51 protein-coding genes (2 of these 51 only partly in view) are annotated in these 57,247 nt (G+C 58.6%); 32 read left to right on the forward strand and 19 right to left on the reverse strand.

Annotated elements, in window-relative coordinates; translation table 11 throughout:
• Positions 1-1,971, reverse strand: partial view of an NEL-type E3 ubiquitin ligase domain-containing protein gene (locus ALO43_RS17180; protein WP_054997849.1) — the 5' end (the start) only. It extends 4,005 nt beyond the left edge of the window; the window shows 1,971 of its 5,976 coding nt (coding positions 1-1,971); the start codon lies at positions 1,969-1,971; its stop codon lies off the left edge, out of view.
• Between the two features lie 285 nt (positions 1,972-2,256).
• On the opposite strand from ALO43_RS17180, the gene ALO43_RS17185 reads away from it, so the two are divergent.
• The 13 genes from ALO43_RS17185 to ALO43_RS17245 all read left to right on the forward strand — a co-directional run bounded on the left by ALO43_RS17185 (position 2,257) and on the right by ALO43_RS17245 (position 17,170).
• Positions 2,257-3,879 (forward strand): methyl-accepting chemotaxis protein, encoded by a 1,623-nt coding sequence (locus ALO43_RS17185; RefSeq protein WP_024671800.1) that lies wholly within the window; start codon positions 2,257-2,259, stop codon positions 3,877-3,879.
• A 9-nt stretch (positions 3,880-3,888) separates the two neighbouring features.
• Complete coding sequence (locus ALO43_RS17190; protein ID WP_005891724.1) at positions 3,889-4,425, forward strand: chemotaxis protein CheW; 537 nt, start codon at positions 3,889-3,891, stop codon at positions 4,423-4,425.
• The gene (locus tag ALO43_RS17195; RefSeq protein WP_054997850.1) at positions 4,422-5,687 is read left to right on the forward strand and encodes a CheR family methyltransferase; all 1,266 of its coding nucleotides are present in this window, start codon (positions 4,422-4,424) and stop codon (positions 5,685-5,687) included. The genes ALO43_RS17190 and ALO43_RS17195 overlap by 4 nt, the downstream gene beginning before the upstream one ends.
• The gene (locus ALO43_RS17200) at positions 5,687-6,376 is read left to right on the forward strand and encodes a chemotaxis protein CheW (protein WP_005891726.1); all 690 of its coding nucleotides are present in this window, start codon (positions 5,687-5,689) and stop codon (positions 6,374-6,376) included. The genes ALO43_RS17195 and ALO43_RS17200 overlap by 1 nt, the downstream gene beginning before the upstream one ends.
• Entirely contained in the window at positions 6,373-8,733 is a 2,361-nt protein-coding gene (locus tag ALO43_RS17205; RefSeq protein WP_054997851.1) for a hybrid sensor histidine kinase/response regulator, read from the forward strand. The genes ALO43_RS17200 and ALO43_RS17205 overlap by 4 nt, the downstream gene beginning before the upstream one ends.
• Positions 8,730-9,740 carry a chemotaxis response regulator protein-glutamate methylesterase gene (gene cheB, locus ALO43_RS17210; RefSeq protein ID WP_005891728.1) on the forward strand — a complete coding sequence of 337 codons (1,011 nt, stop codon included), beginning with the start codon at positions 8,730-8,732 and terminating at the stop codon, positions 9,738-9,740. Before ALO43_RS17205 ends, cheB begins: the two co-directional genes overlap by 4 nt.
• Before the next feature lie 45 nt (positions 9,741-9,785).
• Positions 9,786-10,790 carry a response regulator gene (locus ALO43_RS17215; protein WP_054997852.1) on the forward strand — a complete coding sequence of 335 codons (1,005 nt, stop codon included), beginning with the start codon at positions 9,786-9,788 and terminating at the stop codon, positions 10,788-10,790.
• A gap of 116 nt (positions 10,791-10,906) precedes the next feature.
• A protein-coding gene (prfB, locus tag ALO43_RS17220) for a peptide chain release factor 2 (RefSeq protein ID WP_096059895.1) occupies positions 10,907-12,002 on the forward strand; the annotation gives its coding sequence in 2 pieces (ribosomal slippage) (positions 10,907-10,978 and positions 10,980-12,002; 1,095 coding nt in all).
• Between the two features lie 69 nt (positions 12,003-12,071).
• The gene (gene lysS / locus ALO43_RS17225; protein WP_005891735.1) at positions 12,072-13,574 is read left to right on the forward strand and encodes a lysine--tRNA ligase; all 1,503 of its coding nucleotides are present in this window, start codon (positions 12,072-12,074) and stop codon (positions 13,572-13,574) included.
• Between the two features lie 121 nt (positions 13,575-13,695).
• A complete protein-coding gene (locus ALO43_RS17230) occupies positions 13,696-14,421 on the forward strand; it encodes a TetR/AcrR family transcriptional regulator (protein WP_005891737.1) in 726 nt (241 codons plus the stop codon).
• 140 nt (positions 14,422-14,561) lie between these two features.
• Complete coding sequence (locus tag ALO43_RS17235; RefSeq protein WP_024671804.1) at positions 14,562-15,839, forward strand: flavohemoglobin expression-modulating QEGLA motif protein; 1,278 nt, start codon at positions 14,562-14,564, stop codon at positions 15,837-15,839.
• A 117-nt stretch (positions 15,840-15,956) separates the two neighbouring features.
• Positions 15,957-16,853: an alpha/beta hydrolase gene (locus ALO43_RS17240; RefSeq protein WP_005891740.1), complete on the forward strand. Its 897-nt coding sequence runs from the start codon at positions 15,957-15,959 to the stop codon at positions 16,851-16,853.
• Entirely contained in the window at positions 16,850-17,170 is a 321-nt protein-coding gene (locus ALO43_RS17245) for a hypothetical protein (RefSeq protein WP_005891741.1), read from the forward strand. Before ALO43_RS17240 ends, ALO43_RS17245 begins: the two co-directional genes overlap by 4 nt.
• Before the next feature lie 66 nt (positions 17,171-17,236).
• Here ALO43_RS17245 and ALO43_RS17250 read toward each other — a convergent pair whose 3' ends face one another.
• Both ALO43_RS17250 and ALO43_RS17255 read right to left on the reverse strand, forming a co-directional pair.
• A complete protein-coding gene (locus ALO43_RS17250) occupies positions 17,237-18,019 on the reverse strand; it encodes an OmpA family protein (RefSeq protein WP_005891742.1) in 783 nt (260 codons plus the stop codon).
• A 58-nt stretch (positions 18,020-18,077) separates the two neighbouring features.
• A complete protein-coding gene (locus tag ALO43_RS17255; RefSeq protein WP_005891743.1) occupies positions 18,078-18,491 on the reverse strand; it encodes a DUF4398 domain-containing protein in 414 nt (137 codons plus the stop codon).
• 381 nt (positions 18,492-18,872) lie between these two features.
• Between ALO43_RS17255 and ppc the strand changes: the two genes are divergently transcribed.
• The 6 genes from ppc to ALO43_RS17285 all read left to right on the forward strand — a co-directional run bounded on the left by ppc (position 18,873) and on the right by ALO43_RS17285 (position 25,353).
• Positions 18,873-21,509, forward strand: a complete 2,637-nt coding sequence (ppc, locus tag ALO43_RS17260) for a phosphoenolpyruvate carboxylase (protein WP_024671805.1) — start codon at positions 18,873-18,875, stop codon at positions 21,507-21,509.
• 281 nt (positions 21,510-21,790) lie between these two features.
• Positions 21,791-22,438, forward strand: a complete 648-nt coding sequence (gene adk, locus ALO43_RS17270; RefSeq protein ID WP_005891753.1) for an adenylate kinase — start codon at positions 21,791-21,793, stop codon at positions 22,436-22,438.
• Between the two features lie 86 nt (positions 22,439-22,524).
• Entirely contained in the window at positions 22,525-23,199 is a 675-nt protein-coding gene (gene tsaB, locus ALO43_RS17275) for a tRNA (adenosine(37)-N6)-threonylcarbamoyltransferase complex dimerization subunit type 1 TsaB (RefSeq protein WP_005891756.1), read from the forward strand.
• A gap of 237 nt (positions 23,200-23,436) precedes the next feature.
• On the forward strand, positions 23,437-23,748 hold the full coding sequence (locus ALO43_RS29140) for a hypothetical protein (RefSeq protein WP_054989663.1): 312 nt from the start codon (positions 23,437-23,439) through the stop codon (positions 23,746-23,748).
• 2 nt (positions 23,749-23,750) lie between these two features.
• Positions 23,751-24,614, forward strand: a complete 864-nt coding sequence (locus ALO43_RS17280) for a DUF72 domain-containing protein (protein ID WP_005891759.1) — start codon at positions 23,751-23,753, stop codon at positions 24,612-24,614.
• Positions 24,615-24,663: 49 nt separating this feature from the next.
• The gene (locus ALO43_RS17285; RefSeq protein WP_054997853.1) at positions 24,664-25,353 is read left to right on the forward strand and encodes an extensin-like domain-containing protein; all 690 of its coding nucleotides are present in this window, start codon (positions 24,664-24,666) and stop codon (positions 25,351-25,353) included.
• Positions 25,354-25,412: 59 nt separating this feature from the next.
• Here ALO43_RS17285 and ALO43_RS17290 read toward each other — a convergent pair whose 3' ends face one another.
• A complete protein-coding gene (locus tag ALO43_RS17290) occupies positions 25,413-26,036 on the reverse strand; it encodes a hypothetical protein (RefSeq protein ID WP_054997854.1) in 624 nt (207 codons plus the stop codon).
• A gap of 96 nt (positions 26,037-26,132) precedes the next feature.
• Between ALO43_RS17290 and ALO43_RS17295 the strand changes: the two genes are divergently transcribed.
• Complete coding sequence (locus ALO43_RS17295) at positions 26,133-26,957, forward strand: class I SAM-dependent methyltransferase (protein ID WP_053486270.1); 825 nt, start codon at positions 26,133-26,135, stop codon at positions 26,955-26,957.
• Here ALO43_RS17295 and ALO43_RS17300 read toward each other — a convergent pair whose 3' ends face one another.
• The 7 genes from ALO43_RS17300 to ALO43_RS17330 all read right to left on the reverse strand — a co-directional run bounded on the left by ALO43_RS17300 (position 26,958) and on the right by ALO43_RS17330 (position 35,963).
• Positions 26,958-27,647, reverse strand: coding sequence for a DUF4197 domain-containing protein (locus ALO43_RS17300; RefSeq protein WP_024691326.1), 690 nt, complete (start codon positions 27,645-27,647; stop codon positions 26,958-26,960). It lies immediately after the preceding gene.
• A gap of 197 nt (positions 27,648-27,844) precedes the next feature.
• Positions 27,845-28,195, reverse strand: coding sequence for a YbaY family lipoprotein (locus tag ALO43_RS17305; RefSeq protein ID WP_054997855.1), 351 nt, complete (start codon positions 28,193-28,195; stop codon positions 27,845-27,847).
• Between the two features lie 121 nt (positions 28,196-28,316).
• On the reverse strand, positions 28,317-30,818 hold the full coding sequence (plsB, locus tag ALO43_RS17310) for a glycerol-3-phosphate 1-O-acyltransferase PlsB (RefSeq protein WP_005891779.1): 2,502 nt from the start codon (positions 30,816-30,818) through the stop codon (positions 28,317-28,319).
• A 193-nt stretch (positions 30,819-31,011) separates the two neighbouring features.
• Positions 31,012-31,389, reverse strand: coding sequence for a hypothetical protein (locus tag ALO43_RS17315; protein WP_054997856.1), 378 nt, complete (start codon positions 31,387-31,389; stop codon positions 31,012-31,014).
• 19 nt (positions 31,390-31,408) lie between these two features.
• The gene (locus ALO43_RS17320; RefSeq protein WP_005891782.1) at positions 31,409-32,218 is read right to left on the reverse strand and encodes a putative RNA methyltransferase; all 810 of its coding nucleotides are present in this window, start codon (positions 32,216-32,218) and stop codon (positions 31,409-31,411) included.
• A complete protein-coding gene (dapE, locus tag ALO43_RS17325; RefSeq protein ID WP_024671811.1) occupies positions 32,218-33,369 on the reverse strand; it encodes a succinyl-diaminopimelate desuccinylase in 1,152 nt (383 codons plus the stop codon). The genes ALO43_RS17320 and dapE overlap by 1 nt, the downstream gene beginning before the upstream one ends.
• A 98-nt stretch (positions 33,370-33,467) precedes the next feature.
• Positions 33,468-35,963, reverse strand: coding sequence for a glycosyltransferase family 2 protein (locus ALO43_RS17330; RefSeq protein ID WP_005891789.1), 2,496 nt, complete (start codon positions 35,961-35,963; stop codon positions 33,468-33,470).
• A 231-nt stretch (positions 35,964-36,194) separates the two neighbouring features.
• On the opposite strand from ALO43_RS17330, the gene tcdA reads away from it, so the two are divergent.
• A complete protein-coding gene (gene tcdA / locus ALO43_RS17335) occupies positions 36,195-37,025 on the forward strand; it encodes a tRNA cyclic N6-threonylcarbamoyladenosine(37) synthase TcdA (protein WP_024671813.1) in 831 nt (276 codons plus the stop codon).
• Here the strand turns inward: tcdA and ALO43_RS17340 are convergent.
• From ALO43_RS17340 to ALO43_RS17355, 4 genes are read right to left on the reverse strand one after another with little or no spacing between them, the layout of a single operon-like run.
• A complete protein-coding gene (locus tag ALO43_RS17340; protein WP_005891797.1) occupies positions 37,016-37,423 on the reverse strand; it encodes a SufE family protein in 408 nt (135 codons plus the stop codon). The two genes, tcdA and ALO43_RS17340, sit on opposite strands and share 10 nt — an antisense overlap.
• Entirely contained in the window at positions 37,420-38,625 is a 1,206-nt protein-coding gene (locus ALO43_RS17345) for an aminotransferase class V-fold PLP-dependent enzyme (RefSeq protein ID WP_005891799.1), read from the reverse strand. The genes ALO43_RS17340 and ALO43_RS17345 overlap by 4 nt, the downstream gene beginning before the upstream one ends.
• Before the next feature lie 60 nt (positions 38,626-38,685).
• Positions 38,686-39,720 (reverse strand): 2,3,4,5-tetrahydropyridine-2,6-dicarboxylate N-succinyltransferase, encoded by a 1,035-nt coding sequence (gene dapD, locus ALO43_RS17350; protein WP_005891801.1) that lies wholly within the window; start codon positions 39,718-39,720, stop codon positions 38,686-38,688.
• A 47-nt stretch (positions 39,721-39,767) separates the two neighbouring features.
• A complete protein-coding gene (locus tag ALO43_RS17355; RefSeq protein ID WP_005891803.1) occupies positions 39,768-40,115 on the reverse strand; it encodes an ArsC family reductase in 348 nt (115 codons plus the stop codon).
• A 232-nt stretch (positions 40,116-40,347) separates the two neighbouring features.
• Here ALO43_RS17355 and ALO43_RS17360 point away from each other — a divergent pair, with 232 nt between their 5' ends.
• Positions 40,348-40,578 carry a hypothetical protein gene (locus ALO43_RS17360; protein ID WP_005891805.1) on the forward strand — a complete coding sequence of 77 codons (231 nt, stop codon included), beginning with the start codon at positions 40,348-40,350 and terminating at the stop codon, positions 40,576-40,578.
• A 100-nt stretch (positions 40,579-40,678) separates the two neighbouring features.
• On the opposite strand, the gene ALO43_RS17365 is transcribed toward ALO43_RS17360, so the two are convergent.
• The 4 genes from ALO43_RS17365 to map form a co-directional block, all read right to left on the reverse strand.
• Entirely contained in the window at positions 40,679-41,521 is an 843-nt protein-coding gene (locus ALO43_RS17365; RefSeq protein WP_054997857.1) for a matrixin family metalloprotease, read from the reverse strand.
• 117 nt (positions 41,522-41,638) lie between these two features.
• Positions 41,639-42,832 carry a succinyldiaminopimelate transaminase gene (dapC, locus tag ALO43_RS17370; RefSeq protein ID WP_005891809.1) on the reverse strand — a complete coding sequence of 398 codons (1,194 nt, stop codon included), beginning with the start codon at positions 42,830-42,832 and terminating at the stop codon, positions 41,639-41,641.
• A gap of 51 nt (positions 42,833-42,883) precedes the next feature.
• The gene (locus tag ALO43_RS17375; protein WP_054997858.1) at positions 42,884-45,580 is read right to left on the reverse strand and encodes a [protein-PII] uridylyltransferase; all 2,697 of its coding nucleotides are present in this window, start codon (positions 45,578-45,580) and stop codon (positions 42,884-42,886) included.
• Between the two features lie 57 nt (positions 45,581-45,637).
• Entirely contained in the window at positions 45,638-46,420 is a 783-nt protein-coding gene (gene map / locus ALO43_RS17380; protein WP_005891813.1) for a type I methionyl aminopeptidase, read from the reverse strand.
• Between the two features lie 313 nt (positions 46,421-46,733).
• On the opposite strand from map, the gene rpsB reads away from it, so the two are divergent.
• The 10 genes from rpsB to ALO43_RS17430 form a co-directional block, all read left to right on the forward strand.
• The gene (rpsB, locus tag ALO43_RS17385; protein WP_005891816.1) at positions 46,734-47,474 is read left to right on the forward strand and encodes a 30S ribosomal protein S2; all 741 of its coding nucleotides are present in this window, start codon (positions 46,734-46,736) and stop codon (positions 47,472-47,474) included.
• A 190-nt stretch (positions 47,475-47,664) separates the two neighbouring features.
• Positions 47,665-48,528: a translation elongation factor Ts gene (gene tsf / locus ALO43_RS17390; RefSeq protein ID WP_024671815.1), complete on the forward strand. Its 864-nt coding sequence runs from the start codon at positions 47,665-47,667 to the stop codon at positions 48,526-48,528.
• 205 nt (positions 48,529-48,733) lie between these two features.
• Positions 48,734-49,477: a UMP kinase gene (gene pyrH, locus ALO43_RS17395; RefSeq protein WP_002554728.1), complete on the forward strand. Its 744-nt coding sequence runs from the start codon at positions 48,734-48,736 to the stop codon at positions 49,475-49,477.
• The gene (gene frr / locus ALO43_RS17400; protein WP_005891818.1) at positions 49,474-50,031 is read left to right on the forward strand and encodes a ribosome recycling factor; all 558 of its coding nucleotides are present in this window, start codon (positions 49,474-49,476) and stop codon (positions 50,029-50,031) included. Before pyrH ends, frr begins: the two co-directional genes overlap by 4 nt.
• Positions 50,032-50,047: 16 nt before the next feature.
• Entirely contained in the window at positions 50,048-50,803 is a 756-nt protein-coding gene (gene uppS, locus ALO43_RS17405) for a polyprenyl diphosphate synthase (RefSeq protein ID WP_024671816.1), read from the forward strand.
• A complete protein-coding gene (locus ALO43_RS17410; RefSeq protein ID WP_024671817.1) occupies positions 50,803-51,618 on the forward strand; it encodes a phosphatidate cytidylyltransferase in 816 nt (271 codons plus the stop codon). Before uppS ends, ALO43_RS17410 begins: the two co-directional genes overlap by 1 nt.
• The gene (gene ispC, locus ALO43_RS17415) at positions 51,615-52,805 is read left to right on the forward strand and encodes a 1-deoxy-D-xylulose-5-phosphate reductoisomerase (RefSeq protein WP_024671818.1); all 1,191 of its coding nucleotides are present in this window, start codon (positions 51,615-51,617) and stop codon (positions 52,803-52,805) included. The genes ALO43_RS17410 and ispC overlap by 4 nt, the downstream gene beginning before the upstream one ends.
• Positions 52,806-52,896: 91 nt before the next feature.
• Positions 52,897-54,249 (forward strand): sigma E protease regulator RseP, encoded by a 1,353-nt coding sequence (rseP, locus tag ALO43_RS17420; RefSeq protein WP_024671819.1) that lies wholly within the window; start codon positions 52,897-52,899, stop codon positions 54,247-54,249.
• 74 nt (positions 54,250-54,323) lie between these two features.
• On the forward strand, positions 54,324-56,711 hold the full coding sequence (gene bamA, locus ALO43_RS17425) for an outer membrane protein assembly factor BamA (protein ID WP_005891829.1): 2,388 nt from the start codon (positions 54,324-54,326) through the stop codon (positions 56,709-56,711).
• 45 nt (positions 56,712-56,756) lie between these two features.
• A protein-coding gene (locus ALO43_RS17430; RefSeq protein WP_003314303.1) for an OmpH/Skp family outer membrane protein crosses the window boundary here: on the forward strand, positions 56,757-57,247 show its 5' portion. Its footprint extends 13 nt past the window's final position; only the first 491 of its 504 coding nucleotides appear in the window; its start codon is at positions 56,757-56,759; its stop codon lies beyond the right edge, outside the window.

Below are 57,247 nucleotides of genomic sequence, written 5' to 3' on the forward strand. Positions count from 1 at the left end.
CCTGGCTGTGGTGTCGGAAAATACCTCACTGGAATACCCCAGCCGGCGAAACAGCATCAGACCCTCCATTTGCAGTGGGCGATCCAGCTCGTGCAGCCAGGCACCTGCGCCGTTGTGCCGCAAGGCTGGCTGGTAGCTGTCCGGGCGGGTGGGGTGCGTCATCCGGTAGCCATCGCCGCTCTTGCCGGGCTCTACGGCATAGGTTTTCCCTTCGAGCGCCAGCCACTGCCTGCCTTGCCATGTATACAGGCCAGTAGCGTCTGGCTGCAGACCGCCTGGCAGCACGATGTCATGGGCGAAGGGGGCGAGGTCGGGCTTCCACAGGCGTGTCGCGCCGTCCGGCAGTTCCACGGCTTTCAAGCCCCTGACGAACTCGGGCACTTGCAGCGCAGGTATGCCGGCCCCTGCGACCGTCGCAGCGCCGAGCGCGGACATCAGGGCGATGTTCTCCACCACGTCGAACAGATAAGCGAAGGCCTGCTGTTTTTCATCCTTCGCCCAGCTTTCTGCGCCCTCGTAAACTTCATGGATCAGTTGCGCAGCCGTCACCGCCAGCATCAGCTCGCCCAGGACCGGAACCACAAAGCTTGCGATGTTCAAGACGTCCAGCGCTTTGCTCTTGAAGTACTGCACCCGTTCATCGAACGTCTTCTGATCCTGATCCGCCGTAGGCACCCCCTGAAACAAGGCGTCGTCACGCAGTACGGCCTGTTTGCGATCGTACAGTTCGTCCAGCAACGGGGCGCTCAGCGGGGTTTCCCTCAGGTGCAGCCTGGCGTTTCGATCTTCTTCACGCTCCAGCCACTGGCGCTCGAAAATGCCGCCTTTCGTGACCTTGGGGTGCAGACGTTCTAACAGCTGTTCAAGCACTGTATTGCGGTGGCGTGCCGGAATGAAACGCTTGAAGAAGTTCAGATACCCTTTGACGAACATTCGCTCGCGCAGCGAGTTCATGAAGACTTCGACCGAGTCATATTCTTTAAGCGGTGCAATTGGATCGTCAGGCAGATAAACGACAATTTTTTCCGGCCCGGTTGCGATGTTCCGGTTCTTGCCGAAGACGAAGGGGCCGTTAAGCTCTATATCCCCCAGGCACAATACGCTGCAGCTTAACGGCGTGTTATCGAGCAGGGCGCCTTGCCTGCCCGCAAGCGTTTCCAGTAACGCAACCTTCAACGGTTCACTGACCAGTTCCTGAAGCGTTGCGATCTGCAGTTGCAGCCGGATGGAGGAAGACTCCAGTTGCATGAAGTCCTTGCGCAGTCTCGAGGCAGCCGAGTCCGAAGTTTCATCTGGCGTCGAGGGTGCGCTGAAGACGGATTTGATATGCGTCTGATACCTGCCGCCCAGGTCCAGTTCGCGGCACAGTGCTGCAAACTCTGTGGGAGAAACAGGTAAGGGCTTGCCCTCGATGTAGTTGCCTGTGATTTCGCAAGACGAAAACACTTCGGCCCTGGTGCCAGTATCCGAGTCCATCGCTCCAGGGACTGTTTCCCACGCCTCGAAGTTCTGCAGAGCGGCGTTGAGCAAGGTCTGCCTTGCAGCTCTCAGGGCCGTATTGGCCTCGGTCATCGGGTCTTTGGAGGCCGACGCGAACGACTGATCGACCGTTGCACGACTGGCGTGAAACAGCCAGGTATCGGTAACGTCAACATCCAGACCGAACCGTTCCTTGATTGCCGCCGTCAGCAAGGGCCTGGCAAAGTCTTCAAGGGTAGAAAGACCGTCGAGTGTCGGACGGACTTTCTGTTCGGTGCGGCGCTGTTCTGTGTAGAGTCGCTGCAGTTCGTCGAGCCGTTCGGGACTGGACGTACGGGCGTTCGTCAGCCATTGCGGTGAACGCCCGGAAGACCGGCGTAACGTTGCGTGGACAGCCGGTCCGGCCTCAAGCAGCCACTCGGGTGTCTTGTCTTTTATATGCTGCACATGAGAATTTGTCGGAGCAGCGTCCGACAGTAATGAATCAAGCATCGAAGTGCCTTGTCATGAATGAGGAGGCGACGAAGCTTACGTTTGTGTTTGACCCCGCAAGTGCTAACTATTTATGTGTTTTGATTATTCGTTGCACGTGGCGCTCAAGTAGTGCGCAGCGTTGCCGAAAATATTTGAAGGGTGCGATTAAACCGCCTGACGAGTTGATTCCCGTCTCGCCCGCCCGGCCTCTGGAGGCTGGGCTATACTCACGCCGCCTGGACCGTTCATCGGTCTGCATCTTGAACACGGCTGACGCCGTCGTTGAACTCTTGAGGGATGACTGTGAAGAACTGGACCTTGCGCCAACGGATTCTGGCGAGCTTTGCCGTCATCATTGCCATCATGCTGTTGATGGTGGTCGTGTCGTATTCCCGGCTGTTGTCCATCGAGTCCAGTGAGGAGCAGGTCCGCCTTGATGCGCTGCCTGGCGTCTACTACAGCACGCTGGTTCGCAGCGCCTGGGGCGAAAGCTACATCCGCACGCTGGAACTGATCTCCGAGGGTGCCGCGCGGCCGCTGACCAAGCAGGAAAAAGATCAGTACAAAGGGTTCGATGAGAACCTGCAGACGCAAATGGATGGTTACAAGAAATCTATCTTCGATAAGGACGACCGCGACAGTTTTGCACTCTTCGAGAAGCGGCGCGATGAATATGCCCGCATGCTCAACGAAGTGCTTGCCAACTATGATCGCGGTGATTACGCCAGCGCGCGCGCCGAGCTGTTCGGTGATGTGAACCCCGTGTGGCTGGCGGGCCGCAAGCAGCTCAACGAGCTCATTGTCGCCAATAAACAACTGGCTGACGAAGCCACCAACAACATCGTCAGCGCGGTGCTGAGTGCCAAGGTCAGCATGATCCTGTCCTTGCTGATCGCCATCATGGCAGCGGCGGCCTGTGGCCTGCTGCTGATGCGCTCGATCATGGCGCCGATGCAGCTCATCGTACGTATTCTCGACATCATGCGCTCCGGCGATCTGAGCACACGCCTCAGCCTGGCTCGCAAAGATGAGTTCAACGCAGTCGAGACCGGCTTCAACGACATGATGACCGAGCTCACCGGGCTGGTCGCGCAGGCCCAACGATCTTCCGTTCAGGTCACGACGTCGGTCACCGAGATCGCCGCGACCTCGCGTCAGCAACAGGCCACCGCTACGGAAACGGCTGCGACCACCACCGAGATCGGTGCGACATCGCGGGAAATCGCTGCCACTTCGCGTGATCTGGTGCGCACCATGACCGAAGTCACGTCGGCTGCTGATCAGGCATCGATTCTGGCCGGATCGGGCCAGCAGGGTCTGGCGCGTATGGAAGAAACCATGCATCAGGTGATGGGCGCGGCCAATCTGGTCAACGCCAAACTGGCCATCCTCAACGAGAAGGCTGGCAACATCAATCAAGTGGTCGTGACCATCGTCAAGGTTGCCGACCAGACCAACCTGCTGTCGCTGAATGCTGCCATCGAAGCCGAAAAGGCCGGTGAATATGGCCGCGGTTTTGCGGTGGTTGCCACTGAAGTACGCCGCCTGGCCGATCAGACCGCTGTGGCCACGTACGACATCGAGCAGATGGTGCGTGAAATCCAGTCAGCGGTGTCCGCTGGCGTCATGGGCATGGACAAGTTTTCTGAAGAAGTGCGTCGTGGCATGTTCGAAGTCACTCAGGTCGGGGAGCAGCTGTCGCAGATCATTCATCAGGTGCAGGCGCTGGCGCCGCGCGTGCTGATGGTCAACGAAGGGATGCAGGCGCAGGCCACAGGCGCCGAGCAGATCAATCAGGCGCTTGTGCAACTGGCCGATGCCAGCAGCCAGACTGTCGACTCACTGCGTCAAGCCAGTTTCGCCATCGACGAGTTGAGTCAGGTTGCGGTCGGCTTGCGCAGTGGCGTTTCGCGCTTCAAGGTCTGAGTCCAGACAATGACGGAGCAATCGCCGAGGCGCACCGGTCCGCCAGTGACCGCTAACAAGCTCTTCCTGCTGTTTTGCATCGGTGAAGACCGTTACGCGCTGGAAGCGACTGAAATTGCCGAAATTCTGCCGCGGGTGAAGCTCAAGAAGATTGCCAGAGCACCTCACTGGGTGGCCGGGATTTTTGCCCACCGTGGCGAAATCGTGCCGGTCATCGATATCAGCGCGCTCAATTGCGGCCAGCCGGCCCACGCGCGCACCAGTACCCGCATGATTCTGGTGAACTACCGCTACGACGATGCCCACCCTGCTCAACTGCTCGGGCTTATTCTGGAGCAAGCGACAGAAACCCTGCGCTGCCCGGTTTCACAGTTCAAGGCCTATGGCCTGGACAATCGCCTGTCACCTTATCTGGGGCCGGTCCGGGAAGACGAGAAGGGCCTGCTGCAATGGATTCATGTACAGGAACTGTTGAGCGAACCGGTGCGCGAGCTTCTGTATCCGGTGGTGCCGGTAGACCTCGAATTGCTTGAGGACGCGCCATGAAAGTTGATGATTCACGTTTTTTCAGCTTTCTGAAAGACCGCATCGGGCTGGATGTGACCTCGGTTGGCGAAGCCATTATCGAGCGTGCCTTGCGCCAGCGGGCGACCGCTTCCAATTGCCCCGACAGCGATGCCTATTGGCACCTGCTGGTGACCTCGCCTCAAGAGCAGCAAGCGCTGATCGAGGCCGTGATCGTTCCCGAGACCTGGTTTTTCCGTTACCCAGAGTCGTTTCTGACACTCGGCATGCTGGCCCGTGAGCGTGTGGAGAACCTCGCAGGCGTGCGTCAGCTGCGCATTCTGAGCTTGCCTTGTTCGACTGGCGAGGAACCCTATTCCATTGCGATGGCATTGCTGGACGCTGGCGTAGATCCTCGGCAATTCAAGGTTGATGCCATCGATATCAGCCCGGTTTCGATTGCCAAGGCCGAGCATGGCGTTTATGGCAAGAACTCGTTTCGCGGCAGCGATATCGGCTATCGCGAACGCTTTTTCAATCCGGTGGCCAACGGTTTTGAGATTTCCGACTCGATTCGCGGCTGCGTGAATTTTCAGTCCGGCAACCTGCTTGACCCGAAACTGGCAACGCAGGTGGCCTATGACATCGTGTTCTGTCGCAACCTGGTGATCTATTTCGACCAGCAAACCCAACAGCGTGTATTCAAGGTGCTCAAACAGCTGACCCGTGAAGACGGCCTGCTGTTCATCGGCCCTGCCGAGGGCAACCTGCTGGCGGGTATCGGCATGCGCCCCATAGGTATCGCCCAGTCATTTGCCTTTCGCCACGCGCCCGTTGCGGCTGCCGTGCCGGTGCCTCCGGTAGCTTTCGCCGTATCGCGCCCTGCGCCTCCGGCAGCGCCTGCACCGCGCACAGCACCTGCGGCTCGCACATCCGCCGCTTTCGCACCCGTTGTGAAGGCAACAGCCAGCGCCGACAGTACGGGGGCTGCAGCATTGCTTGAGAGTATCGCGACGCTGGCCAACGAGGGTAAAAGCACTGAAGCGCGTATGGCGTGCGAGCGCTACCTGCAGCAGCACGAGCCGGCGGCGCAGGTGTTTTACTGGCTGGGGCTCCTCAGCGAGGTGGAGGGCGCTGTGGCGCAGGCCCAGGGTTTCTATCGGAAAGCGTTGTATCTGCAACCCCAGCATCGGGAATCGCTGGCCCAGTTGGCAGCGATGCTTGCCGCTCAGGGAGACAGCGCCGGAGCCCGACGTTTGCAGGACCGTGCGGCACGTGGTGCGAATAAACAAGGAAACCATTGATGACGGGCCTGTCCGGCTTTTCCAGCCTCACCCATGATCAGGCGCAGGACATCGACGATTGCTGGAACCGCATCGGTATCCACGGCGACCGCTCGTGCCCGTTGCTGGCAGAGCATATCCACTGCCGCAATTGTGCAGTTTATTCCGCTGCCGCCACACGCTTGCTGGATCGCTATGCTCTGGCTCAGGAGCAACAGGAGCACTTTCAGGGCTCTGTGCTGCAGCGCGATATCAAGACTCGATCGATTCTGGTGTTTCGCCTCGGTGAGGAGTGGCTGGGGCTGGTTTCCAGCTGCCTCTCGGAAGTGGCCCCGCAACAGACCATTCACTCGCTGCCGCATCAGCGATCACGTGCAATGCTGGGTGTCGCCAACGTGCGGGGCGCGCTGGTAGCGTGCATTTCGCTGGTCGAGCTGCTCGGCCTGGACACCAATCCAGTGGTAACGCAGTCATCGCGCATCTTGCCGCGTATGCTGATCGTTGCTGTCGAGGGTGGCCCGGTTGTCGTGCCGGTGGACGAGGTAGACGGCATTCACGCCATCGACGAGAGTGTGCTGGAGGCTGCCTCTGCATCCGGTACACATGCCAATGCCCGCTTCACCCGAGGCGTGTTGCAATGGAAGGACCGCAGCCTGCGTTGGCTTGACGAAGAAGAGTTGTTGTCGGCGGTACACCGGAGCCTCACATGACGCCAGATCAAATGCGTGACGCTTCACTGTTCGAGCTGTTTACCCTGGAGGCCGACGCTCAGACTCAGGTTCTGAGTGCGGGCCTGCTGGCGCTCGAGCGTAACCCGACTCAGGCAGATCAGCTGGAAGCCTGCATGCGCGCGGCTCATTCGCTAAAGGGCGCAGCGCGTATCGTTGGTGTCGATTTTGGTGTCAGCGTCGCACACGTGATGGAAGATTGTCTGGTCAGCGCACAGGAAGGCCGCCTGTTGTTGCAGGCCGAACACATCGACGCGCTGCTGTCCGGCACTGACCTGTTGATGCGCATTGCCACGCCCGGCGGCAACAGCGTCGGCCAGCCCGATGTCGACCTCTACGTCGAGCGACTCAACACGCTGCTGGCATCTGGTGCGGGGGCGGCGCGCACCGTCAGTGAGCCACCCATCGATCCGTTGCTGGCGAGTGCGATGCAGCTGCTCGATCCTGCGTCCCAGGCCACACCTGTGCCGAACAGCCCTGGCGTTGACCCGCTGGCCGCTGATTTGCGCCTCGGTACGCCAGCGCCGACAGCGCCTCCCGAGCCGGAACCGCCATTCACGCCGCTGCGTGAGCGGCGCGTGACGGAGGGCGGCGAGCGCGTTCTGAGGGTGACCGCCGAACGCCTGAACGGGTTGCTGGACATGTCGAGCAAGTCGCTGGTGGAAACCCAGCGGCTCAAACCGCTGCTGGCCGGCATGCAGCGTCTCAAGCGCCTGCAGAGCAGCAGCGACCGTGCGCTTGAGGTGCTGGGCGCCAGCTTTGGTGAAGACGGTCCCGGTGCCGATGTACAGAAGGCGCTGGAAGATGCGCGGGGGCTATTGTCTCAGGCGCAACACATGCTGGCCCTGCAGACGGCCGAGCTGGATGAATTCGGCTGGCAGTCGGCGCAGCGCGCGCAGTTGCTGTATGACACAGCGCTGGCCTGCCGCATGCGACCGTTCGCCGACGTCCTGGCGGGGCAGGCGCGCATGGTTCGTGACCTCGGCCGCGAACTCGGCAAGCAGGTCCGGTTGCAGATCGAGGGCGAGAAAACCCAGGTCGATCGCGATGTACTGGAAAAACTCGAGGCTCCGCTGACGCATCTGCTACGCAATGCTGTGGACCACGGTATCGAATCACCGGAAAAACGTGTCGCCTGTGGCAAGGAACCTGAAGGCCTGATCCGTCTGCAAGCTTCTCATCAGGCCGGGCTGCTGGTTGTTGAATTGAGCGATGACGGCGGCGGCGTAGACCTTGAGCGGCTGCGCCAGAGCATTATCGAGCGCAAACTTTCGCCCGCTGAAACCGCCGCGCAATTGAGCGAAGAAGAACTGCTGAGCTTTCTGTTCCTGCCGGGTTTCAGCATGCGCGACAAGGTCACGCAGATATCCGGACGTGGTGTGGGGCTTGATGCGGTGCAGCATATGGTTCGCCAGATGCACGGCAGCGTCGAGCTGCAGCAATGGGCCGGCGAGGGCAGTCGCTTCAGAATTGAAATGCCGCTGACACTGTCCGTGGTGCGCAGTCTGGTGGTCGAGGTGGGCGGCGAGGCCTATGCGTTCCCGCTGGCGCACATCGAGCGCATGCGCGACCTGCAGCCCGATGACATCTTGCAACTGGAAGGACGCCAGCACTTCTGGGATGAAGAGCGTCACGTCGGTCTGGTCTCGGCCAGCCAGTTGTTGAACCGGCCGCCTGCCCAGAACCCCGGAGAAGCACTCAAGGTCGTGGTCATCCGCGAGCGTGATGCCGTTTATGGCGTAGCCGTCGAGCGCTTCATTGGCGAACGGACGCTGGTGGTCATGCCGCTGGACGCACGTCTGGGCAAGGTTCAGGACGTCTCGGCAGGTGCCTTGCTCGACGATGGATCGGTAGTACTGATCATCGACGTCGAAGACATGTTGCGCTCGGTGGAAAAGCTTCTGAACACCGGGCGGCTCGAACGCATCGACCGACGCAATCGTCAGGTTGATCATGTTCTGCGCAAGCGTGTGCTGGTTGTCGATGACTCTTTGACGGTTCGCGAGCTTGAACGCAAGCTGCTGGTGGGTCGCGGCTACGAAGTCTCGGTGGCCGTGGACGGCATGGACGGCTGGAACGCACTGCGTGCCGAAGACTTCGATCTGCTGATCACCGACATCGACATGCCGCGCATGGACGGTATCGAACTGGTTACGCTGTTGCGCCGCGACACTCGCTTACAGTCTCTGCCGGTGATGGTCGTTTCCTACAAAGATCGTGAAGAAGACCGACGTCGTGGCCTGGATGCCGGCGCCGATTATTACCTGGCCAAGGCCAGTTTCCATGATGATGCCTTGCTCGATGCCGTTGCCGAACTGATAGGAGACGCGCAAGGATGAAGATTGCCATCGTCAATGACATGCCCATGGCTGTCGAAGCCCTGCGGCGTGCATTGGCTTTCGAGCCCGCGCACCAGATTGTCTGGGTGGCGAACAACGGTGCCGACGCGGTGCAGCGCTGCATCGCAGAAACCCCGGATCTGATCCTGATGGATTTGATCATGCCGGTGATGGACGGCGTGGAGGCAACACGTCGGATCATGGCAGAAACGCCCTGCGCCATTGTCATCGTGACCGTCAACCGCGAGCAGAACATGCGTCGTGTCTTCGAGGCCATGGGGCACGGCGCACTGGACGTGGTGGACACACCTGCAGTCGGTGGTCCCAACCCCAGAGAAGCGGCGCTGCCACTGCTGCGTAAAATTCTCAATATAGACTGGCTGATCGGCCAGCGCGGCAGCCGTGAGCGCGTTGTTGCAGCCCCGGTGCGAGAGTCGGTAAAGCGCGACAGGCTGATCGCCATCGGGTCTTCTGCCGGCGGTCCGGCGGCGCTGGAAATTCTTCTGAAAGCATTACCGGCAAATTTTTCCCCGGCCATTGTGCTGGTGCAGCATGTCGACCAGGTATTTGCCGCAGGCATGGCGGACTGGCTGTGTTCGGTGTCCGGTGTACCCGTCCGGTTGGCTAAAGAGGGCGAAACGCCGCAGCCAGGGGTGGTCTTGCTGGCCGGGACCAATCATCATATCCGGTTGCTGAAGGACGGTACGCTGGCGTATACGGCGGAACCGGTCAATGAAATCTACAGGCCCTCGATCGATGTGTTTTTCGAGAGCGTGACCCGTTACTGGAGTGGGGAGGCAGTGGGCGTTCTACTGACTGGCATGGGGCGTGACGGCGCGCAAGGGCTCAAGGCAATGCGTGAACGGGGGTTTCTGACCATCGCTCAGGATCAGGCCAGCTCTGCGGTCTATGGCATGCCCAAGGCGGCGGCCGCCATCGATGCAGCTGTTGAGATACGTCCATTGCTCACCATTGCACCTCGCCTTGTCGAGGTATTTACCCAATGATTGTTCAGGTGCAAACACTGACTGTCGGCGAACAGGAGACAATCCATGGATGACCTGCACAAGGACGACATACTCCCCCCTGACGACGACAGCGCGATGGTGCTGCTGGTTGATGATCAGGCGATGATCGGCGAAGCGGTCCGGCGCGGGCTGGCCGGTCACGAGTCGATCGATTTTCACTTCTGCGCCGATCCGCATCAGGCGATTGCCCAGGCGGTGCAGATCAAACCAACGGTCATCCTTCAGGACTTGGTGATGCCGGGGCTGGACGGTCTGACGCTGGTGCGTGAATACCGCAGCAACCCGCTTACCCGTGACATCCCGATCATCGTGCTTTCCACCAAGGAAGATCCGCTGATCAAGAGCGCAGCATTCACCGCAGGTGCCAACGATTACCTGGTCAAGTTGCCGGACAACATCGAGCTGGTTGCACGAATTCGCTATCACTCGCGCTCGTACATGACTCTGTTGCAGCGCGACGAAGCCTATCGCGCCTTGCGCGTCAGCCAGCAGCAGTTGCTCGACACCAATCTGGTGTTGCAGCGACTGATGAACTCCGACGGCCTCACCGGGCTGTCGAACCGTCGTCATTTCGACGAGTACCTGGAGCTTGAATGGCGAAGGGCAGTGCGTGACCAGTCGCAGTTGTCGCTGCTGATGATCGATGTCGATTATTTCAAGGCCTACAACGACAACTTCGGCCATCTTGAGGGCGATGAAGCGCTGCGTCAGGTGGCCAAGGCAATTCGCAACAGTTGCAGTCGCCCATCTGATCTGCCAGCGCGCTACGGCGGTGAGGAGTTCTCTATGGTCCTGCCCAACACGTCGCCAGGCGGCGCGCGGCTGCTGGCCGAAAAACTCCGGCAGAGCGTGGCGAGCATGAACATTCCGCATGTCGCCCCGGCGCCCGGTTCCAGTCTTACCGTCAGTATCGGCGTCGCAACCGTGACGCCGCAGCTGGAGATGTCCAGCCGTCAGTTGATTCTGGATGCCGACAAGGGGCTTTACGTGGCGAAGAACAACGGGCGCAATCAGGTTGCGGTGGGCTGATCGCAACAGCCCCGATAAAATAGACACCACAACGACCGTCCGACGGGCTGCATTCGCGGCTCGGCCTGGGGTATACTCGTCGGCTTTGAAAATTTCGCCTGCGAGTGCTGCCTACCATGGAAATCAACCCGATCCTAAACAGCATCAAGGATTTGTCCGAGCGCTCCGAAACCATTCGGGGGTATCTTTGACTACGATCACAAACATGATCGTCTGACCGAAGTCAACCGCGAGCTCGAAGATCCAAACGTCTGGAACAACCCGGCCTACGCCCAAGAGCTGGGGCGCGAGCGCTCTTTGCTGGCGCAGATCGTCGAAACCCTGGACGAAATGTCCTCCGGACTGGTCGATGCCAAAGACCTGCTGCTGATGTCCGCCGAAGAAGAAGACCAGGCCGCCGTCGATGACGTGGCTGCCGAAGTCGAGCGTTTGCGTGCGTCGCTGGAAAAGCTCGAATTCCGCCGCATGTTCAGTGGCGAAATGGACCCCAACAACGCCTATCTGGATATCCAGGCCGGTTCCGGTGGCACCGAAGCCCAGGACTGGGCCAACATCCTCTTGCGCATGTACCTGCGCTGGGCCGACAAACGCGGTTTCGACGCCACCATCATGGAGCTGTCTGCCGGTGAAGTTGCCGGCATCAAGGGCGCGACCGTGCATATCAAGGGCGAATACGCCTTTGGCTGGCTGCGTACGGAAATCGGCGTTCACCGTCTGGTGCGCAAGAGCCCGTTCGACTCCGGCAACCGCCGTCATACCTCGTTCTCGGCCGTGTTCGTGTCGCCGGAAATCGATGACAACATCGAAATCGACATCAACCCGTCGGACCTGCGCATTGACACCTACCGTTCCTCCGGTGCCGGTGGTCAGCACGTAAACACCACCGACTCGGCGGTGCGCATCACCCACGTTCCGACCAACACTGTGGTCAGTTGCCAGAACGAACGCTCCCAGCATGCAAACAAGGACACCGCCATGAAAATGCTGCGGGCCCGTTTGTACGAGCAGGAAGTGCAGAAGCGCAACGCAGCGTCCCAGGCCCTCGAAGACACCAAGTCCGACATTGGCTGGGGTCACCAGATTCGCTCCTATGTTCTGGACGCCTCGCGCATCAAGGACCTGCGGACCAACATCGAACGCAGCGACTGCGACAAGGTGCTTGATGGCGATATCGACGAATACCTGATCGCAAGCCTCAAGCAAGGGCTGTAAACCGTCAGCCGACCCCTCAAGCCCCTCGTCGCAAGGCGAGGGCGAACCCGTGATGGAATATCTAAAGACATGAGCGACCAACAACTCGACCCGCAAGCCCTGCAACAGGAAGAAAACACCCTGATCGCCCTGCGCAAGGAAAAGCTTGCTGCCGGCCGTGCCAAGGGTCAGGCCTTCCCCAACGACTTCCGCCGCGACAGCTACTGCAACGACTTGCAGAAACAGTACGTCGACAAGACCAAGGAAGAACTGGCAGAGGCAGCGATTCCGGTCAAGGTTGCCGGTCGCATCATGCTCAATCGTGGCTCGTTCATGGTGATTCAGGACATGACCGGACGCATCCAGGTCTATGTCAACCGCAAGACCTTGCCCGAAGAAACCCTGGCCGAGGTGAAAACCTGGGACCTGGGCGACATCATCGCTGCCGAAGGCACCCTGGCGCGTTCCGGCAAGGGCGACCTGTACGTCGAGATGACCAGCGTGCGCCTGCTGACCAAGTCGCTGCGCCCGCTGCCCGACAAGCACCACGGCCTGACGGACACCGAGCAGCGCTATCGTCAGCGTTACGTCGACCTGATCGTCAACGAAGACGTGCGTGAGACGTTCCGCGTGCGCTCGCAGGTAATCGCTCATATCCGTAGCTTCCTGATGAAGCGCGACTTCCTCGAAGTCGAAACGCCGATGCTGCAGACCATTCCCGGCGGTGCTGCTGCCAAGCCGTTCGAAACCCATCACAATGCACTCGACCTGGAAATGTTCCTGCGTATCGCGCCAGAGCTGTACCTCAAGCGTCTGGTGGTCGGCGGGTTCGAAAAAGTCTTTGAGATCAACCGCAACTTCCGCAACGAAGGCGTTTCGACCCGGCACAACCCCGAGTTCACCATGCTCGAGTTTTACCAGGCGTACGCTGACTACGAAGACAACATGGACCTCACCGAGGAACTGTTCCGTGAACTGGCGCAACTGGTTCTGGGCAGCACCGATGTGCCCTATGGCGACAAGGTGTTCCACTTCGGCGAGCCTTTCGTGCGCCTGTCGGTGTTCGATTCGATCCTCAAGTACAACCCTGATCTGACTGCGGCCGATCTGCAGGACGTCGACAAAGCGCGTGCCATCGCCAAGAAGGCCGGCGCCAAGGTGCTCGGCTTTGAAGGCCTGGGCAAGCTGCAGGTGATGATTTTCGAAGAGCTGGTCGAGCACAAGCTGGAGCAGCCGCACTTCATTACTCAATACCCGTTCGAAGTATCGCCGCTGGCCCGTCGCAACGACGACAACCCGAGCGTTACCGACCGCTTCGAACTGTTCATCGGCGGTCGTGAAATCGCCAACGCCTATTCCGAGCTTAATGACGCGGAAGATCAGGCCGAACGCTTCCAGGCTCAAGTGGCCGACAAGGATGCGGGTGACGATGAAGCCATGCATTACGACGCCGACTTCGTTCGCGCGCTGGAATACGGCATGCCGCCTACGGCGGGCGAAGGCATCGGTATCGATCGTCTGGTGATGCTGCTTACCGATTCACCGTCGATTCGGGACGTGATCCTGTTCCCGCATATGCGCCCGCAAGCGTAGTCAGTTGAAAATCAGCCGCCTTTGATGGGCGGCTTTTTTTTAGGTGTTTTTTCAGAATGACTCATTTCAGAATCACTCATTCAGAGCGACTCATTTCAGAGCGACTTAAAAGGAAGCTGTCGTGACGATTGCCAGAGAAGGGGCCGCCGGAGTAGCGAGTGCGGTGGCTAAAAGTGTCAAGTATCAAGGCCGAAAGGCCACTCGCGAAGGCAGCGAGCAACGCAGGCAGGTCATTCTCGACGCCGCCATGCGCATCGTGGTGCGCGACGGCGTACGCGCTGTGCGCCATCGTGCAGTGGCTGCCGAAGCCAATGTGCCGTTGTCGGCCACGACCTATTATTTCAAGGACATCAATGATCTGTTGACCGATGCTTTCGCTCAATACGTTCAGCGCAGTGCCGATTACCTTGCCAGGCTATGGCAAAACACCGAGGTTGTTCTGCGCGAGATGATGGCCCGCAGTTCGGGAAGCCCGAGCGACCGCTTTCGGCTGGCCGACGACATTGCGCGCATGGTGACGGAGCATATCCGGCGCCAATTGCTGACCCGGCGTGACTACCTGATCGCCGAGCAGGCTTTCTATCATGAAGCGCTGATCAACCCGCGCTTGACCCCGCTGGTCATGGCCCATCAGGAAATTCTGCTGCAGGGTAGCTGCCAGTTTTTTCAAGTGATCGGCTCTGTGCACCCTTATCAGGATGCACAGGTGTTGACGGGACTCATACGTCGCATGGAGTATCAAGGCCTGCTTCATGGTCCACAGCGTCAGGCAGATGAAGAAATGCTCTGTATCCTGACGCGTCAGATGCGTCTGGTGCTGGGGACGCCGCAGCCCCTCAAGGCGTGACGATGCTTCTTGCCGGGTTCTCTGGTTCAGAAGCCCGCGCGGCTTGACGATTCTGCCTTTTCGGATATTTTTCTAGAGGTGGCGCATGACCCGTGCGCCGCCAAGCAGCAGGGCGAAAGCCCGCCAGCCAAGGAGTCCCGGTGGACGAGTATCAACAGACTATTCGTGCTTTATCGGATCGGATCGTCGTTGCACAGACGCCCATCCGCATTCTGGATGCAGTGAAGTGGGACGAGACGGTTCGTAAGGAGTTTCTGGCTGCCAAGGGCAAGGCATTGCCTGCCGTGGACCGTGCCTATTATGAAAACCGCCCGCTGGGTTTCGATTCGGTTGCCTTGAAGCAAGAGTTTCAGAATATCGAGCGGGACGTCACGCGTCAGTTGGGGCAGTTCAACCCGGTCGGACAGATCATGCGGCGCATGTGCCGCGAGTACCGAATGGTGGTGCGCATGCTTGAAGCGCGTGGCACTCCTGACTTCGGGCTGATCTCGCAGGAACTGTACGGCGCGGCGTCCGATGCGTTCCATGCCGGTGACCCGACTCTCGCCGACCTGGGGTTGATGCTTTCTGATTACCTCAACAACATCGCCGGACGCGGTGACTTGAAGGACGAGCCCAAAATCCTGACGGCCAAAGACGCTGTCTCGCTGCTGCAATCGCGTCTGAACCGGGTGTTCGGCGAGGCCGAGGAAACCATTCGTGTGTTTGAGTCGGACGGTATCGTCGCCGATGCGGCTGCCGGTGCCGACTACATCAAGATCCGCAGTGATGCGATGTTCAACGAACGTGATGTGCGAGCGCTTGAGGTCCACGAAGGGCTGGTTCATGTCGGTACTACGCTGAACGGGCAAAATCAGCCGATCTGCACCTTCCTGTCCAAAGGCCCGCCTTCGTCGACGGTGACTCAGGAAGGGCTGGCGATTCTCATGGAAGTCATTGCCTTTGCCTCTTACCCCAGCCGTCTGCGCAAGCTGACCAACCGTACGCGTGCCATTCATATGGCGGAGCAGGGCGCTGATTTTCTGCAGGTGTTCGAGTTCTATCGCGAACAGGGTTTCGGCATGTCGGAGAGTTACGGCAACGCCAGCCGGGTATTCCGCGGCTCGGTGCCGAACGGGTTGCCGTTCACCAAGGACCTCTCTTACCTGAAAGGCTTCATCATGGTCTACAACTACATTCAGTTGGCCGTGCGCAAGGGCAAGCTTGAACAGGTGCCGCTGCTGTTTTGTGGCAAGACCACGCTGGAAGACATGCGCAGCCTGCGGCAATTGGTGGACGAAGGCCTGGTTGTCGCCCCCAAATACCTGCCAGAACAATTTCGCGACATGAATGCGCTGTCGGCCTGGATGTGTTTCTCCAACTTCCTCAATCACCTCAGCCTGGACCGCATTGAAGCGGATTACTCGAATATCCTGTAGCCACGCGGTCGGTTTTTCGTCCTCTCGGCCTTTGGCCAGTATCAAAAACAGGCTTGCGCATGATGCGGAGCGTCGGCGCGAGAGCCCTATGGCAATGAGACTTTAAGGAACCTCTTTTTGAAACTGATCGGCATCTTCGCCCTGATCCTGAGTCTCACCGGCTGCAGCTCGATGCTGTTTTATCCCGAGCCGGGTGTGCCGTTCACGCCAGACAAGGCGCGGCTGCGCTATCAGGACGTCAACCTGACCGCTGCCGACGGTACGCGCCTGCACGGCTGGTGGCTGCCGGCCAAAGAAGGGGTGCCGGTCAAGGGCACGGTTCTGCACCTGCACGGCAACGGCGGCAACCTTTCGTGGCACCTGGGCGGAACCTGGTGGTTGCCGGAACAGGGTTATCAGGTGCTGATGCTCGACTACCGCGGTTATGGTCAGTCGCAGGGCAAACCCAGCCTGCCATCTGTGTATGAGGACGTTCAGGCGGCTTTCGACTGGCTGAACGCCGCGCCGCAGGTACAAGGTAAACCGCTCGTGGTGCTGGGGCAGAGCATCGGCGGCGCGTTGGCAGTGCACTACCTGGCAGAGCATCCGCAGGAACGCTCCAGAGTAAAGGCACTGGTTCTCGACAGCGTGCCGGCCAGCTACCGCAGCGTCGCGCAAAACTCGCTGAGCAAATCCTGGCTGACCTGGCCTTTGAAAACGCCGTTGTCGTGGCTGATTCCGGACGCCGACAGTGCCGTCAACGGCCTGCCGCAACTGGCAGGCACGCCGATATTGATCTTCCATAGCATGGACGACACGCTGGTGCCTCTTGCCAATGGCATCGAGCTGTACAAGGCTGCGCCACCGCCACGGGTGTTCCAGCTGACCCGAGGCGAGCACGTGCAGACGTTTGCCGATCCGCTGTGGCGCCAGGTTATGCTGCGTTACCTCGAAGACCCGGCCCACTTCAACGGCCTGCGTCGTCTGGGCGAAGTGCCCGATTATCCCGCCCCTCCCGGACAGGCTGGGCAATGAATCGGGACCGCAACGTCAATGGCATGATCCTGAGCGGCGTCGGCGCAGTCATCGGTACTGTCGGTTGCTTGTGGTTTTACGGTTACCTGCACTTTGCAAAACCTGAAGACGCCTTGCTGCTCAGTGAATTCACCCTGCTCAAGACCGTGCCCGGCGAGGACTACAAAGTTGCTGCAACGCCCGCCGCAGAAGTCGCGCAATGCGTTGATGGCGTGCTGGTGCTGTTCGATACCTCGCGAAAGGGGTTGTCGGGCGTGCTGGTCGACGACCACAGGCAAGCGGTGCGTTGCATCGGCCAGCAGCCTCCCGGGCAATAAATAACCAGGCATTAAAAAGCCCCGCCTGTATGCGCAGGCGGGGCTTCGGTGCAACGGCTCGATCGTTTATTTCATCGAAGAGCGCGGTGCAACAGGCTGGTTGTCGTTGGAAATGGTCACTTCCACGCGACGGTTCATGGCGCGGCCCGAGTTGCTGGTGTTGTCGGCAACCGGGTATTCCTTGCCATAGCCCATGGTGACGACGCGCGCAGGGTCTACACCCATGCGAACCAGTGCCATGCGGACCGAGTTGGCGCGACGCTCTGACAGCGACTGGTTGTAGGAAGCCGAACCGGTGCTATCGGTGTAGCCTTCAACAATTACTTTACGGTCAGGGTTTTCCTGAAGGAAAGAGGCCAGCTTGCCAATGTCGCCCTGAGCGGTCGGCTTCAGGTCAGCCTTGTTGTAGTCGAACAGCACGTCGCCGAACGTTACCAGCGTACCGCGCTCGGTCTGCTTGGCGTTCAGGCTGTTTTTCAGTGCTGCGATCTGGGCATCACGTGCGTCCAGACGCGCTTTGGCACGGTCGGCAGAAGCGTTCTGCAGAGCGGCTTCAGAAGTGCGCAGGGCAATGGTCTGCTTGGCCAGCTCGACGCGCTGATTGGTCAGGTAAGCCAACTGATCGACTTTCTGAGCATCTTCGCTGTCGCGGAAAGCCTTGTCGGCCTTGTCCAGCCACTCGCTGGCGTCTTTGGTCTCGAGCGCAGCAACCTTGGTTGCTTCCGGGTTGGTCTGCAGCGCTGTGAAGTTGCTACGAGCCTGTTCCAGGTTAGGGTTGGGCTTGGTTGCACAGGCTGCCAAAGCAACGCTCATGGCCAGCAGAGCAGGGATCATCAATTGTTTACGCATAATAGGGTCGTCCTTTAATCAGTTACGAATTCATGAAAACAGAAGGAGGGCGGGGCAATCACTGCACCTGGCGCATGCCTTCTTCACGGAGTTCGTTGACGCCCTGACGAGCATCCTGCACGGCCTTGGCAGCTTTGGCGGCCTGAGATTTGCGTTCTGCTACACGAGCGTCCCACTCGGCTTGTTCAGCCAGTTTGCGGGCTTCGTCGTACTTGTGGTCCTGCATCGCCAGATCAGCTGCCTTGAGCTTGTCTTGAGCCGACTTCATTTCCACGGCTGCGAACTCGGTACCGCCGGCGCTGACAGCGCTGTTGACGGCTGACTGAGAAACCGCGTACTGCTCTGACGGCGGGTTGCCTGCGCAACCGGCGAGGATGAAGGTGCTACCGATTGCCAGCGCAGCAAGCTTCAGGCCGCGCAGGCCTTTGGATTTGTTTTTGGCAGTAGGGGTGTTCATGGTGATCAACTCCATTGTCTGACTCCGAACGTGGTTATCCATGACAGTTTTCTTATCAAGTCCGGGCATGAGGTTATACAACTGCCTGCTGCCTGACGGGCTTTTCTGTAATGGTTAATGGCTCCGACCCGCGCACTTTTTGAATAGTTCAGATAAATATTTCCTCATCGGCCAGGAAATTTCAATAGCGCCTGGCGTTGGTAGAGTATTCCGTTCGACAGGTAAACGAGGCTGAGCCCGCGTGATCATGGGGATGCAGGGCAGGCTTTTTATTACAAGGATTTGTCGTGGCAAGGGCTTTTGGTGCACTGTTGGCAAAGCGGATTTGAATTCACGTAGCTGTTCTTTTTGAACGGATACGCAACTGAGCCCAAATAAAAACCGGGAGAGGGAACGATGGCCGATATCGATGCACGTCTGCGCGAAGACGTTCACCTGCTGGGTGAGCTGTTGGGCAATACGATTCGTGAGCAACGCGGTGCCGAATTTCTCGACAAGATCGAACGTATTCGCAAGGGCGCCAAGGCTGGCAGGCGCGGCTCTGCAGAAGGGGCCGAACAGCTCAGTTCAAGCGTCGATGGGCTGGAAGATGACGAACTGCTGCCAGTGGCCAGGGCTTTCAACCAGTTTCTCAACCTGGCCAACATCGCCGAGCAGTATCAGCTCATGCACCGGCGTGACGACACTCAGCCTTTGCCGTTCGAGTCGCGGGTGCTGCCCGAGTTGCTTGATCGCCTGAAAACTGAGGGGCATGCGCCTGATGCCCTGGCGCGTCAGTTGAGCACGCTGCAAATCGAACTGGTGCTGACGGCTCATCCCACCGAGGTGGCCCGTCGTACGTTGATTCAGAAATACGACGCGATCGCTGCGCAACTGGCGGCGCTGGACCATCGAGACTTGAGCAGCGCCGAGCGTTCTCAGATCACTTCTCGCCTGCAGCGCCTGATTGCCGAGGCCTGGCACACCGAAGAGATCCGGCGGATTCGCCCCACCCCTGTTGATGAGGCAAAGTGGGGCTTTGCCGTCATCGAACATTCACTCTGGCACGCTATTCCGAATTACCTGCGCAAGGCCGATCACGCGTTGTTCTCGGCCACAGGCACGCACCTGCCACTTGACGCCGCTCCGATCCGCTTTGCGTCCTGGATGGGGGGCGACCGTGATGGCAATCCAAATGTAACTGCGGCCGTCACCCGTGAAGTACTGCTGCTGGCGCGCTGGATGGCGGCTGACCTGTACCTTCGTGACGTCGACAATCTGGCGGCGGAGCTGTCGATGCAACAGGCCAGTACCGCACTGCGCGCCAGTGTCGGTGACAGTGCCGAGCCGTATCGCGCCGAACTAAAGCGCCTGCGCGAACGCCTGCGTGCCACTCGCAATTGGGCCAATGCGTCATTGACGGCCAGCCAGCCCGCTCCTGAAGCGGTGCTGCACGATAATCAGGACCTGCTGGCCCCGTTGCTGCTGTGCTTCCAGTCCCTGCATGAGTGCGGCATGGGCGTGATCGCCGACGGCCCGCTGCTGGATTGTCTGCGTCGTGCAGTCACCTTCGGCCTGTTTCTGGTGCGTCTGGACGTGCGTCAGGATTCCACCCGGCATTGCGCGGCGATGACTGAAATCACCGATTACCTCGGGCTGGGACGCTATGAAGACTGGGATGAACAGGCCCGGATCGACTTTCTGCTGCGCGAGCTGGATAACCGCAGACCGTTGTTGCCGAGCTACTTCAAGCCTGCGGCGGATACCGCAGAGGTTCTGGCGACCTGCAGAGAGGTGGCAGCGGCCCCGGCGGCGTCGCTGGGCTCCTATGTCATCTCGATGGCCGGTTCGGCTTCAGACGTCCTGGCCGTGCAGTTACTGCTCAAGGAGTCTGGCCTGCAGCGCCCAATGCGTGTGGTGCCACTGTTCGAGACCCTTGCCGACCTCGACAACGCCGGGCCGGTAATCGAGACCTTGCTGGGTTTGCCCGGTTACCGCTCGCGCCTGCACGGCCCGCAGGAAGTCATGATCGGGTATTCCGATTCTGCCAAGGATGCTGGCACCACGGCAGCGGCCTGGGCGCAGTACCGGGCGCAGGAAAGGTTGGTCGAAATCTGCCGTGAGCAACAGGTCGAATTACTGCTGTTCCATGGTCGCGGTGGTACGGTTGGACGGGGCGGCGGCCCTGCGCATGCGGCGATTTTGTCCCAGCCGCCTGGCTCGGTGGCTGGACGCTTCCGCACCACCGAACAGGGCGAAATGATTCGTTTCAAGTTTGGTCTACCGGACATCGCCGAGCAGAACCTGAACCTTTACCTGGCCGCCGTACTGGAAGCCACCTTGCTGCCGCCGCCGCCCCCACAGCCCGCCTGGCGCACGATGATGGACCAGATGGCCAGCGACGGCGTCAGCGCCTATCGCGCCGTGGTGCGCGAGAATCCCGAGTTCGTCGAGTACTTCCGCCAGGCGACACCCGAGCAGGAATTGGGCCGCTTGCCATTGGGCAGTCGCCCGGCCAAGCGTCGTGAAGGAGGTGTTGAAAGCCTGCGCGCGATTCCGTGGATCTTTGCCTGGACCCAGACTCGCCTGATGTTGCCCGCCTGGCTTGGCTGGGAAGCGGCGCTGAGCAAGGCGCTGGCACGCGGGGAGGGTGATGTGCTGGCGCAGATGCGCGAGCAGTGGCCGTTCTTCAGAACTCGTATCGACATGCTGGAAATGGTACTGGCCAAAGCCGACGCGGACATTGCCCGACTCTATGACGAACGTTTGGTCTCCGACGAGCTGCAACATTTGGGCGCACATTTGCGCGACCTATTGTCGCAGGCCTGCAAAGTGGTGTTGGGCCTGACCGGTCAGGCGCGACTGCTGGCTCATAGCCCTGAAACGCTTGAGTTCATCAGTTTGCGCAACGCCTACCTGGACCCGCTGCATTTGCTTCAGGCCGAGCTTCTTTCCCGGTCGCGTAACCGTGAAGCTAATCTTGACAGCCCTCTGGAACTGGCGCTGCTGGTGTCTGTGGCGGGGATTGCTGCCGGTCTGCGCAACACTGGTTGAAGGCCTTGAGCGGCGCCGTTGCCAGGTCGTTTCGATCCGGCAACGGCAGCGCCTGGGTTTGCAGGCCGGCCCACCGAAAACATTGATGCAGATCACGCTGTACGACTATCAAGGCCCGCAAGCCTGCACGCCTGCGGTTGCTGCGACTTTCGGCGGCTTGTGCGGCCCCGGTCTGCTGTGTATCTTGATCAGCCTTTCGGCCTGTTGGCCTGATTATTTTTTAGATTGGCCCCCGAGGCGAATCCGTTGATTTCACTATAAAAAATTTGAGGAGCATGACGATGCGCGTGATTCTGCTGGGAGCTCCCGGGGCCGGTAAAGGTACTCAGGCAAAATTCATCACTGAAAAATTCGGCATCCCGCAAGTTTCGACAGGCGACATGCTGCGCGCTGCGGTCAAGGCTGGCACTGAATTGGGCCTGAAAGCCAAAAGCGTCATGGACGCGGGCAATCTGGTTTCCGATGACCTGATCATTGGTCTGATCAAGGACCGTCTGGCTGAGCCGGACTGCGCGAATGGCGTATTGTTCGACGGCTTCCCTCGCACCATCCCTCAGGCTGAAGCGCTGTTGAAGGCCGGTCTGGAAATCGACCATGTGCTGGAAATCGCCGTTGATGACGAAGAAATCGTCAAGCGCATGTCGGGTCGCCGTGTGCACGAGGGTTCTGGCCGCATCTACCACACGATCTTCAATCCGCCGAAGGTCGAAGGCAAGGATGATCTGACTGGCGAACCACTGGTACAGCGCAAGGATGACGTAGAAGAAACCGTGCGTCTGCGCCTGAAGGTTTACCATGACCAGACCAAACCGCTGGTCAAGTTCTACAGCGAGCTCGAAGCGAAGAACGGCAAGCCCAAGTGCAGCCATATTCCTGGCGTCGGTTCGGTTGAAGACATCACTGCCAAAGTGCTGGACGCTCTGAGCTAAGCCGCTGCACCTGCTTGATAAATGGCCCGCTTGCGGGCCATTTGTCATTTATACTGCGCCACTTTTTCACCAAGACGGAACCACCGATGACCACCTTGCTGGCCCTGGACACTGCCACTGAAGCCTGCTCGGTCGCTTTGCTGCATGACGGCAAGGTACTGAGCCATTATGAGGTGATTCCACGCCTGCATGCCCAGCGCCTGCTGCCCATGATCAAGGACCTGCTGGCCGAGGCGGGTATCGCAATGTCGGCGCTGGACGCCATTGCCTTCGGGCGCGGTCCGGGGGCTTTTACCGGGGTTCGCATTGCAATCGGTGTGGTGCAAGGGCTGGCGTTCGCGCTGGAGCGTCCGGTGTTGCCCGTCTCGAACCTGGCTGTTCTGGCGCAACGTGCCTTTCGCGAGCACGGTGCTTCGCACGTCGCGTCGGCCATCGATGCGCGCATGGACGAGGTCTACTGGGGTTGCTACGCCGAGAAGGCCGGTGAGATGCGTCTGATCGGCGAGGAAGCGGTCATGGCGCCCGAGCTGGCAGCACTGCCGGCAGGTTCCGTCGAGCCGTGGTTCGGTTCCGGCACTGGCTGGGGCTACGCCGAACGTATTCCGGTAAGCCCGGCAGGTTACGATGCCAGCATGCTGCCCCACGCACAGGACCTGCTGACCTTGGCCACCTTCGCCTGGCATCGCGGCGAATCCTTGCCGGCAGATGATGCTCAGCCGGTGTACCTGCGTGACAAGGTCGCGACGCCTAAAGCGCGTTGATAGGCGCAGCGTGGAACGCACAGACCGCAAAGTGGCGAGCTGATTCGCTGCTCATGAAACTCCGTGTCAGGCCGATATAAATGTCAATAGGCCATCTACCGTTTATCGTCTGTATGCGTCTTAATCGCATATAGCGAAAACAATTTGCCAGATGTGTGGTCTAGTTATCGTTAAGCAATTTGCGAACTACAAGGCAGTAACGCTAAATTGCCACTATCGACGCCGAGTAAATAATCGATGCGCATAGACGGAACATCATCACGTTCATACCCGATCAAGCGAAAGCCGCAGAAAACGCCTGCTACTGTTGAAGGTTCTTTTGAGGAAGTCGTTACAGATGCCGAGTTGCCGCCACCTGCGGCGCAGGCTCGTCGGGAATCGGGCGACTCACCGGTTGGCAGCACGGGCAATGTCCCCGCGCGTCCGCAGGACATCATCTTTCCGCGCTCCATGAGTTCTCGCGTTGCCCATGCGTTGGCCAGCTATCTCACAACTGCCACCTTTGTTGATTGGGACCTTGAAGTATCCGGGCTCGATCTTCACGTCTGATTGTGTCTCGCCTCCCTTACTATCTCGGCTGCCCGTCATGGAGTGAAAACGCCTGGCGCGACTCCCTGTACCCTGAAGATGCGCGTCCCGCCGATTTTCTGAGCCTTTACACTCAGGTATTCAACGTTGTTGAAGGCAACACCACCTTCTATGCCCGTCCCGCCGCCACGACCGTGCAGCGTTGGGCTGAGACGATGCCTGAAGATTTCCGCTTCACCGCCAAATTCCACAAAGACATCAGCCACAGCGGCGACCTTCGCCAGCAAGTCGGTGCTGCCGAGGAATTCATTCGTCTGCTTGCGCCGCTGGGAGGCCGGATTGCGCCATTCTGGCTGCAATTGCCCGCGAGTTTCACCCCGCATAGGCTCGCTGAACTGGTCAGCTTTGTCGATGAGTTGAGCGTGCCTCTGGCGGTGGAAGTGCGCAATATGGCTTTCTTCCTGAAGGGCGATGAGGAGCGCATGCTCAATCGCCTGCTGCTGGACCGCGGCATCGAACGTATCTGCCTCGATTCGCGTGCATTGTTCAGTTGTGTCTCGACTGATCCCGCCGTGCTGCATGCGCAGTCCAAGAAGCCGAAAGTGCCACCGCGTCCTGCAGCACTGACCCTTTTCCCTCAAGTCCGCTTCATCGGCCGTCCGGAGCTGGAAGCCAACGACCCGTTTCTGGTTCAGTGGGTAGAGAAGGTCGCGGCATGGATCGAAGAGGGGCGCACGCCCTACGTGTTTCTGCACACCCCCGACAACCTGAGGGCTCCTGAACTGGCCAGACGCTTTCATGAGCAACTGATGGCACGGCTGCCGGGCTTGCCATCTTTGCCTGAGCTGGAGCGCGGTCCGCAAGTGGAGCAGTTGGGCTTGCTCTGAAGCCACCAGGTGTGGGCTTATAGAGCTTTAACCGGTGCGAAGGCTGAACATGCGGGTATTGCTGTTTTTCTTGGTGATCTTCACCGGCTGTGCGCTTGCGGTCTGGCGTGGCTGGGTCGAAGTGCCAGCGCGCTGGAACCCTTGGGCACCGCTGGACGTGCGAGCAGAGCCGAACATCCTGACCGCTTATAAATTGTCTCGATTGCAGAATGACCCCTCGCTGTGTGACCAGGTGTTGGGTACTTCCGGGCTGCGCTTCAGTCGCCAGGCTGATAGTGGTCCGGACGCCAAATGTCCGCTGGAAAATACCGTGCGTATTCAGGGTGGCGATGTGGCGCTGAGCAGCAGTTTTCTTGCCAGTTGCCCACTGGCTGTTGCCTATGCGCTGTTCGATATTCATACCTTGCAGCCAGCTGCTCAGGCGGTTTTCGGCCAGCGTGTGGTGCGGATCGATCACCTTGGCAGCTTTGCCTGCCGTAACATCTATAACCGCGCCAACAGCAGGCTCAGTCAGCATGCGACGGCCAACGCGCTCGACATCGCGGGCTTTCGCCTGGCAGATGGTCAGCGCATCAATCTGCTAAAGGACTGGGGCGATACCGGTGACAAAGGGCGTTTTCTCAGGCAGGTGCGCGACGGTGCCTGCAGGAATTTCAGCACGGTGCTGGGGCCGGAATACAACGCGGCGCATCGTGATCATTTTCATCTAGATATGGGAAGGTGGTCGGTGTGTCGGTAAGTCAGGGGCAAGCGATACATCACAGGCGCGCTAACAGACGCTTGTCGCTTGTTTGAGGCTTAGGCCGCCATCCGCAGGTTTTGCAGAATCAGTGGGCGCGCCCAACTGTTTTCGTAGTCGAACTGGCGCTGTTGAGCGGCAATGGTTTGCTGGTCAAGCGGCAGGGCAGGCTTGTCGGCCAGGTCCCATTCAAGCTCGGCAATCGGCAAATGCAAAGGTCGCGGCTGCGGGCCGGGGCCTGGCGTGCCTTTGTCATCGTAGGGGTTCAATACGGTTGGGCGTACCCAATTGCTGTCGAATTCCAGGTGGCGCTGCTGTTCGATCATCTCGACGATGCTGAAAGGTTCGGCAGGCGGTGGCAGCAGGTCGAGATCAAATTCGGCGATCGGCAGGAACAGAGGCTCAGGTGGCTTGACCTCGGTGTCAGTGACCGGGCAGGAGCGTTGCTCAACAATTTTGCTCAGGGTTTTCGCACCAGCGACCGGCTCGCCGGTTTCGACATCGACTTCAACCGCGGTCGGGTGTACTGCAACTGTATCGCTGTCACTGACCTGTTCTGCCATCGCTCGGGCAAATGCATCCGACCACAGATGCGTCACACCACCCAGTGTGCGGCTGTTGCGAACGCTAAAGTCGCCTGAGTGCGACAAATAGCCGATGGATGATTGAACAATGTCTGACATAGCGATCAGTACTGGCCTTGGGTCTGGCAAAATGCCGGATACTTGGTTATCGGCAGATCTTGCCGATCATTAACAATTTTCGAGTGTATGAACGCAATGAGTGAGCAGCAAGCAGGCAGTCGTGTCCGGGTCGAATCGCAGAGGGTCGACGGGCAGGCTGCCGCCGCCGATTGGGCGCAAAGACTAGGGCTGCCGTTGCAGGACGTTGAGGCGGATTTTGCTTTGCAGGTCACCGATGATGGCCTGCAATTGCAACAGTTGGGCGACGATGCGCCGGGCGCTGTAAGGGTCGATTTTGTCGAGGGTGCTGTTGCTCATCGCCGATTGTTTGGCGGTGGTACCGGGCAGATGATCGCCAAGGCCGTTGGCATTCAGCCAGGCATACGGCCCATCGTGCTGGATGCCACCGCCGGGCTGGGCAAGGACGCATTCGTCCTGGCGAGCCTTGGCTGCGAGATGAGCCTGATCGAGCGCCAGCCAATTATCGCTGCTCTGCTTGAAGATGGCCTGCTGCGCGGACGCAGCGACCGCGATGTCGGTTCGATCATCGCGCAGATGCGCCTGCTGACCGGCAACGCCATCGAGATCATCCGTGACTGGACAGGCGAGCCGCCGCAGGTCATCTACCTCGACCCCATGTTCCCCCACCGAGAAAAAACCGCGCTGGTGAAAAAGGAGATGCGCCTGTTCCGGCCGCTGGTCGGCGATGACATGGACGCACCGGCATTGCTCGAGGCTGCCCTCGCGCTGGCCACCCATCGCGTGGTGGTCAAACGCCCGCGCAAGGCGCCTTGCATTGACGGTCCCAAGCCGGGTTACGCGCTGGATGGCAAGTCCAGCCGCTACGATGTCTACCCGAAGAAAGCCTTAAAACCCAAAGCAGTGGGAAAACAGCAGGACGCCCAAGGCAGCCCCCAATAACTAAAGTGCCCCGAACACCTTTTTCGCCAGCCCGGTCGCCGCTGCCTGTGGGTTGGCGCGAATGCTTTCTTCCTGTTTGGCAATCATCTCAAACAGGCCGTTGAGGGCCTGCTCGGTCACATAACTTTCGAGATTGGCACTTTTGCTGTCCAGCGCACCAAGAGCGGCGGCCTTGCCGGCAAAGGCATTGTATTTCTGCACCAGGCCTACCTGATCGGTAGATTTCTTGACGATAGGCAGGAATTTGGCACGAATCTGTTCGCGGCTGGTGCTACTGAGGTATTGGGTTGCCGAGTCTTTGCCGCCACTGAGAATGGCCTTGGCATCAGTCACACTCATCTTTTTCACAGCATCTACCAGCAACGCCTGAGCCTGGGGTACGGCCGCTTCAGCAGCCTGGTTCATGCTGTTTTCCAGCTGATCGACCTGACTGCCCATGCCGAGCATTTTCATCTTTTTCGCGACCTGGCCCAGTTTGCCAGGCAGTTCGATGCGCACGTCCTGATTCTTGCTGAAGCCACCGGGTACGCCCAGTTGCTTGACCGCAACCTGAGCGCCCTGGGTCAGGGCGTCCTTGAGCCCGCCAGTGGCGTCCGACTGCGAAAGGTCGCTCAGCGACAAGGCAAAAACATTGGCAGATATCAGCAGGCCAGCACACAGACCGGCGAACGTAAACGAAAAACGAGGCATAAGGCGTCCTTGTAGGAATGAGTTCTGACCTGCGCCTGATTCAAAGTTGGCGCGTTACGCTGTCAAGCGTATCAGGAAGTCATGAGAAGGCATCCAAAACCTTGGTGTGCAGAATGTCGCTGGAGAAAACAGGCTGGGAGAATCGAAAGCGGCGCGCAGATAGCGCGCCGCTGAAGCGTGATTTGACTGCGGACCGATCAGTCAGAGACCTGAATAACCTTGATTTTCAGGCCGCTCTGGTTCTGGTCTGTCAGTTCAATCGAGTGGACGGTGTCGTTGATCCAGAGCAACCTGCCCTGGTGTTCGATGCGCGCCGACAAGGCATAGCTATGGCCTTGCACAGGATAACGGTTCCCGGCATAGCCCAGTTCGAACGGTAGCGGTGTCTGGTGGTCGATCTGTTTTTCGCACGTGGCGATGACATCTGCCGGGGCGTCAGCCAGGCTGATGTCACTCAGGGTGACGTTCAGGTTGCAGCCGTTCGGCAGCGCAATGCGTGGCAGGTAAAACACTTCGCCCTGAAGCCTTACTAGGGTTTCGCTGGTCATTTCAATTTCCTTATTGAGTGAGCACCCTTCATGGGTGTAACCCCACCCTAGCAGGCAGCAGAGCATACGAACTGCGAACCGACTGCCTGTCTGGAAAACCCTGCCAAGTTGCTGAAATACCCTACGCTGCCCCTGTTTCGCTTCTTACGTTTTGCTCTTCTTCGTTGCTGTGCAGCGCCACTTGCCGGATGGACAGGCGTATTTCAGCAGGCAAGACGCGTTTGGCTGCACCTTCTGCCAGTTCGCCCAGCATGGGGTGATAGCTCAGCTTGCCGGCGCTGTCCTTGCGCAGTACGCCGAGGTCGAGCAGGGTCTGGATGAAGTGCCTGAACAGGCTCTTGTCGAAAAACTCAGGCGCATTCAGGCCATGCAGAATCGACAGGCGCTGGGCCATTACCGTGCACAGGTCTTCCAGTTCTTCGGCGCTAAGGGTGTTTTGTCCGCTGTTGAGCAGCAAGGCGATTGCCATGTAGAAACGCTGCAGCGTTTGCGCAATGGCCCGCGACAACAGGGTCAGCAACACGAACTCTCGAGAGCTGGGTTCCGGACGTACATAAACGTCTTTGCGAAAGCGCAGCAGGCCTTGTTCGACAAATGCATTCAGCCACTGGTCGACCACCGCATCGAGCTCGCTCAATGGCCAGCGAATGAATAGCTCCGATTGCAGGTACGGGTACAGCGCACGCGTGTAGCGCAGAATCTGTTCGCGGCTCATGCGCGACGAACTCTGGAAAAAGCTCGCCAGCAGGGAGGGCAGGGCGAAGATATGCAACACGTTGTTGCGGTAGTACGTCATCAAGACCGCATTCTGCTCGTTCAGGTACAGAATCTTGCCCAGCGCGTCTTTTTGCTCGGCAAGCAGGTCCATCCCTTTGACGTGCTCGATCAATGAGCGCCCATCGCCTTCCGGTAACGTGGTGTGCGGCGAATAAGGGACGCTGCGCAGCAGTGTCAGGTACAGGTCGAGCACGCGCTCCATGGCCTGGTCGTCGAGTGCCAGCTTTTGAGTCGACAGCAGCGCAATGGCGACGAGGTTCATCGGGTTTACGGCTGCCGCTTCGTTCAGGTGCTGAGCGACGCGTTCGCCCAGTCGGTGAGTCGTTTCGCTCAGCCATTCAGGGCGAAATTCAGGCGTCAGCTCCTGCGCGCGCCAGTCTGGCTGTTCGCTGTCAAGAAATTCGGCCAGCTTGATAGGCTCGCCGAAATTCACCGACACCTGACCAAAGCGCTGCTTCAGCGCGCCGATGACTTTGAAGATGTCGAAAATCGATTCCTTCTTCTTGGTCGCGCCCCTCAGTTCGCCCAGATAGGTACGGCCTTCCAGCACTCGCTCATAACCGATGTACACCGGAATGAAGACAATCGGCATCCGCGAGTTGCGCAAGAAGCTGCGCAGTGTGATGGCGAGCATGCCGGTCTTTGGCTGCAACATGCGTCCGGTGCGCGAACGACCGCCCTCAACGAAGTATTCAACCGGGAAACCCTTGGTAAACAGGGTGTGCAGGTATTCGTTGAAGACCGCGGTGTACAAAGGGTTGCCCTTGAACGTACGTCGCATGAAAAACGCACCGCCACGCCTCAGAAGGCTGCCGACCACCGGCATGTTCAGATTTATGCCGGCAGCGATGTGCGGTGGTGTGAGGCCGTTGCGAAACAGCAGGTAAGACAGCAGCAGATAATCGATGTGGCTGCGATGGCAAGGAACGTAGATCACTTCATGACCGGGTGCGACCTCTTGCACGCCTTCAATGTGACTGACTTTGATGCCGTCATAGATCTTGTTCCAGAACCAGCTGAGCACCACTTCCAGAAAGCGGATCGCGGAATAGGTGTAGTCCGAGGCGATCTCGTTGCCGTAGCTCAGTGCACGTTCCCGGGCTTTCTCCAGCGTGATCTTTTCGCGCTCTGCCTCTTCGATGATGGCCTGCTTGACCAATGGCTCGGCGAGCAGGCCTTTGACCACATTGCGGCGGTGCGAAACGTCCGGGCCAATCACTGCGCTTTTCAGGTTGCGAAAATGCACGCGCAGCAGGCGCTGAGTCATGCGCAGGGTCAGTTCGTAGCCTTTGTTCTGGTCAACCAGCTCGCGCATGTGAATGGGCTCGGAGAACTGCACGCGTGTCTTGCGGCCCAGAATCAGAATGCTGACCAAGCGACGTAAGCGACCAGTCACCGCCCAGCTGTCAGCGAACAGCAGCTTCCAGGCGCTGGACTCTCTGTCCGGGGATTGCCCCCAGAACACGCTGACCGGAATGATCTGCGCATCTTCAGCGGGGTTCTGACTGACCCCCGCAACCAGACGCTCCAGGGTCGGCGGTGCGCCGCGCTTGTCTTGGCGACCGAGCCAGTCGGGCGATGGTGTTAGGTAAAAGAATGCTGCGGGTTCGATCAGGTTGCCAACCGCCACGGACAATACCGGTCTAGGCAGCCCTGCTTTGCGGCATTCGGTATCGATTACCGCCAGATCACTGAGCGACGGAGACTGCAGGGCATAGAAAACCGGCCGGCTGCGATCAAGGTTGAGCGTGAAAGACGATTGGTTGATTGTTTCCGAGCGAACCCAGAGATACAACAATCGGCGCAGAGTGCCGAACACGAGACGACGGAAGGGAGATCGGGTCATACGGCTTCTGCTGAGTCAGGAACGGGCGGCTGCCCGAGATGGGCGCCAGTGTGACGTATCCCGAGACGATCGGCAAAAACCGCTGCACGCCTGTTGTGGCCTCTGCGCTGGAGACGAACGCTTGAAAAGCGCGCTGGATCGAGCAGGCTTGCTTCATCGACGTCGGTCATCCATAGCGTCTAGGGGAAAAGCCTTACGTCGTGCGCCAGGTAATCTCTTCTTCGCCATCGGCACTGACGCGGATCCAGCGGTCGGCAGTTTCGTCGCTTTCTTCTTCGATCCAGGTGCCTGGTGCGCAGCGTACTTCAACGTTCAGCGCTGCGAAGGCCGCGCGGGCGCAAGCGATGTCGTCTTCCCAAGGGGTCTGGTCGCTGTCGAGGTGCAGGCTGTTCCATTTGCCGACGGCCTTTGGCAGCCAGGTCACGGCCACTTCGCCCGCCTTGCATTTCCAGGTCTGGCCGCGTTGCGTCCAGTCACTGCAAGTGCCCAGGGCATTGCTCAGCCATTCGGCGATTGCCTTGTGGTCGACGTCTGCATCTTTCAGGTAAATCTCGATATCGGGTTGGCGCATGGGTGCCTCTGTTGAATGCTTATTGCAGCACGAAATAATCGTAGCGCATGGAAACGGTGACCTTGAAAGGTCCTGGTTGCTCGATGACCGCAGTGCGGCGTTCGGCACTGGCACGCCAGCCGTGAGGTGTCATTGCCAGAAGATCGGCGCGTGACTGGCCGTCGATCAGCTTTAGCGTGTAGCTCAGGGTTTCGCTGTGCTGCAACTGCATGCCCGGCGGTACCAGCGCCAGGTGCTTGTCGTCGGCGTAATCGCGAACCTCGTCGTAGAGTTGCTGGCGCAGTTCCATCAGGTGTTCGCGCGTCGGGCCTACGCGCATCAGTCCGCCACCGGGTGTCAGCAGACGTTTGGCTTCCTGCCAGTCCAGCGGGCTGAATACACTGGCCAGAAACTGACAGCTTGCATTTGGCAGCGGCACTCTGGCCATGCTGGCGACCATCCAGGTCACGCCAGGGCTGCGTCGGCAGGCGCGCTTGACCGCTTCGCGCGAGATATCCAGTGCAAAGCCGTCGGCATGGGGCAGCGCCTCGGCGATCTGCGCAGTGTAATAGCCTTCACCGCAGCCGATGTCCAGCCAGTGAGCCGGCGAGCGTTCAGCCGCAAGCGCTGCCAGGCGTTCGGCAACCGGGGCGTAGTGCCCCGCGTTGAGAAAGTCGCGACGTGCTTCGACCATCGCCTGATTGTCGCCCGGGTCACGGCTGTTTTTGTGCTGCACCGGCAGCAGGTTCAGGTAACCCTGACGCGCGCGGTCGAAGCGATGGTTGGCCGGGCATACGACACCGTTGTCGGCTGCGCTTAGCGGTGCAGAACAGATTGGGCAGGTCAGCATCAGGCGAGCAACTTGACCAGGGTCTGGTAGTAGATCTCGGTCAGCACGTCGAGATCGCTGGCCAGGATGCGTTCGTTGACCTGGTGAATGGTCGCGTTGACCGGGCCAAGTTCGACCACTTGAGTGCCCAGGGTCGCGATGAAGCGGCCATCCGAGGTGCCTCCGCTGGTCGAGGCTTTGGTGTCGCGCCCGGTCACGTTCCTAATGCTGGACGACACGGCGTCCAGCAGTGCGCCCGGCTCGGTCAGGAACGGCAAGCCCGACAGCGCCCAGTCGATGTGCCAGTCGAGTTCATGTTTGTCGAGGATCGCAGTGACGCGCTGTTGCAGGCCTTCGACCGTCGACTCGGTCGAGAAGCGGAAGTTGAAGACGGCCACCAGTTCGCCCGGGATTACGTTGGTCGCTCCGGTACCTGCGTTCAGGTTGGAGATCTGGAAGCTGGTCGGCGGAAAGAAATCATTGCCATTGTCCCAATGCTCGGCGGCCAGTTCGGCCAGCGCTGGCGTTGCAAGGTGGATCGGGTTCTTCGCCAGATGCGGATAAGCCACATGGCCCTGCTTGCCGCGTACGGTGAGCGTGGCGCCCAGCGAACCGCGCCTGCCGTTCTTGACCACATCGCCCACCAGCGTAGTGCTTGACGGCTCGCCGACGATGCACCAGTCCAGACGCTCCTTGCGTGCGGCCAGACGCTCGACCACGGCCTTGGTACCATGATGGGCCGGACCTTCTTCATCGCTTGTGATCAGAAACGCCACCGAACCCTTGTGGTCCGGATGGTCAGCGACGAAACGCTCGGCCGCGACCAGCATTGCCGCCAGACTGCCTTTCATGTCTGCGGCGCCACGTCCGCAGAGCATGCCATGCTCGTCTATCAGGGCATCGAACGGGTCGTTCTGCCAGTTTTGCACCGGGCCGGTCGGCACCACGTCGGTGTGGCCGGCGAAACACAGTACCGGGCCATCGCCGGAACCATGAGTGGCCCAGAAATTGTCGACGTCTTCGATGCGCATCGGCTCCAGCTTGAACCCGGCATCGCCCAGGCGCTGCATCATTACCTTCTGGCAATCGGCATCGACCGGTGTTACCGAAGGTCGACGGATCAGGTCGCAGGCAAGTTGTAGGGTGGGCGAAAGGTTGGCTGGGGCCGTCATGTACAGAACTCCGGTAGCAAGACTTTGGGCGCGAAAAGGCGGATATCTTAAAGCAAAACGACGGCCTGAGCCGTCGTTTATCGTGCCCTGTGGATATGTCAGGTTGTGGGGCGGGAAGGGCGGTTGGCGCTGGCCGACAGGATGGCCATGACCACCGCCGCCAGATAAGGAAGTGATTGTGCGAGCAGCATTGCCATCCAGAAACCTGAATCCATATTGATGACTGCTCGGTGCATGAGTAAAAGCACAATTGTCGTCCACGAGATAATCACGGTAGACAGTTCTTCTTTTACATCGAGAATGGTTTGCGCGATCAGATGTGCGGACGTGTGTTTGGGTGTTCTGAAGAACGGCATTCCTGATGTGACGCAACCCGCCAGCACGGCCTTGCCTATCGTCGGATAAAGCGCCATGCCAGCCAGTATCGCTGCAAGAGCCTCTCTGATGTTTGTGCTGACCAACTGTCGGTAGAGCGCAATTACCTTGAGCGAGCGAAGCGCAAGCATCAGTATCAATGGCGTGGAAAATACCCATGGCAGCGGCCCGAAAGTATCTGGCTCCAGAATCATCGCCAGCGACCAGGCGAGCGCGGCAAGCGTTAGCAGATAATTCATGCCTTCTGCCGCCCACGGCATCCATCCCGCGATGAAATGGTAGCGTTGCATCGCACTCAGTGATTCGCAGTTTCCTGCCATCAGGCTCCGGGCATGCCGCTTGACGATCTGGATAGCTCCATATGCCCAGCGGTAGCGTTGTTTTTTGAAATGAATGAACGTGTCCGGAGTCAGCCCTTTCCCATAGCTGGTAGCGGCGTAACCCGTGGAAAAACCGTTTTCCAGCATACGCAGGCCCAGTTCTGCATCTTCACATATGCACCATTGTGCCCACCCCAGCCGGTCCAGTGCTGACCGGCGGATCAGCGTCATGGTGCCGTGCTGGATAATGGCGTCATGGTTGTTGCGGATGACCATGCCGATGTTGAAAAAGCCTCGATATTCGGCCTGGCAGCAGCGCTTGAACAGGCTTTCGTTACTGTCGCGGTAATCCTGCGGTGATTGAATGACTGCGATCTCCGGGTTCGTGAAGTGCGGCACCATGTGTTTGAGCCACTGTCGGTGGACGCAGTAATCAGCGTCGACGACTGCCACAATCTCTGCGTCTTCAGCTGTATGTTTCAGCAGGTAGTTAAGTGCGCCTGCCTTGAACCCGGAAAGAGGATTGATGTGAAAAAACCGGAACGGCGGGCCGAGGCGCTGACAATAGTGTTCAATGGGCTTCCAGACCGCCGGGTCCTGAGTATTGTTGTCGATGACCAGAACCTCGTAATCCGGGTAATCCAGTGTTCGCAACGAGTCGAGAGTCAGTTTCACCATGTCCGGAGGTTCGTTGTAGCACGCGATATGCAGGGAAACCTTTGGTGTGGGACCCGCATGCCGATGTATCGGAGAGAACGATCGTGGGGCGTCCGGTCCCCAGCATGTTTCCAGGAGTTCGTGCGTTTCGATGCCCAGGTAGGCCAGCAAGCAGGTGGCCCAGATAAAAGCGAGAGGCAGCGCCAGCCAGATGCACAGTGAGTGCGCGTAGCTCATGCCCAGCCATACCAATATCCAATAAGCAAGAATGATTATAGAGACGCCTGCATGCCATGAGCCTGGCTTCAGGTGGCTGATAAGCCTAAGCATTTCCGAGGGTACGTTGACCGGCATTTTTACCGGACCGCTGGTTTGCAGTTTTAATCTGCGCTTGGCATCGAACAGACCCCAATTAGGGCCTGGCAGGCCTTCTTCAGTCTTCCAGTCCTGGTCAAAGGCTTCTATCACGAAGTAGTCATGGCCGTGCTGGTCCAGTAAAGGAATCTGGTTGCGCAGGTATATTGAGTACTCTGCGCCGGACGTTGTCATCCGCCTTTTGGCCGCGGTTTTGCTAGGCCAGCCAATCTCGGAAAGTATCAGGGGCTTATCGGGGAATCTCGCTCTCAGTTCATTCGCGTGTGCCAGAACTATCGCGCTCGCCTCCAGCGCTGAAGCACCTTCCCAGAAAGGCAATATATGAGCTGCAATGAAGTCGACCTGCATGACGAGTTCCGGTGTCTCGTACCATTGCGTCCATATCTCGGAGGTCGAGACCGGCACGTTGACGGCACGCCGTGCGGTTTGCAAATACTCGATAAGCAGGCCGACGGGAATATCATCGCGAAGCAGGACTTCATTTCCCAGGATCAAGCGTTGCACGCTGGTGTAGCGGTTGGCGAGTTCGATCCCGGCATTCATTTCCTGGATGTTGTGCTCGTTATCTTCTGTTATCCACACACCGAGCGTGACATTCATGCCCAGTTCTTCGGTGAGCTCGGGTATATGACTCAATGTGCCCTCAACCGAATAAATCCTGATGTTTTTTGTGAGGCTCCGAAGCAGCAGCAGGTCATTCTTTATTTGGTCTCTGGTTGGGAAAATCTGTTTGTACGGGCTTTGTCCTGGATGAAAAGGGGCGTATGCCACGCCAGAGATCATTGCAGGCCAGTCGGGCGGATAGTTGAATCTGGTTTTGAACAGATTTTTTGGCCAGGCTGCTGCCCTTCCTGAATGTTCGTCCATGTTTGAAATACGCTCCATGCGGTGTATCGACGCCGCGACTCCCTGTCGCGTCCATTAACCCTAGCAACGTTGAAGTGTCAGGGTTTTCCGGCGTTTAGAATCTTTTCTTCGTTGTCGTTGCACGCCAGATGTTTTTTGCACAGTCAGTACTGATCGCGTTTCGACAACAAGCCGAGTGTCTTAACTTCCGACTAACCCCTATAATGCGCGCCGGTTTTCGGGGTATTGATCATGAACACAGACGATCCACGTTTCGCAGGCATCGCCCGTTTGTACGGTATTGAGGGGCTGGCACGTCTGCGTGCGGCTCACGTGGCGGTGGTCGGTATCGGCGGCGTGGGCTCGTGGGCGGCGGAAGCGATGGCGCGCAGTGGCGTGGGCGAGATTTCGCTGTTTGACATGGACGATGTCTGTGTCAGCAACAGCAACCGTCAGTTGCATGCGCTGGACAGCACGGTCGGACGGCCGAAGGTCGAGGTAATGGCCGAGCGCATTCGGGCTATCAACCCTGATTGCGTCGTACACGCTGTAACGGATTTCGTGACCCGCGACACCATGGCCGAGTGCATCACTCAGGACATGGACTTTGTGATCGACTGCATCGACAGCGTCAACGCCAAGGCTGCGCTGATCTCCTGGTGCAAACGACGCAAGATTCAGATGGTTACCACCGGCGGTGCGGGCGGGCAGATTGATCCGACCCTGATCCAGATCGCCGACCTGAACCGTACGTTCAATGACCCGCTGGCCTCCAAGGTGCGCTCTACACTGCGTCGCGATTACGGCTTTTCGCGCACCCCAAACCGCCATTACAGCGTGCCTTGTGTGTTTTCCACCGAGCAACTGCGTTATCCGAAGCCGGATGGCAGCATCTGTCTGGAAAAGAAGTTTGTCGGTGATGGCGTCAAGCTGGACTGTGCGGGCGGTTTCGGCGCGGTAATGATGGTCACCGCGACGTTTGGCATGGTTGCCGCAACCCGCGCCGTGGACAAGCTGGTCGCAGGGACGCGACGACCGTCCGAGCGGGTCAAACCGCTAGCTGCAACAGACGTTCAGGCCTGAGTCAGCTCACGCATCTTTTGTAGCACAGCGTTCAAACCATTGCTGCGCGAGGGTGAAAGCTGGCGACTCAACCCCAGTTGGGTGAACCAGTCAGGCAGGTCCACGCTTTCCAGCTCCGAGGCAGACAGCCCGTTGACCCGTGCCAGCAAAAGCGCAACCAGCCCGCGAATCAGCCGTGCGTCGCTGCTGGCCTGAAACTGCCAGCCATCGGCACCGAGTTCGCCAGTCAGCCAGACCTTGCTTTCGCAGCCATGCACCAGATGGTCATCCGACTTTTCATGATCGTCCAGCGGTGGCAGACGATCACCCCACTGCATTAGAAGGCGTGCGCGCTGCTCCCAGCTCTGTGGTTGCGCGAAGGTCTCCAGGGCAATGAGTGCAGTGGCCGGAATAGTCATCTGAGCAGCTCCAGAGCCTGATCCAGTGCGCTGAAAAACCGCAGCAAGTCGTCCGAGTCGTTGTACAGCGCAAGCGAAACCCGTATGGCGCCGGGCAGACCGAGTGTCTTGAACAGCGGCATTGCGCAGTGATGTCCCGCGCGTACCGCAATGCCTTGCTCGGTCAGCAGATGGGCAAGGTCGGCATTGTGTACACCGTGTGCCACGAAGCTGACCAGTGCCAGGTCAGGGTCGCCCAATACCTGAATGCCATCACGCTGTTGCAAACCTTCCAGCAAACGCCGATGCAGTCTTGATTCATGATCGGCGACTGCCTGATGGTCGAGGTTTTCCAGATAATCGAGCGTTGCTCCGAGGCCGATCACGCTGGCAATGGGCGGTGTGCCTGCTTCAAAACCCAGAGGTGCCGGACGAAATTTTGCGTGCTGATAGTCGGCAGTCAGCACCATCTCGCCGCCGAACTGCCAGTGCGTCAGGTTCGGCAGGGCATCGTTGCGCCCGTACAGAACACCGAGCCCTTCCGGGCCGTAGAGTTTGTGGCTGGAGAACACGTAGAAGTCGCAGCCCAGCGCCTGCACGTCGTGGCGACCATGCACAACGCCTTGCGAGCCATCCACGACGGTCAGTGCGCCGTGTGCCTTGGCAATCGCAACAAGGCGGGCCAGCGGCTGCCAGGTCCCGAGTACATTGGAAAACTGACTGACTGCCAGCAATCGCGTGCGTGGCCCGATCAGGCTGGCGGCTGCTTCAGAATCGATCACGCCGCGCTCATCAATGGGCAGAATCACCAGTTTCAGGCCCCGACGCTGCGCCAGTTGCTGCCAAGGCAACAAGTTAGCGTGATGCTCAAGCGCGCTGATGGCGATCTCGTCACCCGCCGAGAACTCATGTTCCAGCCCGTAGGCCAGCAGATTGAGTGCAGAGGTTGCGCCGTGGGTAAATATGATTTGCCCGCTGTCACCGGCATTCAGCCAGTGGGCTGCCTTGAGCCGGCTGGCTTCGAAGGCCTGAGTGGCATGTGCGCCGGGCAGATGTTGGGCACGATGCACATTGGCGGCACCGTTGCTGAAGTAGTGGGTCAGGGCATCGATCAGTGCCTGAGGTTTTTGCGTGGTAGCCGCGTTGTCCAGATAGGTCTGGCCTTGGCGTTGCAAGGCGGCGATCGCTGGAAAATCGGCACGCCAGGGGGAGAAGAGGGGCATTGTGGGTCCTGCGTGTGAAGGTGGGTTCAACGTCGGAGGACGTCGAACCCACACACAGCATCAGTTGTGAGCGTGCAGTGCTTCGTTCAGCTCGATGGCCGACTTGTGGGTTTTGCATTCCACTGCGCCAGTCTGCGAGTTGCGACGGAACAGCAAGTCGTTCTGGCCCGCCAGTTCGCGCGCCTTGACGATCTTCACCAGCTCGTTGTTTTCATCAAGCAACGCAACCTTGGTACCAGCGGTCACGTACAGGCCCGACTCCACAGTGTTGCGGTCGCCCAGCGGAATACCGATACCGGCATTGGCGCCGACCAGGCAGCCTTCGCCGACCTTGATGATGATGTTGCCGCCACCGGACAGCGTGCCCATGGTCGAGCAACCGCCACCCAGGTCCGAGCCCTTGCCGACGAATACGCCTGCGGAAACGCGGCCTTCGATCATGCCGGGACCTTCGGTGCCGCCATTGAAGTTGACGAAGCCTTCGTGCATCACGGTGGTGCCTTCGCCAATGTAGGCGCCCAGACGCACGCGAGCGCTGTCAGCGATACGCACGCCGCTCGGCACGACGTAGTCGGTCATTTTCGGGAACTTGTCGACCGAGAAGACTTCCAGCAGCTCGCCTTTGAGGCGCGCTTCGAGTTGGCGCTCTGCCAGCTCGGCCAGATCGATTGCGCCCTGGCTGGTCCATGCAACGTTTGGCAGCAACGGGAAGATGCCTGCCAGGTTCAGGCCGTGCGGCTTGACCAGGCGATGTGACAGCAGGTGCAGCTTGAGGTAGGCCTCGGGGGTTGAGGTCAGTGTTGTGTCTTCGGCCAGCAGGGTCGCAACCAGAGGCTTCTGGCTTTCAGCCAGGCGGGTCAGGAGTGCGGCCTGAGTCGCGTCGACTGGTTTCATGGCTTCGGCCAGCTTGTAGGCCAGGTCGACATTGAAGGTAATCGCCTTGTTGCCGTCGGTGTAACCCAAGACTGGCGCGATTGCAGCCACCAGCGCTGCCGAAGGATTGATCAGGGGCTGGGCGTAGAACACTTCCAGCCATGCCCCTTGACGATTCTGGGTGCCGACGCCGAAGGCCAGGCTGAACAGAGTATTGGACATGTAAATACCTCTTAACTTTATCAAGGGGCTTTCAGTAGCGCTTGGGCTTACTGTAAAGCCGCTGCATACAGGTCAGGTTTGAAGCCGATCAGGGTTTTGTTGCCAAGATCGAGCGCCGGGCGCTTGATCATTGAAGGCTGCGCGAGCATCAGTTCGATGGCTTTGGTCTGGTCGAGATCGGCTTTCTGTCCGTCATCGAGTTTGCGAAACGTAGTGCCTGCGCGATTCAGCACCACCTGCCATCCATGTTCATTGCACCACTGCGTCAGGTGCTCACGGTCGATGCCCTGTGTCTTGTAGTCATGAAATTCGTGGCTCACCGCATGCTCGTCGAGCCAGGTGCGGGCCTTCTTCATGGTGTCGCACGCTTTGATGCCATATAGAGTGTAAGTCATTGTTTTAGGTGGGGCGGCTGGTCTTGCTCGATACCCCCACATTTCTCCTCGGCTTGTCAGCCGCGCATTATGCCACGTCATCCCGTCCAATGTTGTGACAGCGTCAGTACGGTTACTGAACGAAAACTAGATAATAAGCCTAACCGTCATTAAGAAAACTTCACCCTGTCGTGCTTGAGTGGCAAGCCCTGCGCGAGCAATTATTACTCTCCACTTGAAGGCTGGGTGCGTTATGTCTGAGCAAGAAAAGAAGCGTCAGGAGGCGCTTGTCCGGCAACGTTATTACCGGGAGCGCCAAAGAGCCGAAGGGTTCAAGCAGAGTACGTTATGGATTCACGGCGAAGCCGAGACAGAGGGGCGATTGGCGGCGCGTGAGGGTAAACCACTGTTGCCCATGCAGTCCCACGACCCGGTAAGTTGGGCCGTCGGGTGGGTCGCGGAAAAATTGCGGACCCGGGAGTAGTTGCCTTGCAGGGTCAGGTCACGCCACCCTTCGCTGCGCGAAGCCGGTGGCGCGACCTATTGGCGGAGCTGGTTATCGGGGGGCTGGTAGCGTATTGCCCTCAGCGCAACACATCGGTATCAGCGCGCGGCGGGTAGATGGCGCCCATCACTTCAATATCATTTTTGCTGAGCGTCTTGCCGGCATTGATGATCTCGAAGTCGCCAAGGGTCACTCCATTGGGAATGTCGTAGTGCATTATCGATTCCCGGTCATACGCCGAGTGATGGAAGTCGGCTGACTCGTACAGTTCGAAAAAATTGCTGTTGATCTCGTCATCAGTCAGCCCGGTCTGAGCCAGCAGCGTGCGCAGCAGGGGTTCGTTCCAGGGGATGTTGGCCTGAGGGTGCTGGTGTTCGTGAACGGCGCCCAAGGCATGTCCGAATTCATGCAGCACAATGCGTGTCAGCTCTGCGCCAGGTTTGAGGTCTGGCGTGTATATATCCTTGATGTTGAACTCCATCGTGGTTTCATCCTGCGCTGCCAGCAGGTTATCGGTGCCGATCGCGCTCCAGTTCAGTTGCTCATTGAAACCGATGCGGATATCGCTCGGCCCATCCGTCACGAACTCGAATTTCAGATTGATGTGTGGCAGCCATTTGTTTGCGGCTTCGATGACCGGGCCTGTCAGGGTGACTGGCGGGTCGTTTTGAAAAAGAATTTTCAGGGTTCGCCCGCGTGCCCAGTATCGGGTGAACGACACCAGAAGACGTGCCTGATGGTTTGTATTGCCCGTGCTTTGGCCGGATTGTGATGTTTGGGCTGGTGCGGTGGCCGTATTGGACGGGTTCTCGCGGATTGCGGCGTCGTATGAGGCCTGCTGGCTGCCAGTGCTGCGCATGCAACAGGGCGCTGGCAGTTTTATGTTCTGAGTGGCTGAAACGGGCATGTAATTGGCCTTCATGGTAGATCGCTTCCATAAGGAAGCATGAAAAATGAAGGTTGAAGGTACAGTCGCTAAAAGTGTGACAGGTGGTAACTAATTACCCCGCCGCACATTGCATGCGGCGGGGTGGTTGCTTTACTTGAGCACGAAAGCCCGGATGCGTTCCGCTGCCTCTATGCACTCGGCCAGTGGCGCGACCAGCGCCAGACGCACGCGGCCGGCGCCCGGGTTGACGCCATCGACTTCCCGCGACAGGTACGAGCCGGGAACCGCAGTGACGTGTTGATCAACGAACAGGTCGCGACAGAATGCAGCGTCATCGGCGCCCACGTGTGGCCACAGGTAGAACCCGCCGTCCGGACGCTGCACATCCAGAACCGGAGCCAGAATGTCGAGCACCGCGTCGAACTTCTCGCGGTACAGGTCACGGTTGGCGCGCACGTGATCTTCATCATTCCAGGCCGCGATGCTGGCCAATTGAGTTTGCACCGGCATTGCGCAGCCGTGATAGGTGCGATACAGCAGGAACGCTTTCAGAATCTCGGCATCGCCCGCGACAAATCCCGAGCGCAGCCCTGGCAGGTTGGAGCGCTTTGACAGGCTGTGGAACACCACGCAGCGCTTGAAATCCTCACGGCCCAGTTCGACACAGGCGCTGAGCAGGCCTGGCGGCGGGGTTTGTTCGTCGAAATACAGCTCGCTGTAGCATTCGTCGGCTGCAATCACGAAATCATGCTCGTCAGCCAGCGCAATGAGTTTTTTCAGGGTTTCAACCGGAATCAACGCCCCTGTCGGGTTACCCGGCGAACACAGAAAGAGAATCTGGCAACGCTTCCAGATGTCCGGGCTGACTGCGTCGAAGTCCGGATTGAAGCCGTTCTCGCTCAGGCACGGTAGATAGTGAGGCTGGGCGCCGGCGAGAAATGCCGCGCCTTCATAGATCTGATAGAACGGATTCGGGCTGACCACCAGGCCGTCATCACTGCGATTGACCACTGTTTGAGTGAATGCAAACAGTGCCTCGCGTGTGCCGTTGACCGGCAGTACATTGCGCGCCGGGTCGATCCAGCCTTGCGGAACGCCAAACCGGCGACTGCACCACCCGGCAATCGCTTCGCGCAGTGCAGGGATGCCCAGGGTGGTCGGATAAACCGCCATCTGGTCGAGGTTGTCGGCCAGTGCCTTGGCAACGAAATCGGGGGAGCGGTGCTTGGGCTCGCCAATAGACAGCGCCACCGGGCGTTTTTCCGGGTTGGGCGTCACGCTTCCGAGCAATGCGCGAAGCTTCTCGAAAGGGTAGGGCTGAAGCAGTTGCATGGCGTTATTCATGAAGCGTGTTCCTCGATGAGCTGCGTTGAGCCAGTGCGTGTGGTCGAGTGTTCATATGCTGATCCGCAGGTCGCCGCCGGTGTCCGAGTTGACGCTAAGTTGCTTGACGATCGCTTCCTGCAAACGGCTGCACAATTGCGGGTCGGAAAGCGGTTGATTGTTGGCGTCGGTGATGAAGAAAACGTCTTCCACGCGTTCACCGAGGGTTGCAATCTTGGCGTTCTGCAGGGACAGGTCGAACTCCAGAAAGATCTTGCCGACACGTGCCAGCAGGCCGGGCCGGTCTGGTGCCAGCAGTTCGAGCACCGTCACCGGACGCTGGGCGTCGTTGTGGATGGTGACCTGCGGCGCGAAGGCAAAATGCTTGAGCTGGCGGGGGACGCGGCGCTTGATGATCGTCGGATAGTCATCCGGGTTGTGCAGCGCCTCGGTAAGGCCTTCACGAATGTCCTGAATACGCTCAGGGTTGTTGCCGATCGAGCCGCCCTCATGGTCCAGCACGATGTAGGTGTCGAGTGTGAACTGACTGCTGGACGTAATGATGCGCGCGTCATGGATGTTCAGGTTCAGCTGGTCCATCGCTGCCACGGTCACAGCGAAGAAGTCATGCTGGTCCGGGGCATAGATGAAGATCTGCGTGCCGCCCTCGAACTCGCGCTGGGTCGTTTCCTTGATCAGCACCAGCGGGCCGCCGTCGGCTGGCTGCTGCAGGATTGCATCACTGTGCCAGGCTACATCACCAGCGGTGTGGCGCAGAAAATAGTCGTCGCCCAACGCTGACCAGAGTTGCTCGACGTCATCCGGATCGGTGCCGTTGCGCACGAGGATGTCCAGTGCGGCTATCTGCGTGCGTCGAATCTGCTCTTCCCGATCGACCGGGTTCTCCAGGCCGCGACGCAAGGCACGCTTGGTCTCGGTGTACAGCTGGCGCAACAGACTGGCCCGCCAGGAGTTCCATAGCGTGGGATTAGTTGCGTTGATGTCGGCGACGGTCAGCACATACAGGTAATCGAGATGCACTTCATCGCCCACGAACTGGGCGAAATCATGGATGACCTGCGGATCGGAGAGGTCCTTGCGCTGTGCCGTGGTGGACATCACCAGATGGTTGCTTACCAGCCAGACGATCAGCCGGTTGTCCCATGCAGGCAAGTGATGGCGCTCGCCGAATGCATGTGCGTCCACCGCACCGAGTTCGGAATGATCGCCACCGCGACCTTTGCCGATGTCGTGATACAGGCCGGCAAGGTAGATAAGTTCCGGCTTCGGCAGGCGCGCCATGATCTTGCTGGCCAGCGGGAATTTCTCGGAAACCTCGGTGTACTGCAGTTTACGCAAGTGCTTGATCAGGTTCAGCGTGTGCGCGTCGACGGTATAGATGTGGAACAGATCATGTTGCATCTGCCCGACGATATGACCGAATTCGGGCAGGTACAGGCCCAGAATACCGTAGCGGTTCATTCTACGCAGATTGCGATGGATGCCTGTCTCGCACTTGAACAGCTCGATGAACAGGCTGGTGTTGCGAATATCGTTGCGGAAATCGTCGTTGATCAGGTGCCGATGCTCGCGCAGCAGACGAATGGTGTCGGCACGCACGCCTTTTATCTCAGGGTGCTGAGCCATCAGCACGAAAATCTCCATCATGGCGAAGGGTGTGCGCTTGAAGACGTTCGGGTTGGTTGCTTCTATATAGCCGTCGTGCAGCTGAAAGCGCGAATTGATCGGCTGAGGCGTGCCTCCGTCATCGGAAAGGATGACTTCCTCGAAGTGCTGGATGATCAGGTCGCTCAGCTCGGCGATGCTCATAACCACACGGTAGTACTTTTGCATGAAGCGCTCTATAGCGAGCTTGGCGTCATTGTCTTCGTAACCCAGCAGCCCGGCGATGCGCACCTGATAATCGAACAGCAGCCGGTCTTCGGATCGTCCGGCCAGCATGTGCAGGGCATAGCGTACTTTCCAGAGAAACTCCTGGGAGGAGGCCAGCAGGGCATTTTCGCTCCCCAGCAGGAAGCCTTCGCCTGCCAGTGCATGCAGGTTCAGTGTGCCGTACTGACGCCGGGCGACCCAGAGAATGGTCTGGATATCGCGCAGGCCACCCGGGGACCCTTTGGCGTTGGGCTCCAGGTTGTATTCGGTGTCGTTGTATTTGTGGTGACGTTTTATCTGCTCGGCATGCTTAGCCAGAAAAAACTCTTTGCTTGGCCACATGTGCCGGGTGCTGGTGACTTCCAGCATGCGCTGGCGCAAGTGCTCGGGGCCGGCGATGGTGCGGCTTTCCATCAGGTTGGTAATCACCGTCAGGTCGGCCAGCCCTTCCTGCGCGCATTCGCGCACCGAACGGACGCTTTGTCCGACCTCCAGGCCGATATCCCACAGCAGCGTCAGAAAACGCTCGATAGGGTCGCGAAAAACTTCGTGATCATCGCTTTCCAGCAGGATCAGCAGGTCAATGTCCGAGTAGGGGTGCAGTTCACCGCGACCGTAGCCGCCCACTGCCAGCAACGAGATGTCGGCATCTTCGCTCCATTCGAACTGATCCCAGGCCTTTTGCAAAATGTTGTCGACAAACCAGGCCCGATCCTCGATCAGTCGGCGAATGTCGCGGCCCGCTTTGAAACGATCGTCAAGAACATCTCTGGCTCTTCGGATGGCCTTCTTGAACGCAGCGATGGGGCTGGCTTTCAAGGCCAGTTCGGCCTGGAACTGGCCACGATCGAACAAGTCCGGATCTACTTGCGGCATTGAGCAGTATTCCTCGTGTCGGGCTGGGCGCGTTGGTGATCAGGCGTTCAACCGGGCTCAGGGAGCCTTTTGTGCAATGGTATCGTCGCTGCGTAAAGTGAAGATTTCGTAACCGTCAGCGGTCACCAGCAGGGTGTGCTCCCATTGTGCCGAAAGCTTGCGGTCCTTGGTGATTGCGGTCCAGCCATCGCCAAGAATCTTGGTTTCAGGTCGGCCCTGGTTGATCATCGGCTCAATGGTGAAAGTCATGCCTTCTTTGAGCTCGATGCCGGTGCCTGCTTCGCCGAAGTGCATGACTTGCGGCTCTTCATGAAACACCTTGCCGATGCCGTGGCCGCAGAACTCACGCACCACCGAGAAGCCGTTTTTTTCGGCGTGTTTCTGAATGACTGCACCGATGTCGCCCAGGCGTGTGCCGGGCTTGACGATTTCGATCGCCTTGTAGAGGCATTCCTGGGTCACTTTCGACAGGCGCTCGGCCCATACCGGAACAGTGCCGACGTGAAACATCCTGCTGGTGTCGCCGTGATAGCCATCCTTGATCACGGTGACGTCGATATTGAGCGAGTCGCCGTCTTTAAGCTTCTTGTCGCTCGGGATGCCATGGCAGACTACCTGATTGATCGAAGTGCAGATCGACTTGGGAAAACCCTTGTAATTGAGCGGGGCAGGGATCGCCTTCTGCTCGTTGACTATATAGTCATGACAGATGCGGTCCAGCTCTTCGGTGGTGACGCCAGGCTTGACGTGCGGCGCGATCATTTCCAGTACATCGGCGGCCAGGCGGCCGGCAATGCGCATCTTTTCGATGTCTTCCGGGGTTTTGAGGGTGATGGTCATGCTGAATCTCTCGACGTGGCTGGCACGTGGTTGGTGCGCAAAGCGGCAATTCTATCAGACCACCCGCGCCGGGTGATCATCGCTTCCTTCTATAGGCAATCGATGCGCGCTTAAAAGTCCGGTAAAACAAGAGGTTGATTGGAGTTCCGTTCTCTTCCCTTTTGTGATATAAAATGCGCCGCTTTCCAAGGTCCGTCCTTGAAGCACAAACCCACACACGTGTCGACACGATGACCTGGGTGCCCTTGGCAGATGCCACTGGTTGGTCATTGGGATACGTGGAGGCCTAACCCGACTTATCAAGGAACTATTTATGTCCCAAGTCAATATGCGCGATATGCTTAAGGCCGGTTGCCACTTCGGTCACCAAAAGCGTTACTGGAACCCGTTAATGGCTAAGTACATTTTCGGCGCGCGCAACAAGATTCACATCATCAACCTTGAAAAAACCCTGCCGATGTTCAACGAGGCACTGACTTTCGTTGAGCGCCTGGCGTCGGGTAAAAACAAGATTCTGTTCGTTGGCACCAAGCGTTCCGCTGGCAAGATCGTTGCTGAAGAAGCAGCACGTTGCGGCTCGCCGTACGTCGATCATCGCTGGTTGGGCGGCATGCTGACCAACTTCAAGACCATCCGTCAGTCGATCAAGCGCCTGCGTGAGCTCGAAATACAGTCCGAAGACGGTACTTTCGCCAAGCTGACCAAGAAAGAAGCTTTGATGCGTACCCGTGATCTGGAAAAACTGGATCGCAGCCTGGGTGGTATCAAGGACATGGGCGGTCTGCCAGACGCACTGTTCGTCATCGACGTTGATCACGAGCGCATCGCGATCACCGAAGCCAACAAGCTGGGCATCCCTGTTATCGGCATAGTCGATACCAACAGCAGTCCTCAAGGCATTGACTACATCATCCCGGGCAACGATGACGCAATCCGCGCCATCCAGCTGTACATGGGTTCGATGGCTGATGCTGTTATCCGTGGTCGCAACAATGTTGCTGGCGGCACCGACGTATTCGTCGAAGAAGCTCCAGCAGCTGCTGTAGAAGGCTGAGTAAAAACGCCTGGCGTTTACTCAGTACGCGAAAAGGGGGCTTAGCCCCCTTTTTGCCACCTGTGAAATGATTTGTCGGTCTGTAGCCATGACCTTGTTGTCATGTGCTGCTGCCACCCTGATTTTTCAAGAATTGCACGCCCGGCGAGCCGGGTGGAATGGTTGAAGACCTATCCAAGAGGATTTTGAAATGGCAGAGATTACTGCAGCGTTGGTCAAAGAACTGCGCGAGCGTACCGGCGAAGGAATGATGGATTGCAAAAAGGCCTTGACCAAGGCTGGCGGCGACATCGAAAAAGCAATCGACGAAATGCGTGCTTCCGGCGCCATCAAGGCCGCCAAGAAAGCAGGCAACGTTGCTGCTGAAGGCGCTATCGCTATCAAGGAAGACGGCAAGGCTGCCGTCATCATCGAAGTCAACTCGCAGACCGACTTCCTCGCTCTGCAGGACGATTTCAAGAGCTTCGTCGCTGCAAGCGTTGAAAAAGCCTTTGCCGACAAGATGACTGATGTCGCTCCGCTGATCGAAGCTCAGGAAGCTGCGCGTCTGGTACTGGTCGGCAAGGTTGGCGAAAACGTCAATATCCGTCGCCTGAAGCGCATCGAAGGTGACGTTGTTGGTGCTTACCTGCACGGCAACAAGATCGGTGTTGTGGTTACTCTGAAGGGCGGCGACGTCGAGCTGGCTAAAGATATTGCCATGCACGTAGCGGCAAGCAACCCCGAGTTCCTGTTGCCTTCGGAAGTGTCTGCCGAAGCGATCGAGCGCGAGAAGAGTGTCTTCCTGCAACTGAACGAAGACAAGATCAAAGGCAAGCCAGCTGAAATCGTCGAAAAGATGGTTGGCGGTCGTATCACCAAGTTCCTGGCAGAAGCCAGCCTGGTTGAACAGGCTTTCGTCAAGAACCCTGAAGTCAAGGTCGGTGAGCTGGCCAAGAAAGCCGGCGCTGAAATCGTGTCTTTCACCTACTACAAAGTAGGCGATGGCATCGAGAAGCCAGTCGACAACTTCGCTGAAGAAGTCGCTGCTCAAGTAGCTGCCAGCAAGCAGTAAGACGGTTTTATAACTGTCGCCCCAAAGAGGCTGCCCGCATACGCGTGCGGCCTCTTTGTCGAAAGGGGGCAGGAAATTTTTCTGGAGATTGTGCCCACAAGGCTGCATTCTCCCGACGCTTTCGAAGCGTCAAGCTAAAGTAAGCGCAGGCTTGAAATAGCTCGCACAGATTTTTTTCAGAAAAACGCCGCAGGAGAGATTCGCAATGGCTCAGCAGGGCAGTGGTTATCAGGCTCGCTATAAACGCATTCTACTCAAGCTTAGCGGCGAGGCCCTCATGGGCTCGGAAGAGTTCGGCATCGACCCCAAGGTGCTGGACCGCATGGCGCTGGAAGTCGGTCAACTGGTCGGTATCGGCGTCCAGGTTGGTCTGGTTATCGGCGGTGGCAACCTGTTCCGTGGTGCAGCGCTGAGTGCTGCAGGCATGGATCGGGTGACTGGCGACCACATGGGAATGCTGGCCACGGTGATGAACGCGCTGGCAATGCGCGATGCGCTGGAGCGCGCTAATATCACCGCCATCGTGATGTCGGCCATTTCCATGCTGGGCGTGACGGATCATTATGATCGTCGCAAGGCCATGCGCCATCTCAGCGCCAAGGAAGTGGTTATTTTCGCTGCGGGTACGGGGAATCCGTTCTTCACAACCGATTCGGCGGCCTGCCTGCGTGCAATTGAAATCGACGCCGATGTGGTGCTCAAGGCGACCAAGGTGGACGGTGTGTACACCGCAGACCCGTTCAAGGACCCGAATGCCGAGAAGTTCGATCATCTGACTTACGATGAAGTGCTGGATCGCAAGCTGGGTGTGATGGATCTGACCGCAATCTGCCTGTGTCGCGATCACAAGATGCCACTGCGCGTCTTCAACATGAACAAGCCGGGTGCCCTTCTGAATATCGTCCATGGCGGCGCTGAAGGAACCCTGATCGAGGAAGCCCAACAATGATCAACGAAATCAAGAAAGACGCCCAAGTGCGCATGCAGAAAAGCCTTGAGTCGCTGGCTCATGCCTTCACCCGCATCCGCACCGGCAAGGCTCATCCAAGCATTCTGGGTGGTGTCATGGTTCCTTATTACGGCGCAGACACGCCGCTGAGCCAGGTTGCCAACGTAACCGTCAAGGACTCGCGCACCCTGCAGGTTGTTGCGTTCGAACGCAATATGCTCGCTGCCGTCGACAAGGCTATCCAGAGCTCCGGTCTGGGCTTCAACCCGACCAACCTCGGTGAGCTGCTGCTGATCTCCATGCCGGCCCTGACCGAAGAAACCCGCAAGGGCTTCACCAAACAGGCCCGCGATGCTGCCGAAGACGCCCGTGTGGCCGTGCGTAACATCCGCCGTGATGCGCTGAGCCAGCTGAAGGATCTGGTCAAGGAGAAGGAAATCAGTGAAGACGAAGAGCGTCGTGGTGCTGACGACATCCAGAAGCTGACCGACAAGTTCGTAGCGGAAATCGAAGTTGCGGTGAAGCAGAAAGAAGCTGATCTGATGGCTGTTTAAGGTTTCGGACGCTTTCATGGAAAAGATAAAACCGGCCGGGCCGTCATCGGTGCCGCGTCATGTCGCGATTATCATGGATGGTAATAATCGCTGGGCGAAGAAGCGCCTCCTGCCAGGCGTCGCCGGTCACAAGGCCGGCGTCGACGCTGTTCGGGCTGTTATCGAGGTGTGTGCCGAGGCCAAGGTCGAAGTGCTGACCCTGTTCGCGTTTTCCAGTGAAAACTGGCAGCGTCCGGCTGAAGAAGTCGGTGCGTTGATGGAGCTTTTTTTCACAGCGTTGCGCCGTGAAACCAAGCGCCTGAACGAAAACGAAATCAGCCTGCGAATTATTGGTGACCGTTCGCGTTTTCACCCTGAGCTTCAGGCTGCAATGCGCGAGGCAGAGACGCGGACGTCCGGCAACAGCCGCTTCGTCCTGCAGATCGCTGCCAATTACGGTGGGCAGTGGGACATTGCACAAGCTGCCCAGCGTCTGGCGCGCGAAGTTCAGGCCGGGCACCTGCAGCCGGAGGACATCACGCCCGAGCTGTTGCAGACCTGTCTTGCGACCGGCGACCTGCCTCTGCCGGACCTGTGCATTCGCACCGGTGGCGAGCACCGCATCAGTAATTTCCTGCTTTGGCAGCTGGCGTATGCCGAGCTGTATTTCTCCGACCTGTTCTGGCCGGACTTCAAACACGATGCCATGCGCGCTGCGCTGGCTGATTTCGCTTCTCGCCAACGTCGCTTCGGTAGAACCAGCGAACAGGTAGAAGCTGGAGCCCGGGCTTAATGCTGAAACAACGGATTATCACGGCACTCATTCTGTTGCCGATCGCGCTGTGTGGTTTTTTCCTGCTCACCGGCATGTATTTCGCTCTGTTCATCGGAGGCGTTGTCGTGCTGGGCGCCTGGGAATGGGCGCGACTGGCCGGGTTCGCTTCCCAGTCTATGCGCTTGGGCTACGCAGCTCTGGTCGCCATCCTGCTGTTTCTCATGTATCTGCTGCCGGGTCTCGAGCCCTGGGTGCTTGTCGCCGCCGTTATCTGGTGGGGCGTTGCGACCTATCTGGTCCTCACTTACCCTGATTCCAGCAATCACTGGGCGAGCGCGGTCTGCAAGCTTGTGATCGGGCTGCTGGTGCTGCTGCCTGCCTGGCAGGGGCTGGTGTTGATAAAGCAGTGGCCGCTGGGCAACTGGCTGATTCTGTCCGTGATGGTGCTGGTCTGGGCTGCCGACATCGGTGCCTATTTCTCCGGCAAGGCTTTCGGCAAACGCAAGCTGGCGCCCAAGGTAAGCCCGGGCAAGAGCTGGGAAGGTGTATACGGTGGGCTGGTGGTCAGTCTGGGCATTACTGCCGCCGTGGGTATCTCCCGTGACTGGACGGCTGTCCAGTTTGTCGCCGGGCTGCTGGGTGCAGCGGTAATCGTGTTCATTTCCGTGATCGGTGATCTGACTGAAAGCATGTTCAAGCGCCAGTCCGGTATCAAGGACAGCAGCAATCTGCTGCCCGGGCACGGCGGCGTACTGGACCGCATAGACAGCCTGACCGCTGCTATACCCGTTTTTGCCGTCCTGTTATGGGCTGCTGAATGGGGTGTGATGTGAGTGCTCCGCAACAGATCACCGTTCTGGGGGCGACCGGCTCCATAGGGTTGAGCACGCTGGATGTCATTGCACGTCATCCGGCCCTTTATCAGGTGTTTGCGTTAACCGGTTTCAGTCGGCTGGCCGAGCTGCTTGCGTTGTGCATCAAGCACACGCCGCAATACGCAGTGGTGCCGGATCAGGTTGTCGCCCGCAAATTGCAGGATGACCTGGCTGCGGCCGGCCTCGATACCCGGGTGCTGGTCGGCGAAAGTGGCTTGTGTGAAGTAGCTGCGCACCCGCGGGTCGATGCAGTGATGGCTGCCATCGTCGGGGCCGCAGGGTTACGTCCTACGCTGGCTGCGGTGGAGGCGGGCAAGAAGGTGTTGCTCGCCAACAAGGAGGCGCTGGTCATGTCCGGCGCCTTGTTCATGCAGGCTGTTCGCCAGAGCGGCGCTGTGCTGCTGCCTATCGACAGCGAGCACAACGCGATTTTTCAGTGCCTCCCCGTCGACTTTGCTCGCGGTCTGGGTGCTGTCGGTGTTCGACGTATCATGCTCACAGCGTCTGGCGGACCTTTTCGCGAGACCCCGCTTGAGCAGTTGCGAGATGTGACCCCGGCACAGGCTTGTGCCCACCCTGTGTGGTCGATGGGGCGCAAGATTTCCGTCGATTCGGCCACCATGATGAACAAGGGGCTGGAGCTGATCGAGGCTTGCTGGCTGTTCGATGCGCGCCCCGATCAGATCGAGGTTGTGATCCATCCCCAGAGCGTGATTCACTCGCTGGTCGATTACGTTGATGGCTCTGTGCTGGCTCAGTTGGGTAATCCCGACATGCGTACACCCATTGCCAATGCGCTCGCCTGGCCTGCACGTGTAGAATCTGGCGTTGCGCCGCTTGATCTGTTTCGCATCGGCCAGCTGGACTTTCAGGCCCCCGATGAAGGGCGTTTTCCTTGCCTCAGACTGGCGCGTCAGGCCGCCGAGGCGGGCGGCAGTGCGCCTGCCATGCTCAACGCGGTCAACGAAGTGGGGGTTGCGGCATTTCTTGACGGGCGTATCCGTTACCCGGAAATCGCCGGTATGATCGAGGATGTCCTGAATCAGGAGCCCGTCACGGCGGTCGAAGAGCTCGACGCGGTGTTTGCAGTGGATGCCAAGGCAAGACTGCTGGCGGGCCTATGGCTCGATCGAAGCGGGCAATGAACGCAAGGGTTGATGTGGTGCGTCAAAGGCGGGCCTCGAGGTCTGCGATGATTAACACACCGACCGATCAGTCGGTACCCGGAGAAGCCTGATGAGTGCTTTATATATGATTCTCGGCACCCTTATTGCCTTGGGCGTGCTGGTGACATTTCACGAATTCGGCCACTTCTGGGTGGCTCGGCGCTGTGGCGTCAAGGTACTGCGTTTTTCTGTAGGTTTCGGCACGCCGCTGCTGCGCTGGCACGACCGCCAAGGGACCGAGTACGTCGTTGCTGCGATTCCTCTGGGTGGCTACGTAAAGATGCTCGACGAGCGCGAAGGCAATGTTCCGCCCGAGCTGGCCGATCAGTCCTTCAACCGCAAGACGGTAGGGCAGCGCATTGCGATTGTGATCGCCGGCCCGACGGCTAACTTCCTTCTGGCCATCGCCTTTTTCTGGGTTCTGGCGATGATGGGTAGCGAGCAGGTGCGCCCGGTCATTGGCGCAGTCGAGTCTGGAAGCATCGCTCAACAGGCCGGCCTGACCGCCGGGCAGGAAATCGTCGCTGTGGATGGTGAGCCAACCTCAGGCTGGGCTGGCGTCAATCTGCAATTGGTCCGCCGCCTGGGTGAGAGCGGCACCATAGCCATGAAAGTCAGGGATCAGGGCTCGACGGTCGATACCTCTCGCGAGCTGGTATTGAATGACTGGCTCAGAGGCGCAGAAGAGCCTGATCCGATCAAGTCGCTGGGTATTCGCCCATGGCGTCCGGCCTTGCTGCCGATCCTGGCAGAAATCGACCCGAAAGGTCCGGCGCAGAGTGCAGGTCTCAAAACCGGCGATCGGCTGATTTCGATGGACGGTCAGCCGCTCAGTGAGTGGCAACAGGTTGTCGACCGGGTGCGTGAGCGCCCCGAGGCGAAAGTATCGCTGCGTATAGAGCGTGACGGTGCACAAATTGACGTTCCGGTGACTCTTGCCGCCAAAGGCGAAGGCAAATCGGCCACCGGCTATCTGGGTGCGGGTGTAAAAGCTGTCGATTGGCCACCGGAAATGCTGCGTGAGGTCAGCTACGGTCCTTTCGCCGCCATGGCCGAGGGTGTAAAGCGCACCTGGAGCATGAGTGTGCTGACTCTGGACTCGCTCAAGAAAATGTTGTTCGGCGAGCTCTCGGTAAAAAACTTGAGTGGACCGATAACCATTGCTAAAGTGGCGGGCGCTTCGGCCCAGTCGGGCATCGGAGATTTTCTGAACTTCCTCGCTTATCTGAGTATTAGCCTGGGGGTTCTGAATCTGCTGCCCATTCCCGTCCTGGACGGGGGGCATTTGCTGTTTTATCTGATCGAGTGGGCGCGTGGTCGTCCCCTTTCGGAAAAGGTTCAAGGTTGGGGGGCGCAGATCGGTATCAGTCTGGTAGTGGGCGTAATGTTGCTCGCGCTGGTCAACGATCTGGGCCGACTGTAAAGCGTTGCCGAGTTGCGAATCTGCCGCATTTTGCGGCAGTTTGTTTATTGCCAGTTGGAATAAGAAAGGACTTCATGAAACGTCTGCTGCTAACTGCGGTTCTTTCCGCACTGATGATCGCTGAAGTTCACGCCGAGTCCTTCACCATCTCCGATATCCGTGTCAACGGCCTGCAGCGGGTATCCGCCGGCAGTGTCTTTGGCGCGTTGCCGCTGAATGTAGGCGAGCAGGCGGATGACGGTCGCTTGGTGGAGGCTACCCGTTCGTTGTTCAAAACCGGTTTCTTTCAAGATATCCAGCTGGGTCGCGATGGCAACGTACTCGTCATCAGCGTCGTCGAGCGCCCGTCCGTTGCGAGCATCGAAATTGAAGGTAACAAGGCCATCTCCACCGAAGACTTGATGAAGGGGCTGAAACAGTCCGGTCTGGCCGAAGGTGAGATTTTCCAGCGTGCAACCCTCGAGGGTGTGCGTAACGAGCTGCAACGTCAGTACGTTGCCCAGGGTCGTTACTCCGCCGAGGTTGACGCCGAGGTTGTTCCTCAGCCGCGTAACCGCGTGGGCCTGAAGATCAACATCAATGAAGGTACGGTTGCGTCGATCCAGCACATCAACGTGGTGGGTAACACGGTTTTCTCCGACGAAGACCTGACCGACCTGTTCGAACTCAAGACCAGCAACTGGCTGTCGTTCTTCAAGAACGATGACAAGTACGCTCGTGAAAAACTCTCGGGCGACCTTGAGCGTCTGCGTTCGTACTACCTTGACCGCGGCTATATCAACATGGATATCGCCTCGACCCAGGTTTCGATCACGCCTGACAAGAAGAACGTGTACATCACGGTCAACATCAACGAAGGCGAGAAGTACAGCGTCAAGTCGGTCAAGCTGAGCGGCGACCTGAAGGTGCCAGAAGATCAGGTCAAGTCCCTGCTGCTGGTTCAGCCTGGTCAGGTGTTCTCGCGCAAGGTCATGACCACGACGTCCGAGCTGATAACCCGTCGTCTGGGTAACGAAGGCTACACCTTCGCCAACGTCAACGGCGTGCCGACCCCGAACAACGAAGATCACACAGTCGATATCACCTTTGTGGTCGATCCCGGCAAGCGTGCCTACGTCAACCGCATCAACTACCGCGGCAACACCAAGTCGGAAGACGAAGTGCTGCGTCGCGAAATGCGTCAGATGGAAGGCGGCTGGGCTTCAACCTACCTGATCGACCAGTCCAAGACCCGTCTGGATCGTCTGGGCTTCTTCAAGGAAGTCAACGTCGAGACGCCGCCAGTTCCGGGCACCGACGATCAGGTGGACGTCAACTACGCTGTTGAAGAACAGGCGTCCGGCTCCATCACCGCCAGCGTCGGCTTCGCGCAAAGCGCAGGTTTGATCCTGGGTGGTTCGATCAGCCAGAACAACTTCTTGGGTACGGGCAACAAGGTCAGCATCGGCCTGACCCGCAGTGAATACCAGAGCCGTTACAACTTCAGCTACGTCGATCCGTACTACACGCCGGACGGTGTCAGCCTGGGCTACAACGCCTTTTACCGCACCACCAACTACGACGACCTCGACGTTGATGTTGCAAGCTATGCAGTAGACAGCCTGGGTGCCGGTATCAACCTCGGTTACCCGATTAGCGAGACGTCGCGTCTGACTTACGGCCTGACGGTCCAGCAGGACGAGATCAAGACCGGCAAGTACACCGTTGACGAGATTTTTGATTTCGTTCAGAAGGAAGGCGACAAGTACCTGAACTTCAAGGGTTCGGTCGGCTGGTCCGAGTCGACGCTGAACAAAGGCGTTCTGGCAACCCGTGGTCATTCGCAAAGCCTGGTGTTCGAATCCACCTTGCCGGGCAGTGACCTGTCGTTCTTCAAGCTCGATTATCGTGCGCAGTACTTCCACCCGATCACCGACAATTACACCCTGCGTCTGCACACCGAGCTGGGTTACGGCGACGGTTACGGTTCGACCTCGGGTCTGCCGTTCTACGAGAACTACTATGCAGGCGGCTTCAACTCGGTTCGTGGCTTCAAGGACAGCACGCTCGGTCCGCGTAGCACGCCGAGTCGTGGTGCGTCGGTAACCGGAAATCAAGGTACTCTCGCCGATCCGGATCAGGATCCACTGCCGTTCGGTGGTAATGCCCTGGTTCAGGGTGGCGTAGAAGTCATGTTCCCGCTGCCATTCGTCAAGGATCAGCGCTCGCTGCGTACCTCTGTGTTCTGGGACGTCGGCAACGTGTTCAATACCAAGTGCGATTCCAGCAAGACATCTGCAAGCGGCAAGAAAGTCGAGTGCAACGACATCGACCTGTCCGGTATGGCCAGCTCTGTGGGTATCGGTGTTACCTGGATCACAGCTCTCGGTCCTCTGAGCTTCGCCCTGGCGATGCCGATCAAGAAGCCGGACGACGAAGCCGAAACTCAGGTTTTCCAATTCTCCCTGGGTCAGACTTTCTAAGCGTCTGATCTTTGATAACGCAACGAATTTTGTAGGAGTTGTATTGTGCGTAAGTTGACTCAATTGGTAATGCTGGCCACCGTATTGGTCGCCAGCCCTGCATTTGCTGACATGAAGATCGCGGTACTGAACTATCAGATGGCCCTGCTGGAATCCGACGCTGCCAAGCGTTACGCCGTAGACGCCGAGAAGAAGTTCGGCCCGCAACTGACCAAGCTGAAAAGCCTGGAAAGCAGCGCCAAAGGTATTCAGGATCGTCTGGTCAGCGGTGGCGACAAGATGGCTCAGCCTGAGCGTGAGCGTCTGGAGCTTGAATTCAAGCAAAAGGCCCGTGATTTCCAGTTCCAGTCCAAAGAGCTGAACGAAGCTAAAGCTGTTGCTGACCGTGAAATGCTCAAGCAGTTGAAGCCTAAGCTGGATCAGGCAGTTGAAGAAGTGATCAAGAAAGGCGGCTTCGACCTGGTATTCGAGCGCGGTGCCGTGATTGACGTCAAGCCTCAGTATGACGTGACTCGCCAAGTCATCGAGCGCATGAA

Origin of the sequence: Pseudomonas tremae (genome assembly GCF_001401155.1) — a bacterium.
In the GTDB taxonomy this organism is placed as follows: Bacteria; Pseudomonadota; Gammaproteobacteria; order Pseudomonadales; family Pseudomonadaceae; genus Aquipseudomonas; species Aquipseudomonas tremae.

Bases quoted from the DNA above. Each gene is read 5' to 3' on its own strand.
- ALO43_RS17315 (WP_054997856.1), bottom strand. From the start codon at position 31,389: ATGCGCCAACCCGATATCGAGATTTACCTGAAAGATGCAGACGTCGAC.
- lysS (WP_005891735.1), top strand. From the start codon at position 12,072: ATGAGCGACCAACAACTCGACCCGCAAGCCCTGCAACAGGAAGAAAAC.
- ALO43_RS17195 (WP_054997850.1), top strand. From the start codon at position 4,422: ATGAAAGTTGATGATTCACGTTTTTTCAGCTTTCTGAAAGACCGCATC.
- ALO43_RS17200 (WP_005891726.1), top strand. From the start codon at position 5,687: ATGACGGGCCTGTCCGGCTTTTCCAGCCTCACCCATGATCAGGCGCAG.
- tcdA (WP_024671813.1), top strand. From the start codon at position 36,195: ATGAACACAGACGATCCACGTTTCGCAGGCATCGCCCGTTTGTACGGT.
- uppS (WP_024671816.1), top strand. From the start codon at position 50,048: ATGGAAAAGATAAAACCGGCCGGGCCGTCATCGGTGCCGCGTCATGTC.
- ALO43_RS17295 (WP_053486270.1), top strand. From the start codon at position 26,133: ATGAGTGAGCAGCAAGCAGGCAGTCGTGTCCGGGTCGAATCGCAGAGG.
- ALO43_RS17285 (WP_054997853.1), top strand. From the start codon at position 24,664: ATGCGGGTATTGCTGTTTTTCTTGGTGATCTTCACCGGCTGTGCGCTT.
- bamA (WP_005891829.1), top strand. From the start codon at position 54,324: ATGAAACGTCTGCTGCTAACTGCGGTTCTTTCCGCACTGATGATCGCT.
- ALO43_RS17245 (WP_005891741.1), top strand. From the start codon at position 16,850: ATGAATCGGGACCGCAACGTCAATGGCATGATCCTGAGCGGCGTCGGC.
- ALO43_RS17410 (WP_024671817.1), top strand. From the start codon at position 50,803: ATGCTGAAACAACGGATTATCACGGCACTCATTCTGTTGCCGATCGCG.
- ALO43_RS17205 (WP_054997851.1), top strand. From the start codon at position 6,373: ATGACGCCAGATCAAATGCGTGACGCTTCACTGTTCGAGCTGTTTACC.
- map (WP_005891813.1), bottom strand. From the start codon at position 46,420: ATGACCATCACCCTCAAAACCCCGGAAGACATCGAAAAGATGCGCATT.
- dapE (WP_024671811.1), bottom strand. From the start codon at position 33,369: ATGACGGCCCCAGCCAACCTTTCGCCCACCCTACAACTTGCCTGCGAC.
- dapC (WP_005891809.1), bottom strand. From the start codon at position 42,832: ATGAATAACGCCATGCAACTGCTTCAGCCCTACCCTTTCGAGAAGCTT.
- ALO43_RS17355 (WP_005891803.1), bottom strand. From the start codon at position 40,115: ATGACTTACACTCTATATGGCATCAAAGCGTGCGACACCATGAAGAAG.
- ppc (WP_024671805.1), top strand. From the start codon at position 18,873: ATGGCCGATATCGATGCACGTCTGCGCGAAGACGTTCACCTGCTGGGT.
- ALO43_RS17305 (WP_054997855.1), bottom strand. From the start codon at position 28,195: ATGACCAGCGAAACCCTAGTAAGGCTTCAGGGCGAAGTGTTTTACCTG.
- ALO43_RS17250 (WP_005891742.1), bottom strand. From the start codon at position 18,019: ATGCGTAAACAATTGATGATCCCTGCTCTGCTGGCCATGAGCGTTGCT.
- ALO43_RS17300 (WP_024691326.1), bottom strand. From the start codon at position 27,647: ATGCCTCGTTTTTCGTTTACGTTCGCCGGTCTGTGTGCTGGCCTGCTG.
- ALO43_RS17345 (WP_005891799.1), bottom strand. From the start codon at position 38,625: ATGCCCCTCTTCTCCCCCTGGCGTGCCGATTTTCCAGCGATCGCCGCC.
- ALO43_RS17375 (WP_054997858.1), bottom strand. From the start codon at position 45,580: ATGCCGCAAGTAGATCCGGACTTGTTCGATCGTGGCCAGTTCCAGGCC.
- cheB (WP_005891728.1), top strand. From the start codon at position 8,730: ATGAAGATTGCCATCGTCAATGACATGCCCATGGCTGTCGAAGCCCTG.
- ALO43_RS17255 (WP_005891743.1), bottom strand. From the start codon at position 18,491: ATGGAGTTGATCACCATGAACACCCCTACTGCCAAAAACAAATCCAAA.
- plsB (WP_005891779.1), bottom strand. From the start codon at position 30,818: ATGACCCGATCTCCCTTCCGTCGTCTCGTGTTCGGCACTCTGCGCCGA.
- ALO43_RS17365 (WP_054997857.1), bottom strand. From the start codon at position 41,521: ATGAAGGCCAATTACATGCCCGTTTCAGCCACTCAGAACATAAAACTG.
- frr (WP_005891818.1), top strand. From the start codon at position 49,474: ATGATCAACGAAATCAAGAAAGACGCCCAAGTGCGCATGCAGAAAAGC.
- tsf (WP_024671815.1), top strand. From the start codon at position 47,665: ATGGCAGAGATTACTGCAGCGTTGGTCAAAGAACTGCGCGAGCGTACC.
- ALO43_RS17340 (WP_005891797.1), bottom strand. From the start codon at position 37,423: ATGACTATTCCGGCCACTGCACTCATTGCCCTGGAGACCTTCGCGCAA.
- tsaB (WP_005891756.1), top strand. From the start codon at position 22,525: ATGACCACCTTGCTGGCCCTGGACACTGCCACTGAAGCCTGCTCGGTC.
- ALO43_RS29140 (WP_054989663.1), top strand. From the start codon at position 23,437: ATGCGCATAGACGGAACATCATCACGTTCATACCCGATCAAGCGAAAG.
- adk (WP_005891753.1), top strand. From the start codon at position 21,791: ATGCGCGTGATTCTGCTGGGAGCTCCCGGGGCCGGTAAAGGTACTCAG.
- rpsB (WP_005891816.1), top strand. From the start codon at position 46,734: ATGTCCCAAGTCAATATGCGCGATATGCTTAAGGCCGGTTGCCACTTC.
- pyrH (WP_002554728.1), top strand. From the start codon at position 48,734: ATGGCTCAGCAGGGCAGTGGTTATCAGGCTCGCTATAAACGCATTCTA.
- dapD (WP_005891801.1), bottom strand. From the start codon at position 39,720: ATGTCCAATACTCTGTTCAGCCTGGCCTTCGGCGTCGGCACCCAGAAT.
- ALO43_RS17360 (WP_005891805.1), top strand. From the start codon at position 40,348: ATGTCTGAGCAAGAAAAGAAGCGTCAGGAGGCGCTTGTCCGGCAACGT.
- ALO43_RS17190 (WP_005891724.1), top strand. From the start codon at position 3,889: ATGACGGAGCAATCGCCGAGGCGCACCGGTCCGCCAGTGACCGCTAAC.
- ALO43_RS17320 (WP_005891782.1), bottom strand. From the start codon at position 32,218: ATGCTGACCTGCCCAATCTGTTCTGCACCGCTAAGCGCAGCCGACAAC.
- ALO43_RS17330 (WP_005891789.1), bottom strand. From the start codon at position 35,963: ATGGACGAACATTCAGGAAGGGCAGCAGCCTGGCCAAAAAATCTGTTC.
- rseP (WP_024671819.1), top strand. From the start codon at position 52,897: ATGAGTGCTTTATATATGATTCTCGGCACCCTTATTGCCTTGGGCGTG.
- ALO43_RS17290 (WP_054997854.1), bottom strand. From the start codon at position 26,036: ATGTCAGACATTGTTCAATCATCCATCGGCTATTTGTCGCACTCAGGC.
- ALO43_RS17215 (WP_054997852.1), top strand. From the start codon at position 9,786: ATGGATGACCTGCACAAGGACGACATACTCCCCCCTGACGACGACAGC.